The sequence below is a fragment of the Paracoccus hibiscisoli genome, assembly GCF_005048265.1.
GTDB lineage: Bacteria > Pseudomonadota > Alphaproteobacteria > Rhodobacterales > Rhodobacteraceae > Paracoccus > Paracoccus hibiscisoli.
This window is the reverse complement of sequence record NZ_SUNH01000002.1, coordinates 55,337-111,557: the sequence shown is the minus strand read 5'-3', so window position 1 is coordinate 111,557 and position 56,221 is coordinate 55,337. Positions and strand designations below refer to the sequence as shown.

Below are 56,221 nucleotides of genomic sequence, written 5' to 3'. Positions count from 1 at the left end.
GACATGATTTCTGCATAATGGTTCTTGAACGCCTCGACGCAGAATGAGATCGCGGCACCGATGCTGCGCGCACGCAGGTACGATACATGCTCCGCCTCAGTGAGGTGCGAAGTGTCATTGTTGCTCACTCCACAAATAGGTTCGAGGATCTTGCAGGTTTTCTTGTAACTCAAGAGACCTGAACAATATGCGTCTTCGATGTCTATAATGCCATAAGTGATGTCGTCAGCTGCCTCTACGAGGAAGGCCAGAGGGTGCCTTTTCCACCACTTTCGCGGTCCGCCGATTCCAGAAAGCAAGTTGCACTTCTGCGCCACATCTTCGAAATAGACTTCTTCCGACCGGAAATAACCAAATTTCTTCAGGCCGCAGTACGACTCAGGCTTTGCATCCTTTGCGACCGCACCCGAAGGGTATTTTGTATATGCACCGAGAACTGCATTTGAAAGCTGCATGCCACCTGCGTTTCTGTACATCTCTAGGCGCGTAAGAATCCGGAAGCCTTGTGCATTACCTTCAAAGGCTTCAAACTCCTCACGGTCATCTTTGGGGATTTCCGAGAATATACCCAAATTCTCCGTAAATTTACCGGAAAACCATGCTCCGATTGCTGCTTCGCCAGAGTGCCCAAACGGAGGGTTTCCGATATCATGAGCGAGGCAAGCAGCTTGAACAATGCCGCCCACCAAAAGGGCTTTCCCGGATTCTATCCGCGACTGCTCTTCAAGCCAATGGCCGACCTCGATTCCGAGCGACCGCCCAACGCTAGCTGTTTCGATGCTGTGGATAAGGCGGTGATGAAGGTGATCGTTCTCATACAGTGGGTGGACTTGAGTCTTGTGCGCAAGCCTCCGAAAGGGGGCGGAGAAGGCAATCCTATCTAGATCTTGAACATAGAGCGGTCGGTGCGTTTGCTCGACGTACTTTGGGCGCTGTGATCTTTCCTGATTCAATAAGCTTTGCCAATCCATGTACTATATCCTTTGAACAAACATCATCTATAGCCTGCTCAAATAATGGTTTGTGTCAATAAGGCTTGCGCGGCAACGCTTCGGCTGCCGCCTCACAACCCCCTCCGCCCCTTCATCTCCTCCAGCAACGCTCGCTTCCCCGCCGCGCTCATCCGCCGAGGCCCCTCCATCGGCACGCCAGGCTCACCCAATGGCAGGGGCGTCTCGCCCATCTCGGCCCAGGCCGCGTCCTCGGCGCGCTGCAGGTCGCCGAATTCGGGGCGGGGGCCGTCCAGACCCTCGGCCTCGCGGCGTTTGAGGTAATCCATCGTCTCGGCCCCCTCGATCAGCCCCGCCAGCCGCGCATGCATCCAGGCCGCCATCAGCCGGTTGACCCGCACCTGCCAATCCGGCCCCATCGAGCGGAAGAACGCCACCACATCCGCATCCAGCCGCAGCGTGACGCGCGTCTTGGGGGCCGTGCCCTTTTCCTGCGCGATGCGGTGCCAGTCGTCGGAGATGCGCATCCGCGCCATGACGGTGCTGTGCAGGTCCCATTCCAGCATCCGCATCGCGTCGGCCATATAGTGGTAATTCGCGCGCCTTGTGCCTTCGGCCTTGGTGACGGACATGGTGCCTCCGCAGGATCGATGCCCGCCAGACTGCCGCCGGACCGTTAACGGCGCCTTAAGCGACCGTGCGTTGTCGGTGTACGCCCTGTGTCTGCGCGGTGCGCCCCCGGTGACGGGTTAGTGCGCGCCGTTCCGGGCCAGCAGATAGCAATCCATGATCCAGCCATGCGCCGCCCGCGCCTCGGCCCGCAGCGTCACGATGCGCGGCCCGGCCTCGGCCAGCGGGCCGCTCTCCAGCCGCTCCTCGACCATGCCCAGATAGGCGCCCCACCAGATCGACAGCCCCTCGGGGGCCAGCGTCTGGAACGCACAGGCGCCGTCCAGCATCACCACCGCGCGGTCGCAGCCCTGCGGCCAGCCGCCCTCGCGCAGGCGGCGACCGGTGGTGATCAGAACCTCGTTGCCCAGGGAATTCAACGGGATGACATGGGCCGCGCACAGCGCCTGGATCGCCGTGATCCCCGGAATGACCCGCGCGCGCCAGTCCAGCCGCGCCGCGATCCGCAGGCTGCTGTCATAGAGCGAGGGGTCCCCCCAGACCAGCATCGCCACGGTCCCGCCCTGCGGCAGGTCGACCGCCTGCGCCCAGGCCTGCGCGATGGCGTCGTGCCAGGACTCAACTCCTTGAAGATAGGGGATTTCGCTGTCCCGCACTGGCAGGTCCACCTCGACCACGGCGCCGTCCGGCCGGTGCCGCGCCAGCATCGCCAGACGCAGATGCGCCAGGTCCTCCTTGCCCGCGCCCTTGCGGGGAATCAGAACAAGATCAGCCTCTTGCAGGGCGCGGACGCCCTGCAGGGTCAGGTGGTCGGGATGGCCCGTGCCCGCCCCGATCAGCACCAGATCGATCATGCGTAAAGGCGCTGTGTGACCAGCCCGCTGCCCCGCAGCCCGCGCGCGGCCTTGGCGCCCGCCAGCACGGCCAGATCGACCACAGGCTCCAGCGCCAGGACCACCAGATAGGCCGCGCCAAAGGACAGCACGCCCGCCGTGGCCTCGACCCCCTGACCATAGAAGGCCCAGTACGCGACCCAGGTCACGATGCCGCCCTGATAGGCCGCCGACAGCGCCAGCGCCTGACCATAGCGCAGGTCCACATAGGCCGTGCCCGGCGCGATCACCCGCCGCGCCAGCGCCGCGACCGCGAACAGGGGCACCAGCAGCGTCGTGACGTTCATCCCGTATTGCGGCAGATCGAAGGGCGCAAAGAACAGCCCCTGGATCAGCAGCCCCATCGCCAGCCCGATGGCCGCAGGCGCCGCCCCGAACAGCAGGAACAGCGTCGATCCCAGGATCAGGTGCACCTCCGACACGCCGACGGGCCAGGTCGGCAGCACCTGAAAGAACACGAAGGTCGCGGCCGTGGCCAGCCCTGCGCGGGCGGCCAGGGACGCGGTCCCCTGCGCCCGCACCGCATCCACCGCCAGCTTCAGCGCATACAGCCCCGCCGTGGCGGCGGTGGCGTAACCCAGGATCAGTTTCGCGCCGTTAACGACGCCTTCTTCGATATGCATGTCACACTCCTATGGCCGTCACACCCGACGGCGGGATGGTTGGCTGACATGGCCGGTCTCCTGGCTTGCGGGTCAGGGCGCGGCGTCGGCCTTCCCGGATCGCTCCAGTGGCGTTGGTGACGCGCGCTCTCCGCATACAGTCGCGGGGGCGGCCGGGGCTTCGGGTGCCGCGATTGGGTCCACCCTTCCCCGTTCCCGATGAAGCCCGGCGTTTCACGCCTGATGGGCACCATGCAGGCCCTCACCTAGACGTGATCACCGTGCCCTCGTCAAGTCGCGGCGGGCGCGATCAGGTGAAAGAACGTGCCCGTGACGGTGCCCCGGTGGCTGCCGGTTTCCGCGACCTCGGCCCCGGTTGCATCGGTCACGCGGGCCAGGGGGGCGTCGGGCTGTGACAGGATCGAGGCATAGTGGAATTCATGCCCGCGCAGCGCCACGCGGCCCAGCCCCGGCAGGGCGGTCAGCGGCTCGGCGCGTCGGTATCCCAGGTGCATGCGGCGTTTGGCATAGCTGGTCTCCAACCCCAGAAGGCCCAACATCTGGTGGCGCACGCCATCGGCATCCACCAGACCTGCCCCAAGCGCCATATAGCCGCCGCATTCCCCATGCACCGGCCGCGTCGCCGCAAAGCGGTGCATGGCCGCGCGGAACACGTCGCAGGCGGCCAGCCGGGGCGCGTGCAGTTCGGGGTATCCGCCCGGCAGCCAGCAGCAATCGGCGCTGTCATCCGGCCCCTCATCGGCCAGCGGCGAAAAGGGCAGGATCGTGGCCCCCGCCTGCCGCCACGCGGCCAGCACATGCGGATAGACGAAACTGAACGCCGCGTCGCGGGCCAGCGCGATGCGGCCCCCCGGGGGCGTCAGCGGACGCGGTACGGGGGCGTCGGGCAGGGCACGATGCGCGGCGGCGGCGATGATCGCGTCCAGGTCGCAATGCGCCGCGATGAAATCGCCCGCATGGTCCAGAATGGCTTGCAGGCCCGCCGTCTCCTCGGCCTGGATCAGGCCCAGATGACGCTCGGGCAGGACGATGTTGCCCTGACGCGGCAGGCTGCCCAGCACGCGGATTCCGGCCTGGATCATCCCCTCGCGGATCAGCCGATCATGGCGCGGGGAGGCCACGCGGTTCAGCACCACCCCCGCGAAGGGCAGATCGGGCCGCAGCGTGGCAAAGCCCCGCGCGGTCGCCGCCGCCGATTGCGCCTGCCCGCTGACATCCAGGATCAGCACCACGGGCCAGCCCATCATCATCGCGATTTCCGCGCTGGAGCCGATGCCGGTCTCTCCCGCTGTCGCCACGCCGTCGAACAGGCCCATCGACCCCTCGGCCAGAACCAGGTTTGCGTCGTCCTGTCCGGTGACATGGGCGGCCAGGCGCCCCGGCTCCATCGCCCAGGCATCCAGGTTGAAGCTGGACCGCCCCGACGCCGCCAGATGGAACCCCGGATCGATGTAATCCGGCCCCGACTTGAAGGGCTGCACCGTCAGCCCGCGCCTGCGCAGCGCGGTCAGCAGGCCCAGCATCAGCATCGTCTTGCCCGTGCCGGATGCGGGGGCCGAGATCATCAGGCCCGGCGTCATTCCGGAAACCTCGGCGCGTCGCCGACCGGGCGATAGCGGCGGTCGTAATCGCCCGCATACAGACGGCTGTCGTCGAACCCCTCAGCCGCCAGCGCCGGGCCGACCAGGATCAGCGCGGTGCGGTCGATGCCCTGCGCGTCCACCGTGGCCAGGGTCGCGCGGATCACCCGCTGGTCGGGCCAGCTGGCCCGCCAGACGATGGCCACCGGGCAATCGAGGCCGTAGTGCGGGGTCAGATCGGCCACCACCCGGTCCAGCGCATGGATCGACAGATGGATCGCCAGCGTCGCCCCCGTCGCGGCGAATGCGGCCAGCGTCTCGCCTTCCGGCATCGAGGATGCGCGCCCCGGCGTGCGGGTCAGCACGACCGATTGCGCCAGGCCCGGCAGGGTCAGCTCCGTCTGCAGCGCGGCGGCGGCGGCGGCAAAGCTGGGCACGCCCGGCGTCACGTCAAAGGGGATGTCCAGCGCCCGCAAGCGGCGGATCTGTTCGCCCATCGCGGACCAGACCGACAGATCGCCCGAATGCAGCCGCGCCACGTCCTGGCCCGCCGCATGGGCGGTGGCGATCTCGTCGATGATCTGGTCCAGCGACAGGGGGGCGGTGTTCACGATGCGCGCGCCGGGCGGGCAATGGGACAGCAGCGCGGCCGGCACCAGCGACCCTGCGTACAGGCAGACCGGGCAGGCCGCGATTAGGTCGCGGCCGCGCAGGGTGATCAGGTCGGGCGCGCCGGGGCCTGCGCCGATGAAATGGACGGTCATGGAACCTCTGCGATGGCGATGGTGATGGGGCCGAAGATCCGGCGCGGGTGGGTCAGGCGGCCGCAAACCGCTATGGCGGCGGCTTCGGCCACCGATCCGGTGCCGAAGGCAGCGTTGACGCGGGCGGATTGCGTGGGCGTGGCGATGCCCGCGACCTGCACCAGATGCAGGGGCAGGGACAGCGCGTCGGCCAAGGGCCGGATTTCGGCCGCACGGTCGGGGACGGTGGCCAGCGCATCCGCGCCACCTGCGGCCTGCAGCGCGGCGCGCAGGTCCGCCAGCGGCGTGCCGGGGCGACAGCCTATTCCGGCGATGCGCATGTCACGCTCCATTGCACGATGGGGCGGGCGGCGGTCCAGCCGCGCATCCGGCCCAGGGGGGTGGCCTCAGCGATGTCGATGCGCAGCAGGCGGCCGCCGTGGCGGGCGTGACAGTCGGCCAGCAGGGCCTCGGTCTCCAGCGTCACGGCATTGGCGACCAGGCGCGCGCCGGGGGTCAGCCGGTCCCACAGATGCGCCATCAGCGCCTGCGAGGCGCCACCGCCGACAAAGATCGCATCGGGGGTGCCCTGCGGCAGGGCGCCGGGGGCCGCGCCGTGAATTGCGGTGACGCGGCCGCCCAGCCCGAAGGCGTCGATATTCGCGCGGATGGTGGCAATGCGATCGGCGCGCGGCTCAACCGTCACGGCGCGTCCCCCGGCCAGCGCCCATTCGACCGCGACCGAGCCAGACCCGCCGCCAATATCCCACAGCATCTCTCCCGCGCGGGGCGCCAAGGCGGCCAGGGTCAGGGCGCGGATGGGCGATTTGGTGATCTGTCCGTCATGGGCAAAGCGGTCCTCGGGGCGGCCCGGCACCGAGGACAGGCCGAAGCCGCGCGGCAGGTCCGTCCCGTCGATGGCCACCGCCACGGGTGCGGCGCAATCCAGCGCAAAGGCATCGGCGCGGGCCTGACGGACACGCTCCTGCGGCCCGCCAAGACGCTCCAGCACCGTCAGGCGTGCAGCCCCCGCGCCCTGGTCCGCCAGCCATGCCGCCAGGGCGGCGGGCGCGTCGCCGTCGCGCAGGGTGGCGATGATGCGGCAGCCGCGCACCAGATGCGGGCGCAGGCGCGACAGGGGGGCCGCGTGCAGGCCCAAGGTCACGACCGCCTCCAGCCGCCAGCCAAGGCGTGCGGCTGCCAGCGACAGCACGCCGGGCGCGGGCACGGCGCGCCATTCGTGGGGCTCCAGCACGGCCGCGATGCTGCCGCCCGCGCCGCACCAGAACGGATCGCCCGACACCAGCGCCGCCACGCGCGCGCCCCGCCGCGCCAGCAGAGGCGCCAGATCGAAGGGCACCGGCCATGGCTGACCGTCCACCCCGGCCAGCGCCAGCAGACGGGGCGCGCCAAAGACGACCTGGGCCGCCGCCAGCGCGGCACGGCTTGCATCCGGCAGGCCCGCCGGTCCATCCTCGCCCATGCCGATGATCGTCAGCCAGGGGTCAGACATGATGCGCGTCCTGCTGCTGGGGGGCACGACCGAGGCCAGCCGCATGGCCGCCCTTCTGGCCGAGGCAGGGGTCGATGCGGTGTTCTCCTATGCCGGGCGGACGGCGGCACCGGTGGCGCAGCCGCTGCCCATGCGGGTGGGCGGGTTCGGGGGCGCGGAGGGGCTGGGCCGGTACCTGCGCGACCAGCGGATCACCCATCTGATCGACGCGACCCACCCCTTTGCCGCCCAGATCAGCCGCAATGCGGATGCCGCCTGCCATGCGGCGGGGGTGCCCATGCTGATGCTGCGCCGCCCGGCCTGGCAGGCCGGTCCCGGCTGGACGCAGGTGGCGGATATCGCGGGCGCGGTCGCGGCGTTGCCCGTCACGCCCACACGGGTGTTCCTGGCCATCGGCAAGCAGACCTTGGCCCCCTTTGCCGCCCTGCCGCATCGCTGGCTGCTGCGGTTGGTCGATGCGCCCGATGCGCCGCCCCTGCTGCACGCGGAGGTGGTGATTGCTCGCGGGCCCTTCGATGTCGCGGGCGACCGGGCGCTGATGGCGGCGCATGGCATCACCCATCTGGTCGCCAAGAACAGCGGCGGCGCGGGGGCCAGCGCCAAGCTGCAGGCCGCGCGCGATCTGGACGTCCGCGTGATCATGATCGACCGGCCCCCGGCCCCCGACCGGCCGCAGGTTCCCGCACCGGAGCAGGCGCTGGACTGGCTGCATCAGACCGCCCCGCGCGGGGTATAGACCCACCGGCCCACCCGCCGCGTGGCCGCGTTTCCGACCAGCACCACGGTGCGCATGTCGGCCATGTCGGGCGTGGCATCTGCCAGGGTCACGACGCGCAAGGCCTCGTCCGGGGTGCTGACGGCGCGGGCAAAGATCAGCAGGCGGCCGGGTTCGCATTCCTCGCGCAGGACCTCCAGCACGCGGGCAAAGCCCTGCGGCCTGCTGGCCGAACGCGGGTTGTAGAAGGCCATCGCGAAATCGCCCCGCGCGGCATGGCGCAGACGATGTTCGATCAGCGCCATGGGTTTGAGGTTGTCCGACAGGTTGATCGCGCAGAAATCATGGCCCAAGGGCGCGCCCGCCCGTGCGGCGGCGGCCAGCATCGCGGTGATGCCGGGCAGGATGCGGATGTCGGGGTCGCCGCCTGCGGCCTCCAGCGCCTCGAACAAGGCGGATGCCATCGCGAACACGCCCGGATCGCCGGACGACACGATCACCACCCGCGCCCCCGCCGCCGCCAGCGACAGCGCGTGGCGGGCGCGGTCCAGCTCCACCCGGTTGTCGCTGGCATGCAGGGTCAGGCCGGGGCGCGCGGCCACGCGGGCGACATAGGGGATGTATCCGATCACGTCGGTCGCCTGATCCAGCGCGGCGGCGACTTCGGGGGTCACCATGGCGTCAGACCCCGGCCCCAGCCCCGCGACGGTGATCCAGCCGGTCATTCCGCCACCCGCGCCATGGGGCGCCGCCCGTGGCCATGCACCAGCAGGATCGCGAAATAGGGGCAGTCGTCATCGGCCACATCGGCCAGGGGCGCGATGCGCTGGCCGGGCATGGTGCCCCGCTCGATCAGCCAGGCATCGGCCAGACGCCCCGATGCTGCCAGCGCGCGGCGCAGCTTGGGCAGGTTGCGGCCGGTCTTCATCACCACCAGCGCGTCGCTGCCCTGCATATGGCGGATCAGATCGGGTTCGGGCAGGGTGCCCATCAGCACGGTCAGCACGTCGTCGCCCCAGGTCATCGGCTGACCAAGCGCGTTCCAGCAGCCGACCATGCCGGGGATGCCGGGGATCACCTCGACCTGCGCCAGCCCCTGCAGGCGGATCTGCAGATGCATGAAGCTGCCGTAAAGGAACGGGTCGCCCTCGCACAGCACGACCACATCCTCGGTCTGGGCCAACTGCGCCAGGCGCGCGGCCCAAAGGTCATAGAACCCCGCCAGCGCGTCGTTGTAATCAGGGTGGTCAAAGGGAATTTCGGTCGTGACCGGGTATTCCATCGGATATTCGACCGCATCGGGGGCCAGCATGCCCTGAACGATGCGGCGCGCCTGACCGGGCCTGCCGGGCTTCCTGAAATAAGCCACATGGCGCGCGCCGCGCACCGCCCTGTCGGCCCGGACCGAGATCAGGTCCGGATCGCCCGGCCCCAGCCCTGCGCAGATGATGCGTCCCATCATTCCCTCCGGCTGGCCAGCGCGTTGATCGCGGCGACGGTGATGGCCGACCCGCCCAGCCGGCCCCGCACGATGACCGCAGGACAGGGGGGCGCTGCCATCAGCGCGTCCTTGGATTCAGCCGCGCCGACGAACCCCACGGGACAGCCGATGATCGCGGCGGGGCGGGGGCAGGCGGGGTCCTCCAGCATGTTCAGCAGATGGAACAGCGCGGTGGGCGCATTGCCGATGGCCACCACCGCGCCCTCCAGAAACGGGCGCCACAGCTCCAGCGCGGTGGCGCTGCGGGTGTTGCCCATGTCGCGCGCCATATCGGGGACGCGCGGATCGTTCAGGGTGCAGATCACGGCGTTGTCGGCGGGCAGGCGCGGGCGGGTGATGCCTTCGCTGACCATGCGCGCGTCGCACAGGATCGGTGCGCCTGCGGCCAGGGCCGCGCGGGCGGCGGTCGCCATGCCGGGGGTGAAGGCCACGTCGCGTTCCAGGCCCACCAGCCCCGCGGCATGGATCATGCGGACGACGACGGGTTCCTCATCGGCGTCGAAACGCGCCAGGTCGGCCTCGGCCCGGATGGTGGCAAAGGACTGGTGATAGATGGCGGCGCCGTCCTTTTCATAGTCATGGGGCATCACAGAACCTTTGGCAGTTGATCGGGGTGCAGGCCGCGCAGGGCGGCCACGTCATGGGCGCGACCGTGCCGGATCAGGTCGAACCCGGCGGGGGTCGCGGTCAGGGTCACGTCCGCCGCGCGGGGCCAGCCGCAGCCCTTGGCACAACCGCTGACATGCAGGATCGCCCCGTCGGGGACAAGGGTGGCCAGGCTGCGCGCGACGTCACGGGTGCGGCCATGGCCCTGCGGACAGGCGGGCGCGCCGGGGCAGGCGCGCAGGCGCATGCGGGGGTTGGTGGGGTCCGCGATCAGCCCGTCCAGCGCGGGCAGGGCGCGCACCCCCTGGGCCAGCAGCATCCGCCACGGCGTCAGGCGCAGGGGCGCCAGCCGGGCCAGCCGCCGCAGCGTGTCGGGCGGGATCTGCCCGAACTCCAGGCCGACCAGCATGCCCTGCGGTACCCGTCCGGGGATCTGTGGGGGCGCGCTGTCCAGGGCCGCCAGCGTCGCGCCCGGGGGGGATGCGCCGCCCGCGATCAGCGCGGCCATCCGCCCCCGGCCCTGCGGTGCGCCACCCTGATCCAGGAACCAGCGGGCCAGCGCGACCGCCTGATCCGGGCCGTCAAAACCCGCCCCCTGCGCCATGCCGTCGGCGCGCAGGATCAGGCCGCCGGCGCCGCGTTCGATGCGGATATCGGCCGGGTCGCGGGTCAGGACGGGCGCCGGGCCGGTATCGACGGCAAAGCCGAACTTGGCGGGCAGGGGCAGACCGCTTTCGGCTAGCGTGCAGGCCAGCGCGGCGGCCAGCGCATCGGTCTGCGCGTCCGCAAACGGTGTCACGATGATGTTGCGCCGCTGCTCGGTCGCTGTGTCCGCGTCAATCAGGCCGTGCTGGCGCAGCGCGGCGATCAGAGGCGCGTGGGTCGCGGGCGTCACGCCGCGCAGCTGCAGGTTGGCGCGGCCCGTCAGCTCGATCACGCCGTTGCCATGCGCCTCGGCAGCGTCCGCGATGGCCTGTGCCTGCGCGCCGTCCAAGCGCCCGCCGGGAGGGCGGATGCGCACCACCCATCCGTCGCCCGATTCCATCGGGCGCAGCGCGCCGGGGCACCAGCCGCGGATCACGACAGCCCCGCCGCGATCGAGTTGCGCCGCGTGACCCACAGGCCCGCATCATGCAGGCGCTGGAACAGGTCGCGCATGGCGGCCAGGGCCTCGGGGTTCGCGCCCTCCATGAAATCGACGATCTCGGGGCGGCCCAGGGTCGCATCATGGTACAGGTCGAACAGATGCGCGGGCACCGCCCCGGCTAGATGCGCAAAGGCCGCCATGTGGTCCAGCGTGGCGGCGATTTCCGCCGCGCCGCGGTATCCATGCGCGGTCATCGCATCGGCCCAGGCCGGGTCGGCGGCGCGGGCGCGGGTGGTGCGGGCGATCTCCTCGGTAAGGGTGCGGGCGCGGGGGCGGTCGGGCTGCGTGGCGTCCAGATGGTACAGCGCGGGTGCCGCGGCCCCGATCCGCGCCATGGCGGCGGCGAATCCCCCCTCATGCGCGGCATAGTCGGCGGCCAGCAGCAGGTCCGTCTCGGGCAGGTCCTGCGCGTGGACAAAGCTGTCGGCGCTGGCCAGCCGTGCCTCCAGCGCGTCGCGGGCCTCGTGGCTGGTGCCATCCGCGCCGATCGCCCAGCTGGAGGCCGCGATCCACGCCTCGCCCGCCGCAAGCCGTGCGGCGTCGGTAAAGGTGTCGGGCGCGGTGCCCATGCCCAGCCCGTATTGCCCCGGCTGCGGGCCGAACACCCGCGCGCCCCCGGCATAGGGGTTCTGGTCGGGGGCCTCGTCGCGCGCGGCCAGCGTGGCGGCCCCGGTCTCGAACAGCTGCGCCAGCACGGGGAACACGTCGCGGAACAGGCCCGACACGCGCAGGGTCACGTCGATGCGTGGGCGGCCCAGCAGGGCCAGCGGCACGACCTCAATGCCCGAGACGCGGCCCGACCCGTCATCCCACACCGGCTTCAGCCCCGCCAGATGCAGGGCCATGGCGAATTCCTCGCCGGCCGTGCGCATCGTGGCGCTGCCCCAGAGGTCCACGACCAGCCCGCGCGGCCAGTCCCCGTGATCCTGCAGGTGACGGCGCAGCAGCTCCTCGGCCAGCTTGACGCCCTGCGCATGGGCGGATGGCGTGGGCACGGCGCGCGGATCGACGCTGAACAGGTTGCGCCCGGTGGGCATCACATCCGACCGCCCCCGGTTGGGCGACCCGGACGGCCCCGGCGGCACAAAGCGCCCGGCCAGCGCGGCCATCAGCCCGTCGCGTTCCGCGTCTCCACAGGCGCCGCTGCCCCAGACATGCAGCCCCTCTCCGTACTGGCTTTCCTTGATGTCGCAGACGAAACGGTCGATGCGGGTGATCGCCTCGGCGGCGCTGGCATCAGACGGGATGCCCAGATCGGCCTCGACGCCCAGGGCGCGGGCCTCGTCCCGGATCGCGGCGATCAGCCGGTCGCGGCGGGCGGGGTCCAGCCCGTCGGCGGTGGAATATTCGTCCAAGGACCGCTCCAGCCCCGCCATGCCGGGGGGCACGGCGGCGTCCCGCATGGGCGGCGGCATGTGGCCCAGGGTCACGGCCCCGATGCGACGTTTCGCCTGCGCGGCCTCGCCCGGATCGTTGACGATGAAGGGATAGATCACCGGCATCGCGCCCAACAGCGCCGCGGGCCAGCAGTCGCCCGACAGCGCCACCGCCTTGCCCGGCAGCCATTCCAGCGTGCCATGCGCGCCCATATGGATCAGCGCCTGCGCGCCCTGCTGCGCCAGCCACAGATAGAAGGCCACATAGGCATGGCGCGGCACGCGGGTCAGGTCGTGATAGCTGTCCTCGCGCCCTGCGCGGTGGCTGCGTTCGGGCTGCAGCGCCAGGATCACCGGCCCGTGCAGGCTGGTGCGCAGGTGGAACGCCCCGTCGCGACAATCGGGGTCCGTTTCGGGCGCCCCCCAGGCCATGTGTAGATCGTCCTGCAGCGCCTGCGGCAGGCGGGCCAGGGCGGCGCGGTATTCGTCCAGCGGCCAGGCCACGGTCCCGTCGGGCATCGCGGGCAGGTCGGCACCCATCATCGCCCCCACGGCCTGCGCGGAGGCCGGTGCGTCCAGCCCCACGGCATGGGCCATCTGCCAGTCGCGCCCCGGATAGGTGGACATCACCATCGCCACGCGGCCCGCCCCCTGCGCCAGCGCGCCCCAGGCCACGATGCGATCCACCGCCGCCGCGACCAGCGCCGGGTCGGGGCGGTGGGCAAAGCGCGAATATTGCAGGTCGGGGTCGCGCGGGGCGGGCGACTTGAAGCTGATCAGGCCGGCAAAGATGCGGCCGTCCACCTCGGGCAGGACCACGTTCATGGCCAGGTCCGACGGCGACAGCCCGCGTTCCGCCCCGGCCCAGTCCCGGCGGCGGTTGGTGGACAGCGCCACCTGAAAGACCGGGCCGGGGAAGGGCGCAAAGGGCGCCTCGGTCCCCGCGGAAAAGGCGGTGGCGTTCACCACCATCGCGGGCGGCTGCGGCAGCGCCGCGTGCAGCCAATCGGCCAGCCCCGCGGTCTTGAGCGAGGGCGCAAAGACCCCTACCGCCGCGATGCCCCGCCCCCGCAGCGCGCCGATCAGCGCGTCGATCGCCGCCATATCCGCCGCCGCCAGCCAGCTGCGATAGAACGTCACCAGCGCCTGCGGCGCCCCCGGATCGGCGATCACACCGTGATCCGGGTCATAGAACCCCATCTGCGGCAGCGTCTTGATCCCCGGCACCGGGGCTGCGTCCAGCCCCGCCGCGATGGCCAGCTGCGCCAGCGCCGCCTGCGCCGCCACCGCGCCGCCCTGTTCGCAATGCCGCCGCAGCACGCGCAGCACCGATGCGGGCACGGTGGACATCTGGTCCAGCCGCGCATCGTCGCGCCCGTCGGCAGGCAGTACCGCCAGCGCGATGCCCTGCCTGCGCGCCAGATCCTGCACAGATGCCAGGCCATAGGGCCAATAGGCCTCTCCGCCGATGATGCGGATCAGAATGCCGCGCGCCCCCGACAGCGTCTGTTCGACATAGGTATCGACCGAGACCGGGTGCCGCAGTGCCACCAGATTGCACAGCCGGGTGGAGGGCAGGCCGCCCGCCGCCCGCTTCCATCCTTCCGCAAAGGCCCCCAGGTCGCTGTCCGAAAAGGACAGGACCACCAGATCCGCCGGCGTCTGGCCGGGATCATAGGGGGCGTCAGACTGATCCAGCCCGACCTGTTCGCGGAAGATGACATGCATCAGGCGGCCCCGGTCATGCGGGCACACCGTCCAGCACGGCGCGGATCGCGGCCATGTCGATATGGTCATGCTCGGCGATCACCACCAGCCGCGACCGGCGCGGGCTGTCGCCCCAGGGCCGGTCGTACTGGTGCCGGACGCGCCCGCCCACGGCCTGCACCAGCAGGCGCATGGGCTTGCCCGCGACGGCCACGTGGCCCTTGACCCGCAGGATGTGCTGTTCCGCGGCCAGCCGCGCGATGCGGGCGGACAGGTCGGCGGGGTCGGTGATCTCGGGCAGGTCGATCACGACGGTGTCGAAATCCTCGTGCTCGTGGTCGTCGGCGCCGTCATGATGGCTGGGACGGGCGTCCAGGTCGTCCTCGGCGGCGCGGCCCAGGCCCAGGATCAGGCGGGCGTCGATGGCGCCTTCGGTGACGGTCAGGATGGGCAGGGGGCGCGGCGCCTCGGCCTCGATCACGGCGCGGGCGGCCTTGATGCCCGCCTCGCCCGCCAGATCGGCCTTGGTCAGCAGCACGACATCGGCGCAGGCGATCTGATCCTCAAAGACCTCGGACAGGGGCGTCTCATGGTCCAGGCTGTCATCGGCGGCGCGCTGCGCGTCCACGGCGGCCACGTCGGGGGCAAAGCGGCCCGCGGCCACGGCCTCGGCATCGGCCAGCGCGATCACGCCGTCCACGGTGATCCGCGACCGGATCGCGGGCCAGTCGAACGCCTTGAGCAGCGGTTTCGGCAGCGCCAGCCCCGAGGTCTCGATCAGGATGTGATCAGGCTTTTGCGGCAGCGCCATCAGCGCCTCCAGCGTGGGGATGAAATCATCGGCGACCGTGCAGCAGATGCAGCCGTTCGACAGCTCCATGATGTTCTCGGCCGGGCAGTTGTCGTCGGCGCAGCCTTTCAGGATGTCGCCATCCACGCCCAAGGTGCCGAATTCGTTGACGATCACGGCCAGGCGCAGGCCGTTCGGATTGGCCATCAGATGCCGGATCAGCGTCGTCTTGCCCGAGCCCAGAAAGCCGGTGATCACGGTGACGGGGGTTTTCACGAGGTCGGTCATTGTCACTCCTGCGGGGGGAAATGCGGGGGAATCCGCGCAAGGCTCTGCTTGCGGAAGATGGCGGGGCGTTCGCGCCAGGGCACGACCCCGTCGGCGGTGGCGGCATAGGCGCGGGCGCCTGCGGCGATCTCGGCGGCGTCCTCAGGCGTCAGGCGGCCATAGACATAGGACCACTTGGCCGGTCCCGACAGGGCCACGGCGCAGCCCTGCGAACAGGCGGACAGGCATTCGACGGGGCGGATCTCGACCCCTTCGGGGGCGGTGCGGGTCAGCACCTCCATCAGCCGCGCGCCGGGGCGGGGCGCGCAGGGATCGGCGTCGGGGTCGGGCAGGGCGCCGCGACAGGTGGTGCAGACATGCAGAACAGCGCGCATCGCGGGCCTTCCCTTGGTCGGGGGCAAAGGGGCAGGCCGAAAGGGGGCGGCACGGAAAGGACCCGCCCGTCGCCTGCCGGTTGCGAAACACCCCGTTCGCCCGTCATCGTCAGGTGCTGGCAGGTCTCCCGGCTTGCGGATTCAGGGTTGCCCCAACGGTCGTCCCACCTTCCCGGCCCCGCGGGGCCAGTGGATCGGGCGACCTTTCCGGTCACGGTCGCGGGGGCGGCTGCGCTTGGGGTCCGTCAGGACCTTGTCGCATTCCCTCTTCGCCTGCCTTACGACAGGAACCAACACGGGCCCACCAAAAGCCCCGCGCCCGCGATTTGTCAACCATTGAGGAGCCGCACCATGACCCCGACCGACCCCGTTCCCACCGAGGATCTGGACCGCCACGCCGCCAAGATGGCCAAGAAAAAGGCCGCCCGCGACCGGATGATGGAGACCAAGACCGGCGAAAAGGGCCTGATCATCGTCCATACGGGGCCGGGCAAGGGCAAATCCTCCAGCGGGTTCGGCATGATCATGCGCTGCATCGCGCATGGCATGCCCAGTGCCGTGGTGCAGTTCATCAAGGGCGCGTGGGACACGGGCGAACGCACGCTGCTGACCACGCATTTCGGCGATGTCTGCCAATTCCACGCCATGGGCGAGGGGTTCACCTGGGAGACCCAGGACAAGTCGCGCGACATCGCGGCGGCGGCGGCGGGCTGGGACAAGGCCAAATCGCTGATCCGCGACCCCGCCATCCGCATGGTCCTGCTGGACGAGATCAACATCGCCTTTCGCTATGGTTATCTGGACGTGGCCGAGGTGCTGGCCTTTCTGGAGGCTGAGAAACCGCCCATGACCCATGTCGTGCTGACCGGCCGCGGCGCCCCCGAGGCGCTGATCGAGGCCGCCGACCTTGTGACCGAGATGACCCAGATCAAGCACCCCTTCCGCGCCGGCATCAAGGCGCAGGCGGGCGTCGAGTTTTGACAGCGCGCGCGATTGAATGCACAAAAGATCACATGGCGGTGAACCTGCGGGCCTGTCTCAGGGTTCACCTTGTGAAACCTGAACGGAGTGTCTCGTGCCGATGACCCTGCCCCTGCTGTCCCCCGATGCCGCGCTGTTCCTGGATTTCGACGGCTGCCTGGTCGATATCGCGCCGCGCCCCGATGCGGTGGTGGTGACCCCTGCGCTGCGCGACCGCCTGTCGGCGCTGCATCGGCGGCAGGGGGGCGCGGTGGCGCTGATCTCGGGGCGCGACGTGGCCGACCTGCGCGGGCACCTGCCCGATTTTCCGGGCTTTGTCGCGGGCAGCCACGGGTCCGAGCTGTCGCTGGAACCGGGCCGCATCACCACCCTGCATCAGGTCGATTTCGACGCCCCCGCGCTGCACCGCGCGGCCCGCGACCGCGCCGCCCCCCATCCCGCCCTGCTGGTCGAGGAAAAGCCCCACGGCGTCGCGCTGCATTACCGCGACGCGTCCCAGTTGCGCGATTTCGTCGAGACGGTGATGCAGGATCTGGCCGCGCAGCATCCGCATCTGGTGCTGCAACCCGCCAAGATGGCGCTGGAGCTGCGCCCCGGCGGCGTCGGCAAGGACAGTGCCATGGCGCATCTGTTGACCCTGCCGCCCTTTGCGGGCCGGATGCCGGTCTTTGCGGGCGACGACACCACCGACGAACCCGCCATGGCCCACGCCCAGTCCCGGGGCGGCTTTGCCATCAAGATCGGCGACGGACCCACCGCCGCCCATCACCGCCTGTCCGACCCTGCCGCGCTGGCCGCCTGGCTTGACGCATCTCTGACCTGAGGAAACCGCATGTCCCGCCTAGTCGTCGTGTCGAACCGCCTGCCTTTGGGCAAGAATCCGTCGGGGGGGCTGGTCGTCGCGCTGGAGGATGCGCTGCGCAGCTCTGGCGGCGTCTGGATCGGGTTCTCGGGCGAGGTGACCGACCATCCCGCACCGGACCTGCAGGACCATCCGGGCGCCGCCTTTCAGCGCATGTCCTTTGACCTGACCCCGCAGGATCACGAGGAATACTATCTGGGCTATTCCAACTCGATCCTCTGGCCACTGTGCCACGGGCGGCCGAACCTGATGCGCATCCAGCCCGAATACCTGGACGGCTATGCCCGTGTGAATGCGCTGATCGCGCGGATGATCGTGCCGCATCTGCGCCCCGATGACCGCATCTGGGTGCAGGATTACCACCTGTTCCCGCTGGCCGCCGAACTGCGCGCCCTGGGGGTCGGCAACAAGATCGGGCATTTCCTGCACATCCCCTTTCCCGGCCCGGCCGATTGCGCGGCCCTGCCCAACCCGTCCCAGCTGTTCGACTGGCTGTCGCATTACGACCTGCTGGGGTTTCAGGCCGATCGGGACATGGGTGCATTCGCCGAAAGCGCGCGCCAGCTGGCCGATGGCGATCTGGTGTCGCCCGACCGGTTCCGGATCGCGGGGCGCGACGTGCGCACGCAGGCTTTTCCCATCGGCATCGACGCGGCGTCGTTTATGGCCGAGGCGGTGGACGCCCCCGACAGCGACCGCATGCGCATGCTGACCGGGGCCAAGATGATGATCGGCGTGGACCGGCTGGACTATTCCAAGGGCATCCCGCAGCGGTTCCGGGCCTATCAGCTGCTGCTGGAAAAGATCCCCGACCTGCATGAAAAGATCTCGTTCCTGCAGATCGCGCCCCCCACCCGCGGCGCGGTCGAGGCCTATCAGACCATCCGGGAGGAGACCGAGCATCTGGCAGGCCGCATCAACGGCCAGTTCGCCACGCTGAACTGGACGCCGATCCGGTTCATCCACCGGCCCTTTCCGCGACCCGTCCTTGCGGGGCTGTATCGTCAGGCGCGCATCGGGCTGGTCACGCCGCTGGCGGACGGCATGAACCTGGTGGCCAAGGAATATGTCGCGGCCCAGAACCCCGACGATCCGGGCGTGCTGATCCTGTCGCGCTTTGCCGGCGCGGCCGAGACGATGGACCAGGCCCTGATCATCAACCCCCATGACCCGCATGATCTGGCCGTGGCGATGGCGCAGGCCATGCGCATGTCGCAATCCGAACGCCGCGACCGCCACGCCGCCCTGCTGGAGGGCGTGGTCACCCATGACGTCGCCTGGTGGTCGCGGACCTATCTGGAGGCATTGGCGGGATAGGCGCGCGAATCGGCTGATCGGTCTGTCGGGCGCGTTTTCTGCCCAACGAACGGGCAATACGCCGGAAATCAGCCCATCACGGCGGCATCGCCTGTCGCGCCTGCTGCGTTGCAGCGTCGGGCGGTGACAGGCCCGCCGGACAGGCGCAAGGTGAACTTATGAAGCAGATGCTTCGTGGCGTCCTCCTCCCGGTCCGGCCACGGACCATTTCCGGAAAGCCGTCGGTTCCCGCGCACCCCTCCTCCCTGCGCCCGGAACCGGCGGTTTTTTGTCAGATCAGCGTCGCCACATGGCGCAGCGCGGCGACATAGCCGCCCAGCCCCAGCCCCGCGATCACCCCATCCGCCCGGTGCGACACATAGGAATGGTGGCGGAACGCCTCGCGCTTGTGGACCTGGCTGATATGGACCTCGATCACCGGGCCGTCGAAGGCGTTCAGCGCGTCCAGAACCGCGACCGAGGTATGGGTCAGCGCCGCCGGGTTGATGACGATGGCTGCGGCCTCCAGCCGGGCCTCGTGGATCCAGTCGACGATCTGCCCCTCCCAGTTGGATTGCAGGAACCGGATCTCATGGGGGCGGGCGGCGTCGCGGCACATCGCCTCCAGGTCGGACAGGGTGGCATGGCCATAGACCTCGGGCTGGCGCTGGCCCAGCAGGTTCAGGTTCGGACCGTTCAGGATATGGATCAGCGGCATCGGGACCTCCTCTGGCTGGCTGTTGCTAGCGCGCGCGGGGGTCAGCCCGCAAGCGCCGTGACCGGGCGCGCGCGCCCCGCCGGGTCGATCAGGCGCAGCGCGGGCGGATGCGCGGTCAGCACCGCCACCGCGCCGGGCGCAGGCGCGCTGGACCACAGCACCGCCCCGTCATGCGCGATCAGCGCCAGCCGGTCGCCCTGCATCCGCAGCAGGCCGGGGCCGGGGGCCTGCCACAGCAGGCGCGCCCCGTCGGTCAGGCGCGGGCCGTGGTCGTGGTCGTTCTCCAACCGCAGCGGCCCGTCCGCCGCCTGCAGCGCCTGACCGGGCCACAGCGCCCCGGTCAGCCGGTCGCCCGCCGCGCATTCGCCCGCCAGGCTGCGCGCCAGAAGCGCGGACAGGGTGGCGCGGTCCCATCCGTGATGGGGGGCCATGGCGGTCAGGATCATCAGCTTGGCCAGCGCCGCCACCGGCGTCATGTCGCCCGCCGCCACCGCGCCGGTCGCCCCGATCCAGGCCCCCGCCGCGTAATCGAACGCGCCCACCTGCCCGCCGATCACCCGGCTGGCGATCATCACCGGCACCTGCGCCTGCGTCAGCGCGCTGGCCATCGCGCCGTCGCCTGCGGGGATGTTGCCGGGGCCGAACCCCTCCAGCAGCAGGCCGGTTGCGCCTGCGGCCAGCGCGTCGCGCACCATCCGCGCCATCAGCGGATCGCTCGCGCGGTGATCCGAGGGGACGGCGGCGATCTGCGCCACGCGCTGATCGTCGATGACGCGGGCCACGGCCTCCAGCTGCGCGCGGACCAGGGCGCGGGCCGGGGCCGCATCCAGCGCGCGGTCGGGCGCGGCGGGGCCGGGCAGAGGCGGCACCGCGCCCGGATGGATGCCGATGCCCCGCGTGGCCAGCGGCCCCAGATGCGGGCTGTCGAACCCCGCGAACCGCGTGGTCGACACCTTGAGCGCCCGCGCCCCGCGCAGCAGCCGCCCGTCGAAGAAGACCGCGACCTCGGGCAGGCGCAAGCGGGCGGCCTCCAGCGCGCCGGTCAGGTTGGCCAGTGCGTCGCTGCCCGCGTTCAGGACCAGCCCGCCATCCGTGTCGCGGAACAGCGGCAGCTGCGCGCCGGTCAGGATCACGGGCTTGGACAGGGCCGCGCGGGCGATCCCCATGTCGTCGAACACGTTCAGCAGCAAGGGCAGCGCCGCGCCGGTGTAATCCATCGTGTCGGTGCCGTGCAGGATCACGAAGGCGTCGTGATCGTCGTACAGATCCAGCACCCGCCCCGCGATCCGGCACCAGTCCGAGGGGCGCAGGTCGGTGCTGTCCAACGTGCCGGGCCCGTCATCGGAAAAGCGCAGCCCGTCATCCACATGCAGCCGGTCCCCCGGCAGCGCCGCCGCCAGCGCGCCCCCCAGCAGGTCGTGGACGGCCTGCGCGAACCGGGCGGCGGGCATGGGTGACAGGGGGTGGCCCGTGCTGCCGATGGTGCCGCCGGTGGTGATGATGCAGATGCGCATGAAGCCCCCCTTTTTTGGTCCGCTATAGACCGGTCAGGGCGCCTCGATCCAGCCCCGCAGGGTGGCGGCCAGATTGTGGGTCAGATCCTCGGAGAGATAGCCGCCCTCCTGCACGATGACGGTGGGCAGGCCTGCGGCCTTGATGCGGGCGGCGGCGCGGGCAAAGCCCGGCGTCGTGACCTGCAGCCCGCGGAACGGGTCCCGCTCATGCGCGTCCAGCCCCAGGGCCAGGACCAGCGCGCCCGGCGCGAAATCCGCGATACGCTCCAGCGCGCCGTCGAGGGCGGCCAGCCAGAGGTCGTCACCCGACCCCAAAGGCAGCGGCAGGTTCAGGTTGGTGCCCGCCGGCCCCACCTCATGCGCATGGCCCAGATAAAAGGGATAGAACGCATCCGGATCGGCATGGACCGACACGGTCAGCACATCGGCGCGGTCGTAAAAGATCTCCTGCGTGCCGTTGCCGTGATGCACGTCGATGTCCAGCACTGCGACGCGGTCGTGATGCGCGCGCAGGGCCTGGGCCGCGATGGCCGAATTGTTCAGAAAGCAATGTCCCGCCGCCGTGTCGGCATCGGCGTGATGCCCCGGCGGACGGCACAGCGCATAGGCCGCCCGCGCGCCCCCGGTCACCGCCGCCGCGGCCGCCAGCGCCGTGTCGACGCCCCGCAGCGCCGCCGCGTAGGTGTGCCGCCCAAGCGGGCAGCCGGTATCGGCCATGTGCCAGCCCGCCCGCCCGGTGATGCCCGAGGGATAGGTCTGATGCGCCTTTTGCGGATGCAGGTTGGCCACGACCTCGGCGCCCGCGCCGGGGGCGGTCTGCCATTCGTCCCATGCAATCTCCAGGAAGGTCAGGTATCGCGCGGTGTGGATGGCATGCATCGGCGCGCGGTCGGCGACCGGCGGATCGGTCACGGTCAGCCCCGCCGCGGCGATGCCCGCCAGCAGGCGGTCCGCGCGTTCGGCGGTTTCCTTGTTGGCCATGGGCACGCCGCGCAGCATCCAGAACTGCGGGTCATGGGCGGCGGTGTCGGGCGCGTAAAAGCAGGGCAGATGATCCATGGGTGCAGGCTAGGCGGCCCGCACCCCTTGGGCAAGATCAGAAGCCCTTGTGCGTTTCCAGAAACGTGGCCTCTTCGGGGGTGCTGTCGCGGCCCAGGATGGCGTTGCGATGCGGAAAGCGGCCGAACCGCGCCACGATATCGCGATGCTCATGCGCGAAATGCAGCGAGTGGTCGTTGCCCAGCTGTTCATACAGCGCGACCGAGCGGTCCTGATCGGCCAGATCCTCGCTGTGCATGAAGGGCAGGTAAAAGAACTGCCGCCGCTCGGCCGGCTGACCCAGGTCGTGGCCCCGATCCAGCGCGGTGCGGGCATGGCGCAGCGCCAGATCGTTTGATTCAAAGCTGCGCGGCCCGCCGCGATGGATGTTGCGCGGGAACTGGTCCAGCGTGATCACCAGCGCCAGCGCGCTGTCGGGCGCGTCCATCCAGGCGTCCAGCCGACCGGCATGGGCCTCCTCATAGGTGTCGCTGAAGCGGGCGGCGATGTCCTTGTCGATATCGTCGGATTTCGCGAACCAATAGGGGCGCATCTGGTCCGAGAACCAGAACTCCAGCACCTCGTGGGGGGTCTTGGGCATGTGTCTCTCCGTCACGGCAAGGGGATGTGTTCGTCGCGGTCGCCCGGCGGCAGGTCGAACCGTCCTTGACCCCAACGCGCCTCGCGCCATTCCTGTTTCGCGACCTCGATGCGTTCGCGCGATGAGGCGACGAAATTCCACCAGATATGGCGCGGCCCGTTCAGCGTGGCCCCGCCAAGCGCCATCAGCCGCGCGCCCCGGTCGCCCGCCGCCACCGTGATCGCGTCGCCGGGGCGGAACACCATCATCTGGCCGGCCTGGAACTCCTGCCCGGCGATGCTGACGCTGCCTTCGGTGATATACAGGCCGCGATCCTCGTGATCGACGGGCAGGGGAAAGCGGGCGCGGGCGGCCAGCGTCACGTCCAGATAGAAGGTGTCGGAATGCATCGTCGCCGGGGCGACCTCGCCATAGGCGCGGCCCAGGATCAGCCGCGCCTCGATCCCCTGGTCGCGAATCTCGGGCAGGGCGGTGGCCGCGTGATGCTCAAAGCTGGGGGCGATGTCCTCATGCGTTTCCGGCAGGGCGATCCAGGTCTGGATGCCCAGCAGGCTGCTTGGACCGGCGCGCACGGCCTCGGGGCTGCGTTCGGAATGGGTGACGCCGCGCCCCGCCACCATCCAGTTCAGCGCGCCGGGCGTGATGATCTGATCGGCGCCGGTGCTGTCCTGATGCTGAAAGCTGCCGCGATACAGATAGGTGACCGTGCCCAGGCCGATATGGGGGTGCGGGCGCACGTCGATGCCCTGATCGGTCAGAAACTCGGCCGGGCCCATCTGGTCAAAGAAGATGAACGGCCCGACCATCTGGCGTTTGGGGGCGGGCAGGGCGCGGCGCACCTCGAACCCGCCCAGGTCGCGGGCGCGGGGGATGATCAGCGTCTCGATGGCATCGGCGCCGATGGCGTCGGGGCATCCGGGGGTCAGGGCGGGGTTCCAGCTCATGGCGTTCTCTCCTGTGCTGTTCCCAAGGGTGGGGGTTTGCGGGCCATCGGGCAAGCGCGCAGGCGTTCGCCCCACGCGAACGCCGGGTTGTGCCCGCCCCCCGTGGCGCCGAACACCGGCCGCGGGCATCTTGGGGGGTGAAAGGAGGTCGCCATGACGGGACTTCATCACGTGACGGCCATCACGCGCGACGTGCAGGCCAATGTCGATTTCTGGATGGGCTTTCTGGGGCTGTCGCTGGTCAAGCAGACCGCCGGCTTTGAGGATGCCGAACAGCTGCACCTGTTCTATGGCGACGCCACCGGCACGCCCGGATCGCTGGTCAGCTTTCTGGTCTGGCAGGACGGCGCACCGGGACGCGTGGGCCACGGACAGGTGGCCGAGATCGCACTGGCCATCCCGCGCGTACGGATCGGCGACTGGCTGACCCGCGCCATGCAGCACGGATTGCGCATCGAGGGGCCGCTCCGCGAGTTCGGCGCGCCGGTCCTGCGCCTGCGCGACCCGGACGGGATCATCGTCAAGCTGGTCGGCGGGGACATCCCCGATGCGGGCTGGCCCGCCGCGCCCGCGCGCCTGCACGGCGTCACGCTGTGGTCCGATGATGCTGGGGCGACGGCGGCCTTTCTGGCGCCCTTCGGCTATCTGCCGCAGGGGGTCGAGGGGGGCGTGACGCGCCTGGCCTCCGACCGTGACGTGCTGGATATCCGCGATGCGTCCGGTTTCGTGCCGGGCATTCCGGGGACAGGGGTGATCGACCACGTCGCCCTGCGCGTGCCCGACGTCGCGGCGATCCGCGCCCATCAGGCGCGGCTGGCCGATGTGACCGTGCATGACCGGCTGTATTTCACCTCGCTTTATGTCCGCGACCCGGCGGGCCTGCTGATCGAACTGGCGACCGACGGTCCCGGCATGGCTGTGGACGAGGCCGAGCTTGGCCGGACCCTGATGGTCCCGCCGCATTTCACCGACATGACCGACCTGCGGCTGCGCCTGCCGCAATTCGCCCGACCGGGCGAGGAAAGGAGACCCATGCGCGACCTGCCCTTCACCCACCGCATCCACACCCCCGAGGACCCCGACGGCTCGACCCTGATCCTGCTGCACGGCACCGGCGGGTCGGAAACCGACCTGATGCCGCTGGCCCATCGGATCGCGCCGCGCGCGACCCTGCTGGGCCTGCGCGGGCGGTCTACCGAAGAGGGCGTGGCGCGGTTCTTTCGCCGCCTGTCCATGACCACCTTTGACCAGGCCGATATCCCGGCCGAGGCCGCAGCCTTTGCCGGTTTCTGGCAGGAGGCCGTGGCGGCCTATGACCTGGACCCGGCGCGGATCACGGTGCTGGGCTATTCCAACGGCGCGAATTTCGCGGGCGCGGTCATGGCGCTGCATCCGGGGCTGATCGCCCGCGCGATCCTGATGCGGCCCATGCTGGCGCTGGACCAGGTGCCCCAGGCCGATCTGACCGGCCTGCGGGTGCTGACGCTGGAGGGCGCGCGCGATCCTTATGGGGTGCATGCGCCGGCGCTGAACGACTGGCTGGCGGCATCGGGGGCCGATCTGGACGCGCGCCGTCTGCCCGCCGGTCACGAATTGTCGCCCGACGATCTGGCGGCGGCGACCGCGTGGCTGGGCCGGGGGCGCGATTGAGAAAAGCCCCGCGCCGGGGGCAACCGGGGCGGGGCACACTGGTGAAGGGCTTGACGGCGGGCAAACCGCATCGGGACGTATCTTGTTCCACCCCAGGTTCCGGGAAATGCTGCAGCGCGTCATTCCGTTGCCGGAATGCCACAGGTGGCGGCCCCGCGACCGTGCTGTTGCCAACGGGTGCCGCCTGCCATGACCGCGTGTTGGCGGTCTGTGCGCCTTGGCTGAAGGAGGCGACGCCCGTCAGGTTTCGGCGTGGCGGTCAGGGACGCGTCAGGCTGCCGGCAAAGCCCGCGATGAAATCGGCCAGCCTGTCGCGGGTCTTGTCGTCGGTCAGGGTGCCCTGATCGTCGAACAGATCGCCCGCGCGCGACACCATCAGCCGCCCCTCCCACCAGGGGCGGGTGGACAGCATGCGCAGCACCGGCAGCCAGTGCGACTGCGCATGCGCAGTGCCGAAATTGCCGGGCGAGGCGCCGATGACGGCCACGGGCTTGCCCTTGAAGGCCGCCATGCCCGAACCGCGCGACATCCAGTCGATCGCGTTCTTCAGTACGCCGGGCACGCCGTTGTTGTATTCCGGGCTGACCAGCAGCAGCCCGTCCGCCGCAGCTAGCCGGTCGGTCAGCGCGGTGACGGCGGGGGGAATGCCCTCCGCCGCCTCCAGATCGCCATCGTAAAGCGGCACGTCGCGGATATCGCCGATCTCGACGGTCACGCCGTCGGGCGCGACCTCGGCCGCCGCCCGCAACAGGCCCGTGTTCAGCGACGCCCGCCGCAGGCTGCCCGAAAGTCCCAGAATCACCGTCATCGCCGTCTCCGCCTGTTGGGTCAGGCCAGGGGTTTCAGCCCGGCCTCGATCTGCTGGCGCTTGCCCTCCAGGAAGGGGGGCAGGGACAGGCCCTCGCCCATCGTCTCGAAGGGCTCGTCCACGTCAAAGCCCGGCCCGTCGGTCGCCAGTTCGAACAGGTTGCCCCCCGGCTCGCGGAAATACAACGACCGGAAGTAGAACCGCTCGACCTCGCCGCTGCTGGGCACGCGGAACCGGGACACGCGCTCGGTCCAGGCGGTCAGGGCGGCGGTGTCGGGCACGCGGAAGGCCACGTGATGCACGCCGCCCGCGCCCTGGCGGGCCTGGGGCAGGCCGGGCTGGACCGCGACATGCAGTTCGGCCGCGGCGCCGCCCTCGCCCATCTCGAACACATGGACCTGGCCCTGCCCGTCGGGGCTGGCATAGTCGCGGACCTTGCGCATGTTCATCACTTGGGTCAGCACGGCCTCGGTCGGGCCCAGGTCGGGGACCGAGATGGTGATCGGCCCCAGGCCGTGGATCTGGTGCTCGGCGGGGACGTCGCTGCGGTCCCAGGGCTGGCCCGCCGGGGTCGGCGCGGCGATCAGGCGCAGGCGCTGGCCCTCGGGGTCCTCGACCTCCAGGCTGGGGCGGCCGTCGATGGTGGTCAGGCGCGCGTCCAGGCCCTGCAGGCGGTCGGCCCAGTAATCCAGGCTGTCTTCGGACACGCGCAGCCCGGTGCGGGTGATCGCATTGGTGCCGCGCCGTTCGGGCGCCGCGGGCCAGTCGAAGAAGGTGATGTCGGTGCCGGGGCTGCCCGCCCCGTCCGCGAAGAACAGATGATAGGCCGAGGTGTCGTCCTGGTTCACGGTCTTCTTCACGCGGCGCAGGCCTAGGGTGTGGGTATAGAAACGGTTGTTGGCCGCGGCATCTGCGGTGATGGCGGTCAGGTGATGGATTCCGGTCAGCTGCATTGCAGGCTCCTGATGTTTCCCATTGGCTTGAGGACAATATGGCGTGGCGCGGGCGTTCGCGGCACCCGTCGCGGTGGCAACGCGGCGTTCGGTTCTTGCGAACGAGTGCATAGCTGCTAGGCTGGCGGCATGGGGTGGACGATCACGGATATCGAGACGTTTCTGGCGGTTCTGGATGCGGGCAGCATCTCGGGGGCGGCGGCGCGCGGGGATCTGTCGAAATCGGTGGTCAGCAAGCGGATCAGCGATTTCGAGGCCGCCCTTGGGGTCGCACTGTTCACCCGCCATGCGGGGCGGATCACGGCCACCGACAGCGCCCTGGCCCTGGCCGAGCGGTTGCGCCCGGCGCTGGCCGAACTGGTCGCGGCCACCGAGAGCGTCGCCGCCCCCGAGGCGGGCCTGCGCGGGCGGCTGGCCATCGCGGCGCCGATGAGCTTTGGCATCCGGCATCTGGGCCCGGTGATCGCGGGGTTCGCCCGCGCGCATCCGGGGCTGGAGATCGTGCTGGATTACGACGACCGGCAGACGGATCTGGGCCGGGCGGGGTTCGATCTGGGGCTGCGCATCGGGCATCTGAAGGACAGCAGCCTGATGGCGCGCCGCCTGTGCGAGGACCCGCGCGCCCTGGTCGCCAGCCCCGATTACCTGGCGCAGCATGGCGCGGTGGCGGCACCCGCCGATCTGGCCGGGCATGAGGTCATCGGCTATCTGAACGCGCGCCTCGCCGAGATCTGGCCGTTTGGCGCCGAGATCCCGCCGCCCCGCCAGAGCCGCGTGTCGGCCAACAATGGCGAGGCGATGCGCGATCTGGCCATCGGCGGGCTGGGGCTGGCGCTGCTGCCGCTGTTCATCGTGCATGACGCGCTGCGGGACGGGCGGCTGGTTCGGCTGCTGCCCGATCTGGCGCAGGACCCGCTGCCGATCAGCGTGGTCTGGCCGCCGATCCGGCCGCTGCCGCGCAAGACCCGCGCCTTTGTCGATCACATCGCGGCGGCCTTTGCGGTGGACCCGCCCTGGCAGCGCGGGCTGTTGCGTCCCGCGACGGCCGGGGGGCCAGCCCCCCGGACCCCCCGTCCGCCCGAGCCGCCATCCCTCTGAGCCCAACTTCCGCCTGAGCCACGCCGTGGCCAAGCCCTTGAAAGGTCTGTCATGAAGCTTGTCGATCCCGATGCGCCGTTCTTTCGCCCTCTGTGGGTGCGCGTCCTGTGCGTGATGCTGCCGCTGATCTGGGCGGGGGTCGAGCTATGGTTCGCAAGCCCGGTCTGGGCCATGCTGTTCGGTGCGGCCGCGGTGTATCTGGCGCTGGCCCTGTTTGTCTGGCGCAAGCCGGAGCCCTGAGGCTCCGGCGGCTCGTTCAGGCCGACAGCGTGGGCGATCCGGTCAGCCAGGCAAAGCCGTTGGCGGGCAGCTGCAGCTGCGTCCCCTCCAGGGTGGCATGGCTGGGACCGGTCAGGGCGGTGTCACCGCCGACCGTCAGGGTGCGCGGCGTGGGCGACAGGTTGAACGCCGCCGTCAGCGTCTGACCGTCATGGTCGCGCCGGAAGGCGAGCACGGGTTCGGGCAGGTCCAGGAACGCGGCCGTTCCGAAACGCAGCGCATCCGAGCCCTTGCGGAAGGCCAGCACCGCCCGATAGGCCGCCAGAACGCTGTCATTCTGGTCCTGCTGATGGGCCACGGCGCGGATCGCCTGTTCATCCTTGACCGGCAGCCAAGGCGTCGTGTCCGAGAACCCGGCATGCGGTTCGCCCTGGTCCCAGACCATCGGCGTCCGGCAGCCGTCGCGGCCCTTGACCTCGGGCCAGAAGCGCAGGGCGGGGGGGTCGGTCAGTTCCTCATAGACCAGCGTGGTCTCGGTCTGGCCCAGCTCCTCTCCCTGATAGAGGCAGATCGTGCCGGGAAAGGACAGCAGCATCGCCGCGGACTGGCGTGCCAGCGCATCGGGGCTTTCGGCGTGCCTGGCCCACCGGCTGACATGGCGGACCACGTCATGGTTGGAAAACGACCAGCAGGAATGGCTGTCGGGGGCATGGTCGTGGACACCCTCGATCGTGTGGCGGAAATGCGCGGCGGTGAACTCGGGGCTGAGCATCTCGAAGCTGTAGCACATGTGCAGGCGGTCGCTGCCCGCGGTGTATTCGGCCATGATGTCGATGGCGGTCTGGCCGCCGTCGCCGACCTCTCCGACCATCATGCGGGCGTCGTATTCGTCGGTCAGCGCCCGCATGCGGGTCAGGAAGGCGATGTTCTCGGGGCGGTTCTTGGAATGGATGTGGCGCTGGAACCCATAGGTTTCCGGTCCCTTGTGGTCGGGATTGGGCGGGTTGTCGCGCAGGTCGCTGTCGTGGAAGTAGTAGTTCACCGTATCCAGTCGGAACCCATCGACGCCGCGTTCCAGCCAGAACCGCATCGTGTCCAGCAGCGCGTCCTGCACCGCCGGGTTCCACATGTTCAGGTCGGGCTGTTCGATCAGGAAGTTATGCAGGTAATACTGGCGCCGGCGCGGCTCCCACTCCCAGGCAGGGCCGCCGAAGACCGAGGGCCAGTTGTTGGGCGGCGTGCCGTCGGGCTTGGGGTCGGCCCAGACATACCAGTCGGCCTTGGGGTTGTCGCGCGACTGGCGGCTTTCCTCGAACCAGGGGTGGACGTCGCTGGAATGGCTGATGACCTGGTCGATGATGACCTTCAGGCCCAGCTCGTGCGCGCGCGCGACCATCGCGTCGAAATCGGCCATGCTGCCGAACAGCGGGTCGACGTCGGTATAGTCGGACACGTCATAGCCCATGTCCTTTTGCGGCGAGGTGAAGAAGGGCGACAGCCAGATCGCATCGACCCCCAGCCCCGCCACGTGATCCAGCCTGCGCGTGATGCCCGGCAGGTCGCCGATGCCGTCCCCGTCGCTGTCCTGAAAGCTGCGGGGATAGATCTGATAGATCACCGCGTCGCGCCACCATTCCGCCATGTCGTCACCTTTCCGGGTCGGGATTCCTGTTCAGTCATGCATGACTATAGCCGGATCAAAAAGGAGGTGTTAGCGTTAACCAGTCGATTGCCTGATTCAACGGCGCAGCTATGGTGGGGCTTATGGACAAAATCACGAATCCTCCGCAGCTTAGCCCCGATGATCAGGCCGCCCTGGCCGGGGGGCGCTGTTCGCAACCGTTTTCAATCCTGGGGCCGCGCCCGCATGGCGAGGGTCAGTGGCTGACGGTGTTCCACCCGGACCTGGCATCGCTGGCCGCCGTCGGGCCGGGGGGCACGGTGCCCCTGGCGCGCGTGGCGGGGGATCTGTTCGCAGGACCGATCCCCGCGGGACCCTATCGGTTGAAGGCGCGATCGGGGGGCGGGGTCGAGTGGACCTTTGAGGACCCCTATCGGTTCGGCCCCGTCCTGGGAGAGATGGACCTGCACCTGCTGGCCGAAGGCACGCACAAGCGGTTGTGGCGGGTGCTGGGCGCGCATGTGATGACCCATCAGGGCGTCTCGGGCACCCATTTCGCGGTCTGGGCGCCCAATGCGCAGCGCGTGTCGGTCGTGGGCCAGTTCAACGGATGGGACGGTCGCCGCCACCCCATGCGCCGCGTGGGTCAGGGGTTCTGGGAGATCTTTCTGCCCGACCTGACCGAAGGCACGCTGTACAAATACGAGATCCTGGATGCCCAGGGTGGGGTGATGCAAAAGGCCGATCCGGTGGGGTTCGGCAGCCAGCATCCGCCAGAAAAGGCCAGCGTGGTGCGCGACATCGCGGGCTATGGCTGGAAGGACGCGGACTGGATGGCCGGTCGCGCCGCAGCCCAGGATCGCCGCGCGCCGATCAGCATCTATGAGGTCCATCCCGGCAGCTGGCGGCGCAAGTATGACGATGGCGGGCGCCCGCTGTCCTATCAGGAGATGGCGCGCGATCTGGTGTCCTATGCCAAGGACATGGGGTTCACCCATCTGGAGTTGATGCCGGTCAGCGAATTTCCGTTCGACGGGTCCTGGGGCTATCAGCCGGTGGGCCTGTACGCGCCGACGATCCGGTTCGGCCCGCCGCATAAATTCCGCGATCTGGTCGATGCGGCGCATCGGGCGGGGCTGGGGGTGCTGCTGGATTGGGTGCCGGGGCATTTCCCGACCGACGCGCATGGTCTGGCCCGGTTCGACGGGACCGAGCTGTACGAGCATGCCGACCCGCGCGAGGGATTCCATCAGGACTGGAACACGCTGATCTACAATTATGGCCGGACCGAGGTGCAGAATTTCCTGACCGCGAATGCGGTCTATTGGCTGGACGAATATCACATCGACGGGCTGCGCGTGGATGCGGTAGCGTCGATGCTGTATCGCGACTATTCGCGCAAGGACGGCGAATGGGTGCCCAACAAGGATGGTGGCCGCGAGAATTACGAGGCGATCGCCTTTCTGCAAAATATGAACATCGAGGCCTATGCCGAACAGCCCGGCATCATGACCATGGCCGAGGAAAGCACGTCGTTTCCCAAGGTGTCGGCCCCGGTCGATGCGGGGGGGCTGGGCTTTGGGTTCAAGTGGAACATGGGCTGGATGAACGACACCCTGCGCTATATGAGCCGCGATCCGGTCCACCGCCGCTATCACCACGACCTGATGAGCTTTGGGCTGATGTATGCCTTCACCGAGAACTTCATCCTGCCGATCAGCCATGACGAGGTCGTCCACGGCAAGGGTAGCCTGTTGCACAAGATGCCCGGCGACGAATGGCAGCAATTCGCGAACCTGCGCGCCTATTACGGCTTCATGTGGGGACATCCGGGGAAAAAGCTGCTGTTCATGGGCTGCGAGTTCGGCCAACCCGAGGAATGGAACCACAACGGAGAGCTGAACTGGCACGCGGCCAGCCAGCCGATGCACCAGGGCGTGCAGGCGCTGGTGCGCGATCTGAACGCGCTTTATCGCGACACGCCCGCCCTGCACGTCAAGGATGCCGAACCCGAGGGGTTCCAGTGGATCGCGACCGACCCCGCGCAGTCGACCTATGCCTGGGTGCGGCGCGGGGATGCGGGCGATCCGCCGGTGGTGGTGGTCTGCAACTTCACCCCCGTGCCGCGCCCCGATTTCCGCATCGGCGTGCCGCAGGCGGGGCGCTGGCGCGAGGCGGTGAATACCGATGCCACCGCCTATGGCGGCAGCGGCATGGGCAATCTGGGCGGGGTCGTGGCGGACGGGGAACCGCAGGACGGGCAGCCGGCTTCGATGGCGGTGACCCTGCCGCCGCTGTCGGTGGTGATCTTCGTGGCGGCGGACTGAACATATGAGGGAGGAGAGAACCATGGTGGAAACGCAACGGCTGACGCGCCGGGCGATGGCATTCGTGCTGGCGGGGGGCCGGGGCAGCCGCCTGAAGGAGCTGACCGACCGGCGGGTGAAACCGGCGGTCTATTTCGGCGGCAAGACCCGCATCGTCGATTTTGCCCTGTCGAACGCGATGAATTCCGGCATCCGCAAGATCGCCGTGGCCACACAATACAAGGCCCACAGCCTGATCCGGCATTGCCAGCGCGGCTGGAACTTTTTCCGGGCCGAACGCAACGAATTCCTGGACATCCTGCCCGCCAGCCAGCGCACCTCCGAGGATCACTGGTATCGCGGCACGGCCGATGCGGTGACCCAGAACATTGATATCGTGGACGATTACGACGTCGATTACATCATCATCCTGGCGGGCGACCACATCTACAAGATGGACTATGAGATCATGCTGCGCGAGCATGTGGCCAGCGGCGCGGATGTCACCGTGGGCTGCCTGACCGTGCCGCGGATGGAGGCGACCGCCTTTGGCGTGATGGACGTGGATGCCACGGGCCGCATCGTGTCGTTCCTGGAAAAGCCCGCCGATCCGCCCGCCATGCCCGGCGCGCCGGACAAGGCGCTGGCGTCGATGGGCATCTATGTCTTCAACTGGGCATTCCTGCGCGACCTGCTGCTGCGCGATGCGCAGGACGACAATTCCAGCCATGATTTCGGCACCGACCTGATCCCCGACATCGTCAAGAACGGCAAGGCGATGGCGCATCGGTTCGACACGTCCTGCGTCCGCGATGCGGGTGCGCCGGCCTATTGGAAGGACGTGGGCACGGTCGACGCCTTCTGGCAGGCCAATATCGCGCTGACCGATTTCACGCCCGAGCTGAACCTGTGGGACCGCGACTGGCCGATCTGGACCTATTCCGAAAGCGTGCCGCCCGCCAAGTTCATCCATGACGAGGCCGACCGCCGGGGCATGGCGATATCCTCGATGGTGTCGGGGGGGTGCATCATCTCGGGGACCGAGGTCAAGAATTCGCTGCTGTTCACCGAGGTCCACACCAACAGCTATGCGGTGTTGGATCACGCGGTGGTGCTGCCCTATGTCACCGTCCACCGCCACGCGCGGCTGCGCAACGTGGTCATCGACCGCGGCGTGGTCATCCCCGAGGGGCTGATCGTCGGCGAAGACCCCGAGGTTGATGCCCGCTGGTTCCGCGTCAGCGAGGGCGGCGTGACCCTGATCACCCAGGACATGCTGGACCGGCGGGCGGCATCGCTGTGATGCGGGTGCTGTCGGTCGCCTCGGAATGCGCGCCGCTGGTCAAGACCGGGGGGCTGGCCGACGTGACGGGCGCGCTGCCTGCCGCGCTGGCCGGGGTCGGGGTGCAGATGCGCAGCCTGCTGCCGGGCTATCCGGCGGTGATGGCGGCGCTGAGCGATGCCAGCCCGGTCCACCGGTTCGACGACCTGTTCGGCGGGCCTGCGGTGCTGCTGCAGGGGCAGGCGGCGGGGCTGGACCTGCTGGTGATCGACGCGCCCCACCTGTATGCGCGGCCGGGCAACCCCTATCTGGGGCCGGACGGGCGCGACTGGCCCGACAACCCGGAGCGCTTTGCGGCCCTGTCCTGGGTGGGCGCGCATGTCGCGGCTCAGGGGGCCGATGGCTGGCACCCGCAGGTGCTGCACGGGCACGACTGGCAGGCGGGGCTGATGATCGAATACCTGCCGCGCATGGGCGGGGCGGGGGTGCGGACGGTGCTGACCATCCACAACATCGCCTTTACCGGGTCCACCGATCCGGGGCGGCTGCATTCGCTGCGCCTGGACCCCGCGCGGTTCTACAGCGAGGGGTACGAGTTCTGGGGCGCGATCTCGGCGCTCAAGGCCGGGCTGATGGGGGCGGATGCGCTGACGACCGTATCCCCCAGCTATGCCGAAGAGCTGATGACCCCGGAATTCGGCATGGGCCTGGACGGCGTCATGCGCCACCGGCAGGCGGACCTGACCGGCATCCTGAACGGCATCGACGAGGATGCCTGGAACCCCGCCACCGACCCCGCCATCGCCGCGTTCGACGCGCCCTCGGGCAAGGCCGCGGCCAAGACTGCCTTGCAGGCCGAGCTGGGCCTGCCGCAGGCGGCGGGGCCGCTTTGCGTGATCGTGTCGCGGATGACGCATCAGAAGGGACTGGACCTGGTCCTTGAGACGCTGCCCGCGCTGCTGGACCCGGGGGGGCAGCTGGCGGTTCTGGGGTCTGGCGATCCGGGCCTGGAACAGGCGTTCCGGCAGGCGGCGGGCGACCCGAACGTCGCCGTGCGCATCGGCTATGACGAGGGGCTGTCCCACCGCCTGATCGCGGGGGGCGACGCGATCCTGGTGCCGTCGCGGTTCGAACCCTGCGGGCTGACGCAGATGTACGGGTTGCGCTATGGCACCATCCCTGTGGTCGCGCTGACCGGGGGGCTGGCCGATACGGTCATCAACGCCTCGCCCGCGGGCCTGGCGCGCGGGGTGGCGACCGGCATCCAGTTCGCCCCGGTCACAGCCGTGGCGCTGCGCGGCGCGCTGATGCGGCTGACGCGCCTGTTTTCCGACCGCGAGGTCTGGACGCGGATGCAGGTCAATGCCATGGCCCATCCGGTCGGATGGGCGCCATCGGCGCGCGCCTATGCCGATCTTTATGCAAGGTTGACGCAGACCCCATGACCCAACGCCACGCGATGACCGCCGGGCATCCGACCCCCCTGGGTGCCACGTTCGACGGGGCCGGGGTGAATTTCGCGATCTTTTCCCAGCATGCCGACCGGGTGGTGCTGTGCCTGTTCGACGACAAGAACCGAGAGACTCGGGTCGATCTGCCCGAACGCGACGGTCACGTCTGGCACGGTCATATCGAGGGGCTGCGCCCCGGCCAGCGCTATGGCTATCGCGTGCACGGCCCCTATCGCCCGCATGAGGGGCACCGCTTCAACCCCAACAAGCTGCTGATCGACCCCTATGCGAAACGCCTGACCGGCAGCCCGCGCGCGCATGACGCGCTGATGGGATATCGGGCGGGCCATCACGATGCCGACCTGTCCTTTGACCGCCGCGACAGCGCGCAGCACATGCCGAAATCGGTGGTGGTGGACCCCAGCTTTGCCTGGGGCGAGGATCGTCCGCTGCACCGGCCCCTGTCGGAAACCGTCATCTACGAGGCGCATGTCAAGGGCATGACCGCCGGCCGCCCCGACATCGCCCATCGCGGCAGCTATCTGGCCATGGCGTCCGAGCCGGTGCTGGACCACCTGACCCGCCTTGGCGTCACCGCGATCGAGCTGCTGCCCGTCCATGCCTTTGCCGATGACCGGTTCCTGACCGACAAGGGGCTGACGAATTACTGGGGCTACATGTCCTACGGGTTCTTCGCGCCCGAACCCCGCTATATGCAGACCGGAGAGATCGCCGAGTTCCAGCAGATGGTCGCCCGGTTCCACAAGGCCGGGATCGAGGTGATCCTGGACGTGGTCTACAACCACACCGCCGAGGGCAACCAGCTGGGCCCGACCCTGTCCTTCCGGGGGCTGGACAACGCTGCCTATTACCGGCTGGCCGACGATCCGCGCTATTACGTCAACGACGCGGGCACCGGCAACGTGCTGAACCTGGACAGCCCCTTCACGCTGCGGCTGGTGATGGATTCGCTGCGCTATTGGGTGCAGGTGATGCATGTGGACGGGTTTCGGTTCGACCTGGCCTCGGTTCTGGGGCGCACGCGCGGCGTGTTCGACCGCGACGCGCCGCTGTTCCGCGCGATCCGCCAGGACCCCGTGCTGAACCGCGTCAAGCTGATCGCCGAACCCTGGGACATCGGCGAGGGCGGGTATCAGCTGGGCGCCTATCCCGCGCCCTTCGCGGAATGGAACGACCGCTATCGCGACCAGATCCGCGGGTTCTGGCGGGGCGATCCGGGCCTGATCGGCAAGCTGGCCAAGCGCGTCGCGGGGTCGGCCGCGCGGTTCGACCATGACGGGCGGCCCGCGACCAGTTCGGTGAATTTCGTGGCCGCCCATGACGGATTCACACTGATGGATACGGTCAGCTTCAACGACAAGCACAACGAGGCCAATGGCGAGGAGAACCGCGACGGCCACAACCACAACCTGTCCGACAACATGGGCGCCGAGGGGCCGACCGACGACCCCGATATCCGGGCCGCCCGCGACCGCCGCCGCCGCAACCTGATCGCCACGCTGATGCTGTCCCAAGGCACGCCGATGCTGCTGGCGGGGGACGAACTGGGCAACAGCCAGGGCGGCAACAACAACGCCTATGCCCAGGACAATCCGACGGGCTGGGTCGATTGGGACGGCGCGGACCCGGCCTTCCTGGATTTCGTGCGCCGCGTCATCGCGTTCCGGCGCGCCCATCCGATCCTGCGGCAGAAGCGGTTCCTGCACAGCCAGCCGCGCGAACAGGACGGGCTGCCTGACCTGTTCTGGCGCCGGGCCGATGGCGAGGCGATGTCGCCCGATGACTGGAACGACCCCGACGGTCGCCTGCTGGCGGCCGAGATGCGCATGGCGTCCGGCACGCCGGCCTATGCCGCGCTGCCGGGCGCCGTCTTCGTGGTCTTCAACAACGGCTCCGCGGCGCAGGTCCGCCTGCCCGAGGCTCCGCAGGGCCAGTGGCGCCGCCGCCTGGACAGTGCGCGCGACGACGACACGGACCTGCCGGCCCGCGACCTGGAACCCATCGCCGCCGACAGTGTCGCGGCCTTCGTCCTGACCTCTTGAGCGTATCATGACTCCTTCGATCTTTGACATGCGCCTGGCGCGCAGCGCCCCCGACCTCTGGCCCATGCTGGAGCGTTTGTACGGCGACCGCCCCGATTACGACGCCTTCTGCGCCGAACTGAACGGTGCGCTGCGCGATGGCTGGGCCGCGCGTCCCGCCGACCTCAAGCGGCTGGACCTGGCCCGCGATCTGGAACCCGACTGGTTCCAGCGGTCGGGCATGGCGGGCTATGTCTTCTATATCGACCGCTTTGCGGGGACGCTGGCGGGGGTGCATGACCGGCTGGATTATCTGCGCGATCTGGGCATCAGCTATGTCCACCTGATGCCCTGCCTGATGCCGCGCCCGGGCGACAGCGACGGCGGCTATTCGGTGATGGATTACCGCCAGATCAATCCCGCCTACGGGCGCATGGCCGACCTGACGCGGCTGGCGGGCAGCCTGCGCGACCGGGGCATGTCGCTCTGTGTCGATCTGGTGCTGAACCACACCGCGCAGGAACACGAATGGGCGCGGCGCGCGGCGGCGGGCGATCCCGAATACCAGGACATGTACCTGATGTTCGACGACGACACGCTGCCCCGCGCCTATGAGCAGACCCTGATCGAGATCTTTCCCGAAACCGCGCCGGGCAGTTTCACCCATCACCCGGAATTCGGCAAATGGGTCTGGACCACGTTCAACGACCACCAATGGGACCTGAACTGGGCCAATCCGCGCGTCTTCCTGGAGATCGTGCGGATCATGCTGAACCTGGCCAACAAAGGCGTCGACGTGCTGCGCCTGGACGCGGTGGCCTTCATGTGGAAGCGCATGGGCACCACCTGCCAAAGCCAGCCCGAGGTGCACATGATCCTGCGCGCGCTGCGCGCCTGCACCCGGATCGCGGCCAGCGCCGTCATCCACCTGGAGGAGGCCATCGTCGGCCCGGCCGAGATGCTGACCTATTTCGGGCGCGGCGAGCATGACGGGCGCGAGGGGAACCTGTGCTATCACAACAGCCTGATGGTCCAGTACTGGTCGGCCCTGGCCACGCGCGACACGCGGCTGATGACGCATGTGCTGGCCACGCATTTCCCGCCCGTGCTGACCAACGCGACCTATGCGACCTATATCCGCTGTCACGACGACATCGGATGGGCGATCACCGATGAGGACGCGGGCGCCCTGGGCCTGTCGGGGGCGGCGCATCGCGCCTTTCTGTCGGATTTCTACGACGGCAGCTTTCCGGGCAGCTTTGCCCGGGGCGTCCTGTTCCAGCAGAACCCGGACACCGGCGACAAGCGCATCGCCGGCAGCTTTGCCGCGCTGGCGGGGTTGGAGGCGGGGCTGGCCGCGGGCGATCCCCTGGCCATCGACCGGGCCGTTGACCGCATCCTGCTGGGCCATGCGCTGATCGCGTCCTTTGGCGGTATCCCATTGATCTATATGGGGGACGAGCTGGCGATGGGGAACGATCACGGCTATCGGGATGTTCCCGAGCATGCCCATGACAGCCGCTGGATCAACCGCCCCGCGATGGACTGGGACCGTGCCGCCCGCGCCAGCGCCGACCCTGCCAGCCCCGAGGGGCGCGTGCTGCACGGCACCCGCGCCATCCTGGCCGCGCGCCGGTCCTGCGACCGCCTGCATGGCGGGCACCCGACCGAGATCCTGGACAGCGGCAACCCCGCCGTCCTGGCATTCGCCCGCCGCGCCCCCCAGGGCGGCATTCTGTGCCTTTTCAATTTCACGGAAAGCTGGCAACAGGTCAGCGGCGATTGGATGCGCTTTCAAGGCGTGACCGACATGCGCGATATCCTGTCCGACGCGACGGTGACGCTGCATGACGACATGCTGGCTTTGCCGCCCTATGGCCGCGTCTGGATGTCCTGATTTACCCTGCCTTATGAGGCCGAAATTGACCCAAGCACCGACGGCACAGGATCTGCGCGACCAGATCCTGCATCATCTGACCCACACCCAGGGCCGTGGCCCGGAATTCGCAACCGTTTTCGACTGGCGCCTGGCCGTCAGCTATACGGTGCGCGACCTGATGGTGGGCCCCTGGGTCCAGGCCATCCGCGCCGCCCGCGACCAGGGCGCCAAGCGGGTCTATTACCTGTCGATGGAATTCCTGATCGGCCGCATCCTGGGCGACGCGATCATCAACCTGAACCTGGAGCCCGTCATGGGCGAGGCCCTGACCCTGCTGGGGCTGGACGAACAGGTGATCCTGGACGACGAGCCCGATGCGGCACTGGGCAATGGCGGCCTGGGGCGTCTGGCGGCGTGTTTCATGGAATCGCTGTCATCGCTGTCCTGCCCGGCCTTCGGTTACGGCATCCGCTATGAGCACGGCCTGTTCCGCCAGCGTTTCGAGGGCGGCCAGCAGGTCGAGACCCCCGAGGATTGGCTGAACCAGCCGCATCCGTGGGAGTTCGTGCGCATCAACTACAGCTATGAGATCGGGTTCAAGGGCCATGTCGACACGGTCGATGGCCGCGCCGTCTGGCATCCGGGTGAAAGCGTGATCGCGCGCGCCTATGACACGCCGGTCATCGGATGGGGCGGCGATTGGGCCAACAGCCTACGCCTGTGGGGGGCGCTGCCGACGACGCTGCTGGACCTGTCGCGCTTCAACGCGGGCGACCACACCGCGGCGGCGGAGCCTGAGGCACTGGCCCGCACGCTGTCGCGCGTCCTCTATCCCGACGACACCACGGAATCGGGCAAGGAGCTGCGGCTGAAGCAGGAATATTTCCTGACCTCGGCGGCGCTGCAGGACATCCTGGCGCGCTTCCTGGCCGAACATGGCGATCTGGCGTTGCTGCCCGACAAGGTCGCGATCCAGCTGAACGACACCCACCCCGCCATCGCGGGGCCCGAGCTGATCCGCCTGCTGATGGATGTGCACGGCCTGCCCTTCGACCGGGCGCAGGATCTGGCGCGCCGCACGCTGAACTACACGAACCACACCCTGCTGCCCGAGGCGTTGGAGCGGTGGTCCACCTGGCTGATGGGCCGTGTCCTGCCGCGCCACATGCAGATCATCCAGATGATTGACGAGGATCACCGCAAGACGACCAACCGCCCCGCCCATATCGGCATCGTGCATGGCGATCAGGTCCATATGGGAGAGCTGGCCTTCATCATGGCAGGCCGCGTGAACGGCGTGTCGGCGCTGCATACCGATCTGGTCAAGGACACGGTTTTTGCTGATCTGCACCGGCTGCATCCCGACCGGATCGTGAACCAGACCAACGGCGTGACCCCGCGCCGCTGGCTGCGCATGTCGAACCCCGGCCTGACGCGGCTGCTGGATGACACCATCGGCACCGGCTGGACCGCCGATCTGGACCAGCTGTCGGGCCTTGAGGCGCATGCCGATGATGCTGCGTTCCTGCAGCACCTGCACGCGGCCAAGCGCGCCAACAAGGTCGCCCTGTCGGACGGGCTGCTGGCGGGCTTGGGCGTCAAGGCTGACCCGGACGCGATCTTTGACGTGCAGGTCAAGCGCATCCACGAATACAAGCGCCAGCTGCTGAACGTGCTGGAGGCGATCGCGCTGTGGCACCGCATCCATGAGGACCCGAACGGCAACTGGACCCCGCGCGTCAAGATCTTTGGCGGCAAGGCCGCGCCGGGATACTGGTTGGCGAAATCGGTGATCCACCTGATCAACGACGTGGCCGCCACGATCAACAGCGACCCGGTGACGCGCGATCTGCTGCAGATCGCCTATCCGCCGAACTACAACGTCTCGATGGCCGAGGATCTGATCCCCGCAGCCGACCTGTCCGAACAGATCAGCACCGCGGGCAAGGAGGCGTCCGGCACCGGCAACATGAAGTTCACCATGAACGGCGCGCTGACCATCGGCACGCTGGACGGCGCCAATGTGGAAATCCGAGAGCATGTGGGCCCCGAGAACTTCTTCCTGTTCGGCCTGACCGCCGAGGAGGCCGCGTCTGAGAAGGCCCGCCCCGGCCATGCCCGCCGCGCCATCGAGGCCAGCGAGGACATGAAGATCGCCCTGCAGCTGATCGCCGAAGGGCGGTTCGGACGCGCCGAAAGCTATTACGCGCTGCTGGATCGGACGTGGAATGACGACCCGTTCCTGGTCGCGTCCGATTTCGACGCCTATTTCACGGCGCAGCGGGCGGTGGACCGGGCCTATGCCGATCAGGCGGGTTGGGACCGGATGGCTTGCCTGAACATCGCGCGGTCGGGGTTCTTCTCTTCGGACCGGACGATCCGGGGATATATGCGCGACATCTGGCACGCGGTGCCGGTTGTGCCCGCGTAAGGCAAAAGGCCCCCGGTGACGGGGGCCTTTTCCGTTTCAGGCGCGGAACCGCTGTGCGGCGGGCAGATACTGCATCAGCAGCCAATAGGTCACACCCGCCGGGATCAGGCTGGCATACCAGCTGATCCCCGAAAAGATCAGCGCCACGACCACGCCCACCACCGTCGCGATGACCGCCGCCGGGTTCCATCCGCGATAGGGGCCGTCGGCGTCGTAATGATGCGCCAGGTTCAGGGTCTGGCGGCGGATGATGTAGTAATCGACCACCAGCACCGCGAAGATCGGCCCCAGGAACGCGCTGTAGGTGCGGATGAACAGGCCCAGCCCCGCCGCGGATTCGTCGCGCACCAGCAGCCAGGGAAAGGTCGCGAAGGCCAGCAGGCCCACGATCACCGCCGCCGCCTTGAAGGGCAGCTTGAACACGTCCATCATCGCATAGGCGGGCGGCACCACGTTGTTGAGGATGTTCGTCGTCACCTGCGCAAAGGCGATGAACAGCAGCGTCACGACCAACAGGACCGGGTTGTCCACCGCGCTGGAAAAGACGCGGATGGGGTCGACCTCTCCGGTGGCGGATGACACCATCAGCCCGATCAGCCCCATGAACAGCGTCGCGGGCAGGATCGAGTTGGCATAGATCGCCACCTGCCGCCCCCGCCCGACCCCGTGCTGCAATTCGCGCGAATAATCCGACACGTTCAGCATCATCGTGGAATAGACGCCCAGAAACAGCATGGTGGCCCCCCAGAAGGGCGCGCCCCAGGTGCCTTCGGCCTGGATCAGGTTGGTGCTGATCTGATCGCCATAGCGCCCGATGACCGAAAAGAACATGTAGATCAACGCGCCGATGATGAAGACGGCGCCGATGTTCTCCAGCCATTTGATGCCGTGGAAACCCAGCACCGACAGGCCGATCTGCAGGAACTGGAAGCCTATGAAGAACACCCAGATGTTGGAATAGCCGAACATGGTTTCCGACACGAGGTTCAGCGCCCCCGCGCCGATCCAGCTTTGAAACCCGTACCAGACGATCGCCGGGACGGACCGCACCAGCGCCGGCAGCCGCGTGCCCGAAAACCCATAGGCCGCGCGGGCCTGGACCATGAAGGGGATGCCGTATTTGTGCCCCGCGCGCCCGTTGATCATCAGCGCCAGGCCGATGACGCCGCAGCCGATGGCGATGGCCAGCACGGTCTGGATCAGGTTCAGCGTGCCGACCAGGCCCGATCCGACCGTGAAGGTGCCGATGCTGACGCAGCCGCCCAGCCAGGCGAACAGGTAGGACCAGGGGCCCATGATGCGGGTCTGCTGGGGGGCCAGGCTTTCCTCGCCGATCTTCTTGTCGTCATGGGGGACCGCGCCCCCGGTCATCGTGGTTGTGGTCATGGGGTTCTTCCCTGTCGGAGGATGAGCGTTTTCTTATTTTTGGATCGGGTGCGCATAGGCCCCGATCTTGGAGGTGCGCAGCCCGGCGCGGACCAGCGCCTCGGCGAATGTCGTGGCGGCGGTGACGCCGTCGATGACCGGGATGCCGCATTCCGCGGACAGCCATTCGGTCAGGTCGGCCATGCCCGCGCAGCCCAGCAGCACGGCCTCGCAGTTATCCTCCTCGATGGCGCGCAGAATCTCGGCACGCACGCGGGCGCGTGCATCCGAACCGGGCTGTTCCAGCGCCAGCACCGGAATTTCGGCGGAACGGACGCGGCGGCACTGGTGATCCAGGCCATAGCGGCGCACCAGTTCCTCGATCACGGGAACCGAGCGGGGCAGGGTGGTGACGATGCTGAACGACGTGGCGATCATGCTGGCGGCCTTGACCCCCGCCTCGCAGATGCCCAGCACGGGGCCGGTCGCAACCTCGCGGCAGGCGCCGATGGCGGGGTCGTCGAAACAGGCCACCACGATGGCGTCGGCACCCTGGGCTTCGGCCTCCTGGACCTCGCGCAGCAGGTGGGCGGCGCACATCACCTCGTCGAAATGGCCCTCGATGCTGGCGGGGGCGCCATGCGCGGTGCGGCCCTCGACCTCGGTGCCGGAACCGGCCACGGCGCGGGCGGCTTCGACGATCTTGTCGGTCATCGACGCGGTGGAATTGGGGTTGATCACGACCAGCTTCATCGGCGGCTCCTCTCTGAGTCGCATCATTGTTACCACTGATTGTTAACAATCAATAATCATATTTTTCTGCCGCATTCCAAAGCGGAACGATATTGCGAAGGCTTAAGGAAGGTGCAATTTGGAAACCATGGAGAAGCCGCTAGAGACCCTGATCGTGGACAGCATCCTGGACGCCATTGCCGATCAGCGGCTGGTGGCCGGGACCAAGCTGGGCGAACAGGCGATATCCGACATCTTTGCCTGCAACCGCGCCCATGTGCGCCGGGCGCTGTCCATGCTGACCGGCTGGCAGGTGGTCGATCACCTGCCCAATCGCGGCGCCTATGTCGCCACCCCCACGCCGCAGGATGCCCGCGACGTGTTCCAGGCCCGCCGCGCGATCGAGACGACGATCTGCCGCAACGCCGTCCGCCTGGCCGACGCGACCGATCTGGCCGACCTGCGCCGGCATCTGGCGCAGGAGGACGCGGCGCGCGGCCATGACAACCGCCCCGCGCTGATCCGGCTGTCGCGGGGGTTCCACATCCTGCTGGCGCGCATCGGGCGCAACCCGGTGCTGGCACGCTATCTGGACGAACTGACGATGCGGTCCTCGCTGATCATCGGGCTCTATGCCCAAGGCCACGCGACGCTCTGCGCCGAGGACGAGCATGCAGGCATCGTCGCCGCCATCGCCGCGCGGGACGAGGCACGCGCCCTGTCCCTGCTGGACCAGCATCTGCGCCATATCGAGGCAGGCATCCGGTTCGACGACGTGCCCCCCGCGACCGGCGGGCTGGCGGCTGCGCTGCGCGGCTAGGCCATGCTTATGCTAGGCTTGGCCGATCCGGGCGCGGGCGCGGCGTTCCAGCGCCTGGAACCCCTCGTGGATCAGCACGGCGATGATGCCCACCACCAGCCCGCCCTGCAGCACGAAGGCCGTGTTGGCGGACAGAAGGCCCGCGATGATGACCTCGCCCAGGGTGCGGGCCGCGACGGTGGACCCGATCGTGGCGGTGCCAAGCGAGATCACCGCCGTCAGCCGCATGCCGCCGAGGATCACCGGCAGGGCCAGCGGCAGCTCGACCTGCCACAGGCGCTGGCGGGGGGTCAGGCCCATGCCGCGCGCGGCCTCGGTCACGTTGGGGGGCTGGGTGGTCAGGCCCGCCAGGGTGTTCTCGAACACCGGCAGCAGGCCATAGAGGAACAGCGCCACCAGCGTCGGCCCGGCGCCGAACCCCATGATCGGCACGGCCAGCGCCAGCACGGCCACGGGCGGAAAAGTCTGTCCGACGCTGGTGATGGTGCGCGCCAAGGGCAGGAACTCGCGCCCGGCAGGTCGCGTCACCAGAACCGCCAGCACCAGCGCCACGACGGTCGAGGCGACGACCGCCAGCGCCACCAGCGTCAGATGCGACAGGGTCAGCGACCACAGCGGCGTCTGGCGATAGATCGGCGGTGCGTTGTTGCGGGTGAACGGCTCGAACACCGCGGCAAAGCTGTCCGGGCTGGCCAGGAACGCCACCAGAACCGCCGCGGCCAGGGCCAGCAGGACGCGTCCGATCATTCCGCCGCCCGCGCCTGAGGCGCGGCCTGAGCGCGCAGCGCGGCCAAGGTGATGACGCCGCCCCCCTCGACCGGCAGGGCGTCGCGCCCGCTCCACAGGCATTCGGCCAGCGCGTCGCGCAGGGTGGCGTCGCGGGGCAGGGCGGGGCCCTCGGCCTGGCCCTCACGGGCCAGGACATGGGCCGGGGTCAGCGACAGCAGGTGGAAGGGCCGCTGGTCCAGCCCGATCAGGTCGCGCACGAAGGGCGTGGCGGGGGCGGTCAGGATTTCGGTCGGGGGGGCGTATTGGGCCAGTCGGCCCTTGTCCATGACGGCGATGCGGTCGCCCAGTGTGACGGCCTCCTCCATGTCATGGGTGACCAGGATCAGCGTGGTGCCAAGCCGGCGCTGGATGTCGCGCAGGTCGGCCTGCGCCTTGGCGCGGATCACCGGGTCCAGCGCGCCGAAGGGTTCGTCCATCAGCAGCAGGTCGGGTTTCGCCGCCAGCGCACGGGCCACGCCCACACGCTGCTGCTGGCCGCCGGACAGCTCATGGGGCATGCGGTCGCGGAACTGGTCGGGCTCCATCTGGAACAGGGTCAGCAGCTCGTCCACCCGGTCGCGGATCGCGGCCTGGTCCCAGCCCAGCAGGCGCGGGACGGTGGCGATGTTCTGGCCGACGGTGCGGTGCGGGAACAGACCGTGGCCCTGGATGGCATAGCCGATGCGGCGCCGCAGCAGGTGGGGTGCCACCTGCCGCGTGTCCTGACCGTCGATCAGGACACGCCCGCTGGAGGGTTCGACCAGTCGGTTGATCATGCGCAGCAGCGTCGTCTTGCCCGACCCGGATGTGCCGACCAGGGCCGCGATCTGGCCCGCCTCGACCGTCAGGCTGACATCGTCGACGGCGGCGCGGCCGTCATAGATGCGGGTCAGGTTCTGGATGTCGATCATGCGGTCCTCCGGCTGGAACGCACCAGCAGATCAAGGGCAATGCCGGCAATCAGCGCCAGCGCGATGGTGGGCAGGGCGCCCAGCAGGACCAGATCCATTGCGGTCTGGTTCAGGCCCTGAAAGACGAAGGTACCAAAGCCGCCGCCGCCGATCAGGCCCGCGATGACCGCCAGCCCGATGTTCTGGACCAGCACGATCCGCACCGCCGCCAGCAGCACCGGCAGCGCCAGCGGGATCAGCACCTGCACCAGCAGCTGCGGCTGCGTCAGGCCCAGACCGATCGCGGCCTCGCGCGTCGCGGGGTTCACGCCGGTCAGCCCGGTCAGGGTGTTCGACACGACCGGCAGCAGGGAATAGAGAAACAGCGCGACCAGCGCCGGGAACAGGCCGATGCCCGCCACCCCCGCCTGCGCCGCGCCGGGCACATTGGCCGCGATCCAGCCAAAGATCGGGATCATCACCCCGAACAATGCCAGCGACGGGATGGTCTGCAGGATGTTCAGCACCGACAGGACCGGGCCCCTCAGCCGCCGCGCCTGATACAGCGCCACCCCAAGCGGCAACCCCACCAGCAACGCCAGCGTCAGCGACCCGAAGGCCAGCGTCAGATGCGCCCGTGCCTCGCGCAGGAAGATGTCCTGGCGCGCGGCGTATTCGCGCATGACGGACACCCCGTCCAGCGCGCCCGAGGCCAGCAGCACGCCCATGGACGCGACCGCCCCCGCCAGGATCAGCCAGCGCAGCCACAGCGCGGGGTTCATCCGCGCCAGCGCATCGGCCAGCATCAGCGCAAAGGCCAGCGCCATCAGCCAGAAACCCGCCGCAGGCGCCACCCGCGCCAGCGTGTCGTCGGGCGGTGTCAGATGCGTGGCCGCCGCCCCAAGCGCCAGCAGCACCGTCAGCAGACCCGCCGCCGCCGCCCCAAGGCGCAGAACGGAGGGCCAGCGCAGGCAGCCCGCCACCAGCACCGCAGCCAGCGTCAGCAGCAGCGGCCAGCCCCAGGGCAGGGCGGCGGGGAGGGTCAGCCCCTCTCCGGGGACGATGCGGTTGGGCTTGAACTGCACCAGCGGCAGGGCCAGCCCGGCCAGTCCGACAATCGCGAACAGCAGGCCGGGCCGGTCCAGCCGGGGGCGCATCAGTCCAGCAGACCCGCTTGGGTCAGGTGGTCGCGGGCGACGGTGGCGGCGGGCTCTCCGCCGATCTGGATGCGGCCGTTCAGCTCCTGCAGGGTCTCAAGGTCCAGGCTGTCGAAGATCGGCGCCAGGATGTCGCGGATCTCCGGGTGGGCCTGCAGAACCTCGGCGCGGATGATGGGGGCGGGCTGATAGACGGGCTGGACGCCCTGATCATCGGCCATCACCACCAGACCCGCGGGGGCGATGCCGCCATCGGTGCCATAGACCATCGCCGCATTCACGCCCGAGGTCTGCTGCGCCGCCGCCGCGATGGTGGCGGCCGTGTCGCCGCCCGACAGCTGCACCAGCTGGTCGGGGGTCAGCGCAAAGCCATAGGTCTCCTGGAACGCGGGCAGCGCCGCGGCCGAGGTCACGAATTCGGTCGATGCCGCCAGCTTGATCGCGCCGCCACCTGCGATCCATTCGCCCATCTGGGACATGGTCTCCAGACCGTTCTCCTGCGCCAGGTCCTGGCGCAGGGCGATGGCCCAGGTGTTGTTCGCGGGCGAGGGCTTCAGCCAGACGATCTCGTTCTGCTCCATGTCCAGCTCGGACACGCGGTCGAAACCGGCCTGGGCGTCCTTCCAGACCTCGCTGTCGGCCTCGTTGAAGAAGAAGGCGCCGTTGGCGGTGTATTCGGGATAGATGTCGATCTGACCCGAGGTGATCGCATCGCGCATGATCGGCGTGCCGCCCAGCTGCAGGCGGTCCTGCACGGGCAGGCCCGCATCCTGCAGCGCCATCAGGATCATGTTGCCCAGAAGGCCACCTTCGGTGTCGATCTTGGACGACACGGTGATATCCTGGGCCGCGGCGGCGGAACCCATGCCGATCAGCAGCGCGGCGAGGGGGGTAAGGGCTTTCATCGCAGGTCTCTCCTGTCGCGCGAATGACGTGACCGTGATCGGGCCATTCTGGCGGGCCGGGGTCAACAGGCGAAATGCGGCTGCGACGAAATGGTTCCCGCCTGCCCGTCACGGGGGCAGGCGGGGGGCGCGGGTCAGCCGCCGATGCTGCTGCGGGCGCTGCCCGCATTGCCAAAGCCGCCGCGCGATCCGGCGGTGGCGCGGGTCATCGGGGCCTGTCCGGCGGTCGCGGCGGGGCGGGCAAAGTTCTGCGACGACATCTGCGCGCGGCCCGCATTGCTGCCGAAATTGGTCGTGCCCGAGGCGTTGGTGAACCCGCCCTGCGCATTGCGGTACATCGGCTGCGACGCGGCCATCCCGCCTGTCGCGCGGCCCAGCATGCTGCCGATCAGATAGCCCGCCAGCAGTGGCATGAAGATGCCGCCCGACCCGCCCGCGCCCTGCTGCGCCTCGGAGCCGCAATTGCCCGCGCCGTGCTGCTCCTCGCAGACGGCCAGGCTGTCATAGCGGGGGGCGGCCTCGACATGCAGGGCCTGCGCCTCGGCAAAGGCCTGGTTGCATTCGGCGGCGGTGATCAGCCCGTCCTGGCTGGCGGCCGCCTGGCAGCTGGCCAGATCGGGAAAGGCCTGCGCGTCGACCTGTTCGTCGCGACAGCCCGCGACGGTGAAGGCTGCGGCGCCAAGGATGGTCAGCGCGACGGTTCTGGAACGTTTTCTCATGGGTCCTCCTTGGCGGATCAATCCGCGATGAAATGCGGCTTGAAGCGCGACAGATCCTGGGTGATGCGGGCGCGATCCTCGCGGATGCCGATGCCGGCGCAGTCCCGGCCGACGATCCACGCCCCGATCACGGGCCGAAAGCCGTCGAATTCGGGCAGCGGGTGATAGGCCTGAACGATGCGCGGATGCGCGTCATAGTCGTGGTTGGCCGACGCCTCGGTGACATCGCCATTCTCGACGATGACGACGCCCGCGCCTTCGCGCGAAAAGATCGGCTTGACCACATGGCCCGCGCGGAACTGCTCGGCCACGGGCGCAAAGGCGGCGGCGATGGCGGGGGCGGGCTGGCCACCCTCGACCAGGGCAGGGGCCACGTCATCGGCGAAAAAGGCGGGCAGCAGGTTCGGGTGGCCCGGAAACATCTCCCACAGGACGGGCAGCAGGCCCTTGTTCGACACGACGGCCTTCCAGGCGGGCTCCAGGAACAGGCAGCCCGCCCCCGCGATGTGACGGGCATAGTCGTCGGCCAGCAGATCCTCCCAAGAGTACAGCTTGAAAAGGGTGCCGATCACGCGGTCGTCGGCATCCAGGAACTGTCCGTCGCGGCTGACGGCCAGCTTGTCCAGATCGCTGTAATGCGCGCCCATCCCGGCCTCACGCGCGGCCCAGGCCATCGATTCGACGGTGGCGTAATCCTCGGCATTGCCGGCGGCAGCGGTGAAGTGGATGTCGGTATCGGGCGCGAACAGCTCGCGGAACCGCTCGACCAGGACCTCGTGGATAGCGTTGAACTGGTCGGCTCCTTCGGGCAGGTGGCCCGCCGCCATCTGATCCTCCAGCCACTGCCACTGGAACGCCGCCGATTCGTACAGCGAGGTGGGCGTGTCGGCATTGTATTCCAGCAGTTTCGCCGGGCCGGTGCCGTCATAGGCGAAATCCATCCGGCCATACAGCTCGGGCTCGTTCCTGGCCCAGCTGTCCGCGACCAGCGCGTGATGCGCCTCGGGGATCCCCATGCGGGTCATCAGCTCGGGGTCGGCCACGATGCGGTCCACCGCCTGGCGGGTCATGGCATGCAACTCGGTCGCGGGGCCCTCCAGATCATCCTCGATCTGGGCCAGCGTGAACCGATAGGCGCTGGTTTCGTCCCAATAGGGCTCGCCATGCATATGGGCAAAGGTGAAACCGACCTCAGCGGCCTTGGCGGCCAGGTCGGGGCGTTCGGGAAGGGTGATCTTGCGCATGATCCAGATGTATCCGCTGCGCGCCTGGAGGGCCAGTGCCCAGGACGTCGCGCCATCATCACATCTGGCCGCCCCGGGCCCTGTTAATGTTGCGTTCATCCTGGGCTCAGACAGCGTTCAGCCGGGCGCACCATCTGGGTAGGGACACCGCGCGGATGGTCGGCGCGGTCGCTGAGAGGAAGACAAGCATGATCCCTGTGCACCGCCGCATGTGCCGCATCCACGCTGATCCTGGGGGCCGGGGCGGTCCTGGCCGCCGCCCAGATCACCGCCGCCGAGGTCGAGGAGGCGCAGGCGGCCCTGGGGCGAGGCGCTGGTGCGCATCTCGGCCGCCCATGCCGAAGGCGGCATCGATGAGGCCCGCGGCGCGGCCGAGGCGGTTCTGGACAGCCTCTATGCCTTTGACGCGGGCCCGGTCCTGTTCAAGCCGACCCTGACCGGCGGGCCGCAGACCTTTCGCACGACGCGTGACGGTGCGCTGTCCTATTTCGTGGGCCACGACCGCAAATTCCCGGGCGATTCGGGCTTTGCGCTGAAGGGCTGGACGGGTGTGCAGATCGAGAACGCGGCCATCCATATCGAGGGCGACACCGCGCTGACGATGGGCAACGTGCTGATCACCGATGCCAGTGGCGCGGTCACCACCGTGGACAAGACCTGGGGCTTTAGCCGCGACGCCCAGGGCGATCTGCGTATCGTGCTGCATCACTCCTCGCTGCCCTTCGCGGTGGAATGACGCCTGCCGCCCTGGTCAGGGGGCAGGCTGCTGGACGGGGTCGGGAGGGGGCAGGCGATAGCCCAGCCCCCGGATCGCCACGATGCGCAGTCGGGGGTCCAGCTCCTCCATCTTGCGGCGCAGGCGGCTGACATAGACGTCGACCACATTGGTCAGCGGGTCGCGATCGGCCTGCCAGACGCGGGCCAGGATGCGCTCTCGGCTGACGGTGGCGCCCCCCGGCACCGCAGCCAGCGACAGCCTGCCGCCCTGCATCTCGATCAGATCGCGGGCGATGGCCAGCCCCAGACCCAGCCCGTCGGCCCGATGCATCCGCGCCTGCGCCCCGCGCCAGCCCCGCGTGAACAGATGCGGCAGGTCGCGGTTGTCGATGCCGATGCCGTAGTCGCGGATCTGCAGCGCGACCTCGTCCTCGTCTGGCAGAACCTGCAGGGTGATGCGCGATCCGTCGTGGGAATAGCGCAGCGCGTTGTCCAGCAGCGCGGCGATGGCCTGCGACAGCCGGTCGGGGTCGGCCAGCACGCGCGTGGCCGCCACGGCGTCATCGGGCAGCAGCCCGATCCCGCGCGGCGCGGCCAGCCGGGCGGCATTCTCCAGCGCCGGGCTCAGCGCGGTGCCAAGCGCGATGGCGCGCGGCCGGACGGCGGGCGTTCCCGCAGGGTTGCGCACGAAAACCAGCAGATCCTCGATCAGGCGGCCCATCTGGCGGGTCACGTTGACGATGCGGGTCAGGGCCTGGCGGTGGCTGTCCAGACCACGACCGGGGTCGCGCAGCGCCACCTGCGCCTCTCCGCGGATGACGGTGACGGGGGTGCGCAATTCGTGCCCGATATCGGCCATCAGCTGCTGGCGCGCGCCCTCCGAGGCGGCCAGGTGATCCGGCGCCTGCGTCAGGTCGCGGGTGCGGTCGCGCACGGCGGCCTCCAGCTGGTTGCGGAACTGCGCCTCGCGCTGGCGGTTCTGGACGACCTCGGCGGACATGGCGTTCAGCTGATGACCCAATGCCACGAACTCGCGGTCACGGAAGCCATCAAAGCGGTGCCCGAAATCGCCGCGCGCATAGGCGCCCAGGCCCGCATCCAGCCGCGCGGCCAGCCACAGCGCCAGCATCAGGCTCAGCGCCACCCCGTTTGCCGAGGCGCCCACGAACAGCCGCCGCGCGTCGCGCAGGCTGTCATCGGCGCGCTGGCGTTCCAGGTCCAGCGCCCGCTGTTCGGCCTGCTGCAGCACATGCCAGCCAAGCCATGCCAGCAGCAGCGCCAGCGAGGCCAGCGCGGCAAAGGCCTGCACCAGCCTGCGGCCATAGCTTGTGCGGTGCAGGGCAGAGGGGGTCTGGGGCATCTGCCGTCCTGGCCTGGGGCGTGGAAGGGGGCCAGTGTCGCCATCGCGGCGGCGGACCGCAATCTGCCTTGGGGCGACAAATGCGTGAGCGCGCAACCGCCAAGGCGGTGCTGCGTGCCACAAAAATAAAAGCAGGAAATACAGTGGTGAGCCCAACAGGATTCGAACCTGTGACCCACTGATTAAAAGTCAGTTGCTCTACCAACTGAGCTATGGGCCCATCACGAGGCGGTTCCTAGGGGGGGTGGCCGGTGGCGTCAAGCGGAAAAATGAACCATCTGGCGGAATCCTACTGCCGGGACTATATCGCGGCCATGACGCATTCTCATTCGACCGGACTGCCTTTCCTCAAGATGCACGGGCTGGGCAACGACTTTGTGGTTCTGGATCTGCGCGGCGGGCTGGCCCGGCCGGACGCGGGCCTTGTCGCGCGCATCGCGGATCGGCACCGGGGCGTGGGGTTCGACCAGCTGGCGGGGGTCGAAGATTGCGATGATGCGGATGCGCGGCTGGTGTTCTGGAACGCGGACGGGTCGCTGTCGGCGGCCTGTGGCAATGCCACGCGCTGCGTCGCGCGCTGGTTGATGGACCAGACTGGGACGGGCGCGCTGCGCCTGCGCACCGATCACGGCGTGCTGCTGGCCGAGGATGCGGGCGCGGGCCTGACGCGGGTGAACATGGGGCCGCCGGTGCTGGATTGGCAGGCGATCCCGCTGGCGCGCGACGTGGACATCGACCACCTGCCCATTGCGGGTGATCCGGTCGCGACCGGCATGGGCAATCCGCATGTGACCTTCTTCGTGGATGACGCCGATGCGGTTGATCTGGACCGCTTCGGGCCGGAGCATGAGCATCACCCGCTGTATCCCCAACGCACCAATGTCGAGGTCGTGCAGGTCCTGTCGCGCGACGCGATCCGGCTGCGCATCTGGGAACGCGGGACGGGGCCGACGCTGGCATCGGGGTCGTGTTCCTGCGCGGCGGTGGTGGCTGCGGCGCGGCGCGGGCTGACGGATCGGCGCGTGACGGTGCATGTGCCGGGGGGGCAGCTGCTGATCGACTGGCGCGCGGACGGCGTCTGGATGGAGGGGCCGACCGCCATCGTCTTTCACGGCACCCTGACGCCCGCGTGGCTGGCATGAGCGCGCCCGTCTTCTCGACCCTGGGCTGTCGTCTGAACGCCTATGAGACCGAGGCCATGCGAGAGATGGCCGAGGCCGCGGGCCTGTCCGGCGCGGTCGTGGTCAACACCTGCGCCGTCACCGCCGAGGCCGTGCGCAAGGCCCGCCAGGAGATCCGCCGCCTGTCGCGCGAGAACCCGGGCGTGCCGGTCATCGTCACCGGCTGCGCCGCCCAGACCGAGCCCGAGACCTTTGCCGCCATGCCCGAGGTCACCAAGGTGATCGGCAATCACGAGAAGATGCAGCCCGCCACCTGGGCGTCCCTGCGCGCGCCTGACCTTATCGGCGACACCGAAAAGGTCGTCGTGGACGACATCATGTCGGTGCGCGAAACCGCCGGCCATCTGATCGACGGGTTCGGGCGGCACCGCGCCTATGTGCAGGTCCAGAACGGCTGCGATCACCGCTGCACCTTCTGCATCATCCCCTTCGGGCGCGGCAATTCCCGGTCGGTGCCCGCGGGCGTCGTGATCGAGCAGATCAAGCGGCTGGTCGGCCGCGGCTTCAACGAGGTCGTGCTGACCGGTGTCGATCTGACCAGCTGGGGCGCCGATCTGCCGGGTACGCCGCGGCTTGGCGATCTGGTGATGCGCATCCTGCGGCTGGTGCCCGACCTGCCGCGCCTGCGCATCAGCTCGATCGATTCGATCGAGGCGGATGAGAACCTGATGCTGGCCATCGCGACCGAGCCGCGCCTGATGCCGCATCTGCACCTGTCGCTGCAGGCGGGCGACGACATGATCCTGAAGCGGATGAAGCGCCGCCACCTGCGCGACGACGCCATCGCCTTTTGCGAGGAGGCGCGGCGGCTGCGCCCCGACATGGTCTTTGGCGCCGACATCATTGCCGGCTTCCCGACCGAGACCGAGGCTATGTTCGACAACAGCCTGAAGCTGGTCGCCGATTGCGGCCTGACCTTCCTGCATGTGTTCCCCTATTCGGCGCGCAAGGGAACCCCCGCGGCGCGCATGCCGGCCGTGGCAGGCCCTGCCATCCGCGAGCGCGCCGCACGGCTGCGGGCGGCGGGCGACGCGGCGCTGCGCGCGCATCTAGAGGCGCAGGTCGGGCGGGCCCATCGGGTGCTGACCGAGGGTTCGCGTCTTGGCCGGACCGAGCAGTTCACCGAAGTGGCCTTTGCCGAGGATCAGCCGGAGGGGGCGCTGATGGTGCTGACCCCGTCGGCGCATGACGGTCAGCGGCTGATCGCCTGACCGGCGTTGCTGGGGGCTCTGCCCCCGTCCTGCGGACTCCCCCGGGATATTTTCGTGAAGAAGAGGCTGCGGCCTTGTCGATCCGGGGTGGGGCTTCTAGCCTGCCGCTTCGGAGGAGATGAATGACCGTGATCCTGTATTCCCATGACAGCGCGCGCCGCCATGTGACGCCCGATGGCCACCCCGAGCAGGTGGCCCGCTTTGACGCGGTAATGGCCGCGCTGGAGGGCCTGCCGCTGGACCGGCGCGAGGCGCCCGTGACGCCCGACGCCGAGATCCTGCGCTGTCACCCTGCCGCCTATCTGCAGGGGCTGCGCGATGCGGTGCCGCAGGCGGGCACGCGGCAGATCGACGCCGACACGCATCTGTCGCCCGGCAGCCTGGAACCGGCGCTGCGGGCCGTGGGCGGGGCCTGTGCGGCCGTCGATGCGGTGCTGGCCGGTGAGGCGCGGGCCGCGTTCGTCGCCATGCGCCCGCCGGGGCATCATGCCGAAACCGCCACGTCGATGGGGTTCTGCCTGTTCGGCACCGTGGCCATCGCGGCGAAACGAGCGCTGGATCATCACGGGCTGGATCGGGTGGCGGTGCTGGATTTCGATGTGCATCACGGCAACGGCACTCAGGATCTGCTGTGGGACGAGGCGCGGGTGCTGTTCATCACCAGCCAGCAGTCGCCGCTGTGGCCCGGGACCGGGGGCGCGTCCGAACGGGGCGCGCATGGCCAGGTGGTGAACCTGCCCTTGCCGCCGGGAACGGATGGCGCGCTGGCCCTGTCGGAATGGCGCGGCGCGCTGGCGCGGATGCGCGACCTTGCGCCGCAGCTGGTGCTGATCTCGGCCGGGTTCGACGCGCATCGCGATGATCCGCTGGCGCAGTTGGACTGGGATGACGAGGATTACGCCGCCCTGACGCGCGAGATCCTTGACGCGGCGGGCGGCGCCCCGGTGGTATCCTGCCTGGAAGGTGGCTATGACCTCCAGGCCCTGGGCCGCAGCGTGCGGGCCCATGTTGACGTGCTGATGGAGGCCGCGAAATGAGCGATATCACCACCCTCTCGTTCGAGGAGGCCATGCGCGAGCTGGAGGCCACGGTCGGCAAGCTGGAGACCGGAGAGGCCACGCTGGAGGAAGCCATCGCGCTGTACGAGCGCGGCGCCGCGCTGCGTGCCCATTGCGAGGCCCGCCTGCGCGAGGCCGAGGAGCGGGTCGAGAAGATCACCCTGGCCGCCAATGGCCAGCCCGCCGGACTGACCCCGGCCGAGGGGCTGTGATGCAGGATCGTCTGGACGCCGTCCGGGCGCAGGTCCAGGCAGAGCTGGACCGCGCCATCGACGCGCTGCCCGGTGGCGATCTGCGCGATGCGATGCGCTATGCCGTTCAGGGCGGCAAGCGGCTGCGCGCCTTTCTGGTGATGGAATCGGCCCGGCTGCACGGGGTTGCCGACGACGCGGCCCTGCCCGTGGCGGCGGCGGTCGAGGCGCTGCATGCCTACAGCCTGGTCCATGACGACCTGCCCGCGATGGATGACGACGACCTCAGGCGCGGGCAGCCCACGGTTCATGTGCGCTGGACCGAGGCGACCGCGATTCTGGCGGGCGACGCGCTGCAGACGCTGGCCTTTGGCCTGCTGGCCGATCCGCGCATCGGCGCGGCCGAGGGGCGGGTGCGGCTGGTCGCGGCGCTGGCGCAGGCGTCGGGGGCGGCGGGCATGGTCTGGGGGCAGGCGCTGGACATCGCCGCCGAGACCGCCGGCACTCCGCTGGATCTGGCCGCGATCACCGAACTGCAGGGCGGCAAGACCGGCGCGCTGATCCGATTTGCCGCGACCGCGGGGCCGCTGATCGCGGGCGACGACCCCGCGGCGCTGGACCGCTATGCCGTGGCCCTGGGACTGGCCTTTCAGATCGCCGACGACATCCTGGACGTGACCGGCGACGAGGCCGTGACCGGCAAGCGCGTCGGCAAGGATGCGGGCGCCGGCAAGGCCACCTTCGTGTCGCTGCTGGGCCTGGCCCCCGCGCAG

Annotated in this window: 52 protein-coding genes, 1 tRNA gene and 2 riboswitches (2 of these 55 cut by a window edge); of the genes, 20 read left to right on the top strand and 33 right to left on the bottom strand. The window is 69.1% G+C overall.

Features of this window, described 5'->3' with window-relative positions; all coding sequences use genetic code 11:
• From dgt to cbiE, 8 genes are all read right to left on the bottom strand, one after another.
• Positions 1-971: the 5' portion of a dGTP triphosphohydrolase gene (gene dgt / locus FA740_RS00970; RefSeq protein WP_136854908.1), read on the bottom strand. It extends 364 nt beyond the left edge of the window; only the first 971 of its 1,335 coding nucleotides appear in the window; the start codon lies at positions 969-971; its stop codon lies off the left edge, out of view.
• 92 nt (positions 972-1,063) lie between these two features.
• Positions 1,064-1,582, bottom strand: coding sequence for a BrnA antitoxin family protein (locus FA740_RS00965; RefSeq protein ID WP_136854907.1), 519 nt, complete (start codon positions 1,580-1,582; stop codon positions 1,064-1,066).
• Between the two features lie 117 nt (positions 1,583-1,699).
• The gene (cobF, locus tag FA740_RS00960; RefSeq protein ID WP_136854906.1) at positions 1,700-2,434 is read right to left on the bottom strand and encodes a precorrin-6A synthase (deacetylating); all 735 of its coding nucleotides are present in this window, start codon (positions 2,432-2,434) and stop codon (positions 1,700-1,702) included.
• Positions 2,431-3,096: an energy-coupling factor ABC transporter permease gene (locus tag FA740_RS00955; protein WP_136854905.1), complete on the bottom strand. Its 666-nt coding sequence runs from the start codon at positions 3,094-3,096 to the stop codon at positions 2,431-2,433. The genes cobF and FA740_RS00955 overlap by 4 nt, the downstream gene beginning before the upstream one ends.
• 33 nt (positions 3,097-3,129) lie before the next feature.
• Positions 3,130-3,345, bottom strand: a riboswitch (cobalamin riboswitch).
• Between the two features lie 20 nt (positions 3,346-3,365).
• Positions 3,366-4,676, bottom strand: a complete 1,311-nt coding sequence (locus FA740_RS00950; RefSeq protein WP_136854904.1) for a cobyrinic acid a,c-diamide synthase CobB — start codon at positions 4,674-4,676, stop codon at positions 3,366-3,368.
• Positions 4,673-5,440, bottom strand: a complete 768-nt coding sequence (gene cobM, locus FA740_RS00945) for a precorrin-4 C(11)-methyltransferase (protein WP_136854903.1) — start codon at positions 5,438-5,440, stop codon at positions 4,673-4,675. The genes FA740_RS00950 and cobM overlap by 4 nt, the downstream gene beginning before the upstream one ends.
• Positions 5,437-5,760, bottom strand: a complete 324-nt coding sequence (locus FA740_RS00940) for a cobalamin biosynthesis protein (protein ID WP_211243616.1) — start codon at positions 5,758-5,760, stop codon at positions 5,437-5,439. The genes cobM and FA740_RS00940 overlap by 4 nt, the downstream gene beginning before the upstream one ends.
• A complete protein-coding gene (gene cbiE, locus FA740_RS00935) occupies positions 5,742-6,932 on the bottom strand; it encodes a precorrin-6y C5,15-methyltransferase (decarboxylating) subunit CbiE (RefSeq protein WP_136854901.1) in 1,191 nt (396 codons plus the stop codon). The genes FA740_RS00940 and cbiE overlap by 19 nt, the downstream gene beginning before the upstream one ends.
• A gap of 1 nt (position 6,933) precedes the next feature.
• Between cbiE and FA740_RS00930 the strand changes: the two genes are divergently transcribed.
• A complete protein-coding gene (locus FA740_RS00930; protein WP_211243620.1) occupies positions 6,934-7,668 on the top strand; it encodes a cobalt-precorrin-6A reductase in 735 nt (244 codons plus the stop codon).
• Here the strand turns inward: FA740_RS00930 and cobJ are convergent.
• From cobJ to FA740_RS00895, 7 genes are read right to left on the bottom strand one after another with little or no spacing between them, the layout of a single operon-like run.
• On the bottom strand, positions 7,644-8,372 hold the full coding sequence (cobJ, locus tag FA740_RS00925; RefSeq protein WP_136854899.1) for a precorrin-3B C(17)-methyltransferase: 729 nt from the start codon (positions 8,370-8,372) through the stop codon (positions 7,644-7,646). The two genes, FA740_RS00930 and cobJ, sit on opposite strands and share 25 nt — an antisense overlap.
• A complete protein-coding gene (gene cobI / locus FA740_RS00920; RefSeq protein ID WP_211243619.1) occupies positions 8,369-9,106 on the bottom strand; it encodes a precorrin-2 C(20)-methyltransferase in 738 nt (245 codons plus the stop codon). Before cobI ends, cobJ begins: the two co-directional genes overlap by 4 nt.
• Entirely contained in the window at positions 9,106-9,735 is a 630-nt protein-coding gene (locus FA740_RS00915) for a precorrin-8X methylmutase (RefSeq protein ID WP_136854897.1), read from the bottom strand. Before FA740_RS00915 ends, cobI begins: the two co-directional genes overlap by 1 nt.
• Entirely contained in the window at positions 9,735-10,835 is a 1,101-nt protein-coding gene (gene cobG / locus FA740_RS00910; RefSeq protein WP_246053371.1) for a precorrin-3B synthase, read from the bottom strand. Before cobG ends, FA740_RS00915 begins: the two co-directional genes overlap by 1 nt.
• Positions 10,832-14,005: a cobaltochelatase subunit CobN gene (gene cobN, locus FA740_RS00905; protein WP_136854896.1), complete on the bottom strand. Its 3,174-nt coding sequence runs from the start codon at positions 14,003-14,005 to the stop codon at positions 10,832-10,834. Before cobN ends, cobG begins: the two co-directional genes overlap by 4 nt.
• A gap of 13 nt (positions 14,006-14,018) precedes the next feature.
• A complete protein-coding gene (gene cobW / locus FA740_RS00900; protein ID WP_136854895.1) occupies positions 14,019-15,062 on the bottom strand; it encodes a cobalamin biosynthesis protein CobW in 1,044 nt (347 codons plus the stop codon).
• Between the two features lie 2 nt (positions 15,063-15,064).
• Complete coding sequence (locus FA740_RS00895; protein WP_136854894.1) at positions 15,065-15,436, bottom strand: DUF1636 domain-containing protein; 372 nt, start codon at positions 15,434-15,436, stop codon at positions 15,065-15,067.
• A gap of 101 nt (positions 15,437-15,537) precedes the next feature.
• A riboswitch (cobalamin riboswitch) is annotated at positions 15,538-15,746 on the bottom strand.
• A gap of 41 nt (positions 15,747-15,787) precedes the next feature.
• On the opposite strand from FA740_RS00895, the gene cobO reads away from it, so the two are divergent.
• The 3 genes from cobO (at position 15,788) to FA740_RS00880 (ending at position 18,596) form a co-directional block, all read left to right on the top strand.
• On the top strand, positions 15,788-16,417 hold the full coding sequence (cobO, locus tag FA740_RS00890; protein WP_136854893.1) for a cob(I)yrinic acid a,c-diamide adenosyltransferase: 630 nt from the start codon (positions 15,788-15,790) through the stop codon (positions 16,415-16,417).
• A gap of 100 nt (positions 16,418-16,517) precedes the next feature.
• A complete protein-coding gene (gene otsB / locus FA740_RS00885; RefSeq protein WP_136854892.1) occupies positions 16,518-17,240 on the top strand; it encodes a trehalose-phosphatase in 723 nt (240 codons plus the stop codon).
• 9 nt (positions 17,241-17,249) lie between these two features.
• On the top strand, positions 17,250-18,596 hold the full coding sequence (locus FA740_RS00880; protein WP_136854891.1) for an alpha,alpha-trehalose-phosphate synthase (UDP-forming): 1,347 nt from the start codon (positions 17,250-17,252) through the stop codon (positions 18,594-18,596).
• A 271-nt stretch (positions 18,597-18,867) separates the two neighbouring features.
• Here FA740_RS00880 and aroQ read toward each other — a convergent pair whose 3' ends face one another.
• From aroQ to FA740_RS00855, 5 genes are read right to left on the bottom strand one after another with little or no spacing between them, the layout of a single operon-like run.
• Positions 18,868-19,293 carry a type II 3-dehydroquinate dehydratase gene (gene aroQ / locus FA740_RS00875; RefSeq protein WP_136854890.1) on the bottom strand — a complete coding sequence of 142 codons (426 nt, stop codon included), beginning with the start codon at positions 19,291-19,293 and terminating at the stop codon, positions 18,868-18,870.
• Positions 19,294-19,334: 41 nt separating this feature from the next.
• Positions 19,335-20,807: an asparaginase domain-containing protein gene (locus FA740_RS00870; RefSeq protein ID WP_136854889.1), complete on the bottom strand. Its 1,473-nt coding sequence runs from the start codon at positions 20,805-20,807 to the stop codon at positions 19,335-19,337.
• Positions 20,808-20,840: 33 nt separating this feature from the next.
• The gene (locus tag FA740_RS00865; RefSeq protein WP_136854888.1) at positions 20,841-21,866 is read right to left on the bottom strand and encodes a histone deacetylase family protein; all 1,026 of its coding nucleotides are present in this window, start codon (positions 21,864-21,866) and stop codon (positions 20,841-20,843) included.
• Positions 21,867-21,903: 37 nt separating this feature from the next.
• Complete coding sequence (locus FA740_RS00860) at positions 21,904-22,446, bottom strand: DUF924 family protein (protein WP_136854887.1); 543 nt, start codon at positions 22,444-22,446, stop codon at positions 21,904-21,906.
• Positions 22,447-22,457: 11 nt separating this feature from the next.
• Complete coding sequence (locus FA740_RS00855; protein ID WP_136854886.1) at positions 22,458-23,390, bottom strand: pirin family protein; 933 nt, start codon at positions 23,388-23,390, stop codon at positions 22,458-22,460.
• Between the two features lie 153 nt (positions 23,391-23,543).
• Between FA740_RS00855 and FA740_RS00850 the strand changes: the two genes are divergently transcribed.
• The gene (locus FA740_RS00850) at positions 23,544-25,040 is read left to right on the top strand and encodes a VOC family protein (RefSeq protein WP_136854885.1); all 1,497 of its coding nucleotides are present in this window, start codon (positions 23,544-23,546) and stop codon (positions 25,038-25,040) included.
• A gap of 259 nt (positions 25,041-25,299) precedes the next feature.
• On the opposite strand, the gene FA740_RS00845 is transcribed toward FA740_RS00850, so the two are convergent.
• Together FA740_RS00845 and FA740_RS00840 are read right to left on the bottom strand one after the other, a co-directional pair.
• Positions 25,300-25,848, bottom strand: a complete 549-nt coding sequence (locus FA740_RS00845) for an NADPH-dependent FMN reductase (protein WP_136854884.1) — start codon at positions 25,846-25,848, stop codon at positions 25,300-25,302.
• Between the two features lie 20 nt (positions 25,849-25,868).
• The gene (locus FA740_RS00840; RefSeq protein ID WP_136854883.1) at positions 25,869-26,801 is read right to left on the bottom strand and encodes a ring-cleaving dioxygenase; all 933 of its coding nucleotides are present in this window, start codon (positions 26,799-26,801) and stop codon (positions 25,869-25,871) included.
• 129 nt (positions 26,802-26,930) lie between these two features.
• Here FA740_RS00840 and FA740_RS00835 point away from each other — a divergent pair, with 129 nt between their 5' ends.
• Complete coding sequence (locus tag FA740_RS00835; protein WP_136854882.1) at positions 26,931-27,899, top strand: LysR family transcriptional regulator; 969 nt, start codon at positions 26,931-26,933, stop codon at positions 27,897-27,899.
• A 51-nt stretch (positions 27,900-27,950) separates the two neighbouring features.
• Positions 27,951-28,139 carry a hypothetical protein gene (locus FA740_RS00830; protein WP_136854881.1) on the top strand — a complete coding sequence of 63 codons (189 nt, stop codon included), beginning with the start codon at positions 27,951-27,953 and terminating at the stop codon, positions 28,137-28,139.
• Between the two features lie 16 nt (positions 28,140-28,155).
• Here FA740_RS00830 and FA740_RS00825 read toward each other — a convergent pair whose 3' ends face one another.
• The gene (locus FA740_RS00825) at positions 28,156-29,760 is read right to left on the bottom strand and encodes an alpha-glucosidase (protein ID WP_136854880.1); all 1,605 of its coding nucleotides are present in this window, start codon (positions 29,758-29,760) and stop codon (positions 28,156-28,158) included.
• Positions 29,761-29,882: 122 nt separating this feature from the next.
• Here FA740_RS00825 and glgB point away from each other — a divergent pair, with 122 nt between their 5' ends.
• The 6 genes from glgB to FA740_RS00795 are packed head-to-tail and all read left to right on the top strand — an operon-like array spanning position 29,883 to position 41,130.
• A complete protein-coding gene (gene glgB, locus FA740_RS00820) occupies positions 29,883-32,066 on the top strand; it encodes a 1,4-alpha-glucan branching protein GlgB (RefSeq protein ID WP_136854879.1) in 2,184 nt (727 codons plus the stop codon).
• Positions 32,067-32,088: 22 nt separating this feature from the next.
• Positions 32,089-33,348 carry a glucose-1-phosphate adenylyltransferase gene (gene glgC / locus FA740_RS00815; protein ID WP_136854878.1) on the top strand — a complete coding sequence of 420 codons (1,260 nt, stop codon included), beginning with the start codon at positions 32,089-32,091 and terminating at the stop codon, positions 33,346-33,348.
• A complete protein-coding gene (gene glgA / locus FA740_RS00810) occupies positions 33,348-34,772 on the top strand; it encodes a glycogen synthase GlgA (protein WP_136854877.1) in 1,425 nt (474 codons plus the stop codon). Before glgC ends, glgA begins: the two co-directional genes overlap by 1 nt.
• Positions 34,769-36,841: a glycogen debranching protein GlgX gene (glgX, locus tag FA740_RS00805; protein ID WP_136854876.1), complete on the top strand. Its 2,073-nt coding sequence runs from the start codon at positions 34,769-34,771 to the stop codon at positions 36,839-36,841. The genes glgA and glgX overlap by 4 nt, the downstream gene beginning before the upstream one ends.
• Positions 36,842-36,848: 7 nt before the next feature.
• Positions 36,849-38,717 carry an alpha-amylase family glycosyl hydrolase gene (locus FA740_RS00800; protein ID WP_136854875.1) on the top strand — a complete coding sequence of 623 codons (1,869 nt, stop codon included), beginning with the start codon at positions 36,849-36,851 and terminating at the stop codon, positions 38,715-38,717.
• A gap of 13 nt (positions 38,718-38,730) precedes the next feature.
• The gene (locus FA740_RS00795; protein WP_136854874.1) at positions 38,731-41,130 is read left to right on the top strand and encodes a glycogen/starch/alpha-glucan phosphorylase; all 2,400 of its coding nucleotides are present in this window, start codon (positions 38,731-38,733) and stop codon (positions 41,128-41,130) included.
• A gap of 36 nt (positions 41,131-41,166) precedes the next feature.
• On the opposite strand, the gene FA740_RS00790 is transcribed toward FA740_RS00795, so the two are convergent.
• Positions 41,167-42,516 (bottom strand): NCS1 family transporter, encoded by a 1,350-nt coding sequence (locus tag FA740_RS00790; RefSeq protein WP_246053368.1) that lies wholly within the window; start codon positions 42,514-42,516, stop codon positions 41,167-41,169.
• 33 nt (positions 42,517-42,549) lie between these two features.
• Complete coding sequence (locus FA740_RS00785) at positions 42,550-43,248, bottom strand: aspartate/glutamate racemase family protein (protein ID WP_136854873.1); 699 nt, start codon at positions 43,246-43,248, stop codon at positions 42,550-42,552.
• 127 nt (positions 43,249-43,375) lie between these two features.
• Between FA740_RS00785 and FA740_RS00780 the strand changes: the two genes are divergently transcribed.
• A complete protein-coding gene (locus FA740_RS00780) occupies positions 43,376-44,047 on the top strand; it encodes a GntR family transcriptional regulator (RefSeq protein WP_136854872.1) in 672 nt (223 codons plus the stop codon).
• 12 nt (positions 44,048-44,059) lie between these two features.
• Here FA740_RS00780 and FA740_RS00775 read toward each other — a convergent pair whose 3' ends face one another.
• The 6 genes from FA740_RS00775 to FA740_RS00750 form a co-directional block, all read right to left on the bottom strand.
• Positions 44,060-44,794: an ABC transporter permease gene (locus tag FA740_RS00775; RefSeq protein ID WP_136854871.1), complete on the bottom strand. Its 735-nt coding sequence runs from the start codon at positions 44,792-44,794 to the stop codon at positions 44,060-44,062.
• Positions 44,791-45,726, bottom strand: coding sequence for an ABC transporter ATP-binding protein (locus tag FA740_RS00770; RefSeq protein WP_136854870.1), 936 nt, complete (start codon positions 45,724-45,726; stop codon positions 44,791-44,793). Before FA740_RS00770 ends, FA740_RS00775 begins: the two co-directional genes overlap by 4 nt.
• The gene (locus FA740_RS00765; protein WP_136854869.1) at positions 45,723-46,862 is read right to left on the bottom strand and encodes an ABC transporter permease; all 1,140 of its coding nucleotides are present in this window, start codon (positions 46,860-46,862) and stop codon (positions 45,723-45,725) included. Before FA740_RS00765 ends, FA740_RS00770 begins: the two co-directional genes overlap by 4 nt.
• Positions 46,862-47,767 carry a glycine betaine ABC transporter substrate-binding protein OsmF gene (gene osmF, locus FA740_RS00760; RefSeq protein WP_136854868.1) on the bottom strand — a complete coding sequence of 302 codons (906 nt, stop codon included), beginning with the start codon at positions 47,765-47,767 and terminating at the stop codon, positions 46,862-46,864. Before osmF ends, FA740_RS00765 begins: the two co-directional genes overlap by 1 nt.
• A 134-nt stretch (positions 47,768-47,901) precedes the next feature.
• Positions 47,902-48,486 carry a DUF1190 domain-containing protein gene (locus FA740_RS00755; RefSeq protein ID WP_136854867.1) on the bottom strand — a complete coding sequence of 195 codons (585 nt, stop codon included), beginning with the start codon at positions 48,484-48,486 and terminating at the stop codon, positions 47,902-47,904.
• A gap of 17 nt (positions 48,487-48,503) precedes the next feature.
• Positions 48,504-49,730: a glutathionylspermidine synthase family protein gene (locus FA740_RS00750; RefSeq protein WP_136854866.1), complete on the bottom strand. Its 1,227-nt coding sequence runs from the start codon at positions 49,728-49,730 to the stop codon at positions 48,504-48,506.
• 316 nt (positions 49,731-50,046) lie between these two features.
• Here FA740_RS00750 and FA740_RS00745 point away from each other — a divergent pair, with 316 nt between their 5' ends.
• Positions 50,047-50,466: a phosphoribosyl-AMP cyclohydrolase gene (locus FA740_RS00745; protein ID WP_246053367.1), complete on the top strand. Its 420-nt coding sequence runs from the start codon at positions 50,047-50,049 to the stop codon at positions 50,464-50,466.
• A gap of 15 nt (positions 50,467-50,481) precedes the next feature.
• On the opposite strand, the gene FA740_RS00740 is transcribed toward FA740_RS00745, so the two are convergent.
• Positions 50,482-51,807, bottom strand: coding sequence for an ATP-binding protein (locus FA740_RS00740; protein WP_136854865.1), 1,326 nt, complete (start codon positions 51,805-51,807; stop codon positions 50,482-50,484).
• A 144-nt stretch (positions 51,808-51,951) separates the two neighbouring features.
• Positions 51,952-52,027: transfer RNA gene (locus tag FA740_RS00735), tRNA-Lys, on the bottom strand.
• A 94-nt stretch (positions 52,028-52,121) separates the two neighbouring features.
• Here FA740_RS00735 and dapF point away from each other — a divergent pair.
• The 5 genes from dapF to FA740_RS00710 form a co-directional block, all read left to right on the top strand.
• Positions 52,122-52,949, top strand: coding sequence for a diaminopimelate epimerase (gene dapF / locus FA740_RS00730; RefSeq protein ID WP_136854864.1), 828 nt, complete (start codon positions 52,122-52,124; stop codon positions 52,947-52,949).
• On the top strand, positions 52,946-54,199 hold the full coding sequence (gene mtaB / locus FA740_RS00725) for a tRNA (N(6)-L-threonylcarbamoyladenosine(37)-C(2))-methylthiotransferase MtaB (RefSeq protein WP_136854863.1): 1,254 nt from the start codon (positions 52,946-52,948) through the stop codon (positions 54,197-54,199). The genes dapF and mtaB overlap by 4 nt, the downstream gene beginning before the upstream one ends.
• A 122-nt stretch (positions 54,200-54,321) precedes the next feature.
• Positions 54,322-55,236 carry a histone deacetylase family protein gene (locus FA740_RS00720; protein ID WP_136854862.1) on the top strand — a complete coding sequence of 305 codons (915 nt, stop codon included), beginning with the start codon at positions 54,322-54,324 and terminating at the stop codon, positions 55,234-55,236.
• Positions 55,233-55,469, top strand: coding sequence for an exodeoxyribonuclease VII small subunit (locus FA740_RS00715; RefSeq protein WP_136854861.1), 237 nt, complete (start codon positions 55,233-55,235; stop codon positions 55,467-55,469). The genes FA740_RS00720 and FA740_RS00715 overlap by 4 nt, the downstream gene beginning before the upstream one ends.
• Positions 55,469-56,221, top strand: partial view of a polyprenyl synthetase family protein gene (locus tag FA740_RS00710; RefSeq protein WP_136854860.1) — the 5' portion only. The gene runs 111 nt beyond the window's last position; only the first 753 of its 864 coding nucleotides appear in the window; its start codon is at positions 55,469-55,471; its stop codon lies beyond the right edge, outside the window. Before FA740_RS00715 ends, FA740_RS00710 begins: the two co-directional genes overlap by 1 nt.

Coding starts and splice junctions, on each gene's coding strand:
- FA740_RS00965 (WP_136854907.1), bottom strand. CDS start 1,582: ATGTCCGTCACCAAGGCCGAAGGCACAAGGCGCGCGAATTACCACTAT.
- cobF (WP_136854906.1), bottom strand. CDS start 2,434: ATGATCGATCTGGTGCTGATCGGGGCGGGCACGGGCCATCCCGACCAC.
- FA740_RS00955 (WP_136854905.1), bottom strand. CDS start 3,096: ATGCATATCGAAGAAGGCGTCGTTAACGGCGCGAAACTGATCCTGGGT.
- FA740_RS00950 (WP_136854904.1), bottom strand. CDS start 4,676: ATGACGCCGGGCCTGATGATCTCGGCCCCCGCATCCGGCACGGGCAAG.
- cobM (WP_136854903.1), bottom strand. CDS start 5,440: ATGACCGTCCATTTCATCGGCGCAGGCCCCGGCGCGCCCGACCTGATC.
- FA740_RS00940 (WP_211243616.1), bottom strand. CDS start 5,760: ATGCGCATCGCCGGAATAGGCTGTCGCCCCGGCACGCCGCTGGCGGAC.
- cbiE (WP_136854901.1), bottom strand. CDS start 6,932: ATGTCTGACCCCTGGCTGACGATCATCGGCATGGGCGAGGATGGACCG.
- FA740_RS00930 (WP_211243620.1), top strand. CDS start 6,934: ATGCGCGTCCTGCTGCTGGGGGGCACGACCGAGGCCAGCCGCATGGCC.
- cobJ (WP_136854899.1), bottom strand. CDS start 8,372: ATGACCGGCTGGATCACCGTCGCGGGGCTGGGGCCGGGGTCTGACGCC.
- cobI (WP_211243619.1), bottom strand. CDS start 9,106: ATGGGACGCATCATCTGCGCAGGGCTGGGGCCGGGCGATCCGGACCTG.
- FA740_RS00915 (WP_136854897.1), bottom strand. CDS start 9,735: ATGCCCCATGACTATGAAAAGGACGGCGCCGCCATCTATCACCAGTCC.
- cobN (WP_136854896.1), bottom strand. CDS start 14,005: ATGCATGTCATCTTCCGCGAACAGGTCGGGCTGGATCAGTCTGACGCC.
- cobW (WP_136854895.1), bottom strand. CDS start 15,062: ATGACCGACCTCGTGAAAACCCCCGTCACCGTGATCACCGGCTTTCTG.
- FA740_RS00895 (WP_136854894.1), bottom strand. CDS start 15,436: ATGCGCGCTGTTCTGCATGTCTGCACCACCTGTCGCGGCGCCCTGCCC.
- cobO (WP_136854893.1), top strand. CDS start 15,788: ATGACCCCGACCGACCCCGTTCCCACCGAGGATCTGGACCGCCACGCC.
- otsB (WP_136854892.1), top strand. CDS start 16,518: ATGACCCTGCCCCTGCTGTCCCCCGATGCCGCGCTGTTCCTGGATTTC.
- FA740_RS00880 (WP_136854891.1), top strand. CDS start 17,250: ATGTCCCGCCTAGTCGTCGTGTCGAACCGCCTGCCTTTGGGCAAGAAT.
- aroQ (WP_136854890.1), bottom strand. CDS start 19,293: ATGCCGCTGATCCATATCCTGAACGGTCCGAACCTGAACCTGCTGGGC.
- FA740_RS00870 (WP_136854889.1), bottom strand. CDS start 20,807: ATGCGCATCTGCATCATCACCACCGGCGGCACCATCGGCAGCACGGGC.
- FA740_RS00865 (WP_136854888.1), bottom strand. CDS start 21,866: ATGGATCATCTGCCCTGCTTTTACGCGCCCGACACCGCCGCCCATGAC.
- FA740_RS00860 (WP_136854887.1), bottom strand. CDS start 22,446: ATGCCCAAGACCCCCCACGAGGTGCTGGAGTTCTGGTTCTCGGACCAG.
- FA740_RS00855 (WP_136854886.1), bottom strand. CDS start 23,390: ATGAGCTGGAACCCCGCCCTGACCCCCGGATGCCCCGACGCCATCGGC.
- FA740_RS00850 (WP_136854885.1), top strand. CDS start 23,544: ATGACGGGACTTCATCACGTGACGGCCATCACGCGCGACGTGCAGGCC.
- FA740_RS00845 (WP_136854884.1), bottom strand. CDS start 25,848: ATGACGGTGATTCTGGGACTTTCGGGCAGCCTGCGGCGGGCGTCGCTG.
- FA740_RS00840 (WP_136854883.1), bottom strand. CDS start 26,801: ATGCAGCTGACCGGAATCCATCACCTGACCGCCATCACCGCAGATGCC.
- FA740_RS00835 (WP_136854882.1), top strand. CDS start 26,931: ATGGGGTGGACGATCACGGATATCGAGACGTTTCTGGCGGTTCTGGAT.
- FA740_RS00830 (WP_136854881.1), top strand. CDS start 27,951: ATGAAGCTTGTCGATCCCGATGCGCCGTTCTTTCGCCCTCTGTGGGTG.
- FA740_RS00825 (WP_136854880.1), bottom strand. CDS start 29,760: ATGGCGGAATGGTGGCGCGACGCGGTGATCTATCAGATCTATCCCCGC.
- glgB (WP_136854879.1), top strand. CDS start 29,883: ATGGACAAAATCACGAATCCTCCGCAGCTTAGCCCCGATGATCAGGCC.
- glgC (WP_136854878.1), top strand. CDS start 32,089: ATGGTGGAAACGCAACGGCTGACGCGCCGGGCGATGGCATTCGTGCTG.
- glgA (WP_136854877.1), top strand. CDS start 33,348: ATGCGGGTGCTGTCGGTCGCCTCGGAATGCGCGCCGCTGGTCAAGACC.
- glgX (WP_136854876.1), top strand. CDS start 34,769: ATGACCCAACGCCACGCGATGACCGCCGGGCATCCGACCCCCCTGGGT.
- FA740_RS00800 (WP_136854875.1), top strand. CDS start 36,849: ATGACTCCTTCGATCTTTGACATGCGCCTGGCGCGCAGCGCCCCCGAC.
- FA740_RS00795 (WP_136854874.1), top strand. CDS start 38,731: ATGAGGCCGAAATTGACCCAAGCACCGACGGCACAGGATCTGCGCGAC.
- FA740_RS00790 (WP_246053368.1), bottom strand. CDS start 42,516: ATGACCACAACCACGATGACCGGGGGCGCGGTCCCCCATGACGACAAG.
- FA740_RS00785 (WP_136854873.1), bottom strand. CDS start 43,248: ATGAAGCTGGTCGTGATCAACCCCAATTCCACCGCGTCGATGACCGAC.
- FA740_RS00780 (WP_136854872.1), top strand. CDS start 43,376: ATGGAGAAGCCGCTAGAGACCCTGATCGTGGACAGCATCCTGGACGCC.
- FA740_RS00775 (WP_136854871.1), bottom strand. CDS start 44,794: ATGATCGGACGCGTCCTGCTGGCCCTGGCCGCGGCGGTTCTGGTGGCG.
- FA740_RS00770 (WP_136854870.1), bottom strand. CDS start 45,726: ATGATCGACATCCAGAACCTGACCCGCATCTATGACGGCCGCGCCGCC.
- FA740_RS00765 (WP_136854869.1), bottom strand. CDS start 46,862: ATGCGCCCCCGGCTGGACCGGCCCGGCCTGCTGTTCGCGATTGTCGGA.
- osmF (WP_136854868.1), bottom strand. CDS start 47,767: ATGAAAGCCCTTACCCCCCTCGCCGCGCTGCTGATCGGCATGGGTTCC.
- FA740_RS00755 (WP_136854867.1), bottom strand. CDS start 48,486: ATGAGAAAACGTTCCAGAACCGTCGCGCTGACCATCCTTGGCGCCGCA.
- FA740_RS00750 (WP_136854866.1), bottom strand. CDS start 49,730: ATGCGCAAGATCACCCTTCCCGAACGCCCCGACCTGGCCGCCAAGGCC.
- FA740_RS00740 (WP_136854865.1), bottom strand. CDS start 51,807: ATGCCCCAGACCCCCTCTGCCCTGCACCGCACAAGCTATGGCCGCAGG.
- dapF (WP_136854864.1), top strand. CDS start 52,122: ATGACGCATTCTCATTCGACCGGACTGCCTTTCCTCAAGATGCACGGG.
- mtaB (WP_136854863.1), top strand. CDS start 52,946: ATGAGCGCGCCCGTCTTCTCGACCCTGGGCTGTCGTCTGAACGCCTAT.
- FA740_RS00720 (WP_136854862.1), top strand. CDS start 54,322: ATGACCGTGATCCTGTATTCCCATGACAGCGCGCGCCGCCATGTGACG.
- FA740_RS00715 (WP_136854861.1), top strand. CDS start 55,233: ATGAGCGATATCACCACCCTCTCGTTCGAGGAGGCCATGCGCGAGCTG.